The 57,671-nt window shown below is 45.4% G+C and carries 53 protein-coding genes, 1 pseudogene, 1 riboswitch and 1 other annotated feature (2 of these 56 running past the window's edge); of the genes and pseudogenes, 48 read left to right on the top strand and 6 right to left on the bottom strand.

All coding sequences use genetic code 11. The features are described from left to right. The 20 genes from ACSQ8P_RS28300 to ACSQ8P_RS28205 form a co-directional block, all read left to right on the top strand. On the top strand, positions 1-387 hold the end of the coding sequence (locus ACSQ8P_RS28300; RefSeq protein ID WP_436238243.1) for an ABC transporter ATP-binding protein. The gene continues 390 nt to the left of window position 1, outside the view; only the last 387 of its 777 coding nucleotides appear in the window; its start codon lies off the left edge, out of view; it ends in the stop codon at positions 385-387. A 23-nt stretch (positions 388-410) separates the two neighbouring features. Continuing rightward, a complete protein-coding gene (gene cobT, locus ACSQ8P_RS28295) occupies positions 411-1,511 on the top strand; it encodes a nicotinate-nucleotide--dimethylbenzimidazole phosphoribosyltransferase (protein WP_436238242.1) in 1,101 nt (366 codons plus the stop codon). Positions 1,512-1,572: 61 nt separating this feature from the next. Further along, on the top strand, positions 1,573-2,133 hold the full coding sequence (cobU, locus tag ACSQ8P_RS28290) for a bifunctional adenosylcobinamide kinase/adenosylcobinamide-phosphate guanylyltransferase (RefSeq protein WP_436238241.1): 561 nt from the start codon (positions 1,573-1,575) through the stop codon (positions 2,131-2,133). A 32-nt stretch (positions 2,134-2,165) separates the two neighbouring features. Continuing rightward, positions 2,166-3,164, top strand: coding sequence for an adenosylcobinamide-phosphate synthase CbiB (gene cbiB, locus ACSQ8P_RS28285; RefSeq protein ID WP_436238240.1), 999 nt, complete (start codon positions 2,166-2,168; stop codon positions 3,162-3,164). Further along, on the top strand, positions 3,140-3,961 hold the full coding sequence (gene cobS, locus ACSQ8P_RS28280) for an adenosylcobinamide-GDP ribazoletransferase (RefSeq protein ID WP_436238239.1): 822 nt from the start codon (positions 3,140-3,142) through the stop codon (positions 3,959-3,961). The genes cbiB and cobS overlap by 25 nt, the downstream gene beginning before the upstream one ends. 30 nt (positions 3,962-3,991) lie before the next feature. Beyond that, entirely contained in the window at positions 3,992-5,107 is a 1,116-nt protein-coding gene (cobD, locus tag ACSQ8P_RS28275; protein ID WP_436238238.1) for a threonine-phosphate decarboxylase CobD, read from the top strand. Further along, positions 5,100-6,692: a cobyric acid synthase gene (locus ACSQ8P_RS28270; protein WP_436238237.1), complete on the top strand. Its 1,593-nt coding sequence runs from the start codon at positions 5,100-5,102 to the stop codon at positions 6,690-6,692. The genes cobD and ACSQ8P_RS28270 overlap by 8 nt, the downstream gene beginning before the upstream one ends. Position 6,693: 1 nt before the next feature. After that, a complete protein-coding gene (locus ACSQ8P_RS28265; RefSeq protein WP_436238236.1) occupies positions 6,694-7,263 on the top strand; it encodes a cob(I)yrinic acid a,c-diamide adenosyltransferase in 570 nt (189 codons plus the stop codon). Continuing rightward, positions 7,260-8,201: an RluA family pseudouridine synthase gene (locus ACSQ8P_RS28260; RefSeq protein ID WP_436238235.1), complete on the top strand. Its 942-nt coding sequence runs from the start codon at positions 7,260-7,262 to the stop codon at positions 8,199-8,201. Before ACSQ8P_RS28265 ends, ACSQ8P_RS28260 begins: the two co-directional genes overlap by 4 nt. A gap of 127 nt (positions 8,202-8,328) precedes the next feature. Continuing rightward, the gene (locus tag ACSQ8P_RS28255) at positions 8,329-8,694 is read left to right on the top strand and encodes an arsenate reductase family protein (protein ID WP_436238234.1); all 366 of its coding nucleotides are present in this window, start codon (positions 8,329-8,331) and stop codon (positions 8,692-8,694) included. 7 nt (positions 8,695-8,701) lie between these two features. Continuing rightward, positions 8,702-9,802, top strand: a complete 1,101-nt coding sequence (locus ACSQ8P_RS28250) for a site-2 protease family protein (RefSeq protein WP_436238233.1) — start codon at positions 8,702-8,704, stop codon at positions 9,800-9,802. Positions 9,803-9,833: 31 nt separating this feature from the next. Next, on the top strand, positions 9,834-11,009 hold the full coding sequence (locus ACSQ8P_RS28245; protein ID WP_436238232.1) for an aminotransferase class I/II-fold pyridoxal phosphate-dependent enzyme: 1,176 nt from the start codon (positions 9,834-9,836) through the stop codon (positions 11,007-11,009). Positions 11,010-11,099: 90 nt separating this feature from the next. Continuing rightward, positions 11,100-12,266 carry a DNA sulfur modification protein DndB gene (locus ACSQ8P_RS28240; RefSeq protein WP_056609438.1) on the top strand — a complete coding sequence of 389 codons (1,167 nt, stop codon included), beginning with the start codon at positions 11,100-11,102 and terminating at the stop codon, positions 12,264-12,266. Then, on the top strand, positions 12,266-13,441 hold the full coding sequence (locus tag ACSQ8P_RS28235) for a DNA sulfur modification protein DndB (protein WP_436238231.1): 1,176 nt from the start codon (positions 12,266-12,268) through the stop codon (positions 13,439-13,441). Before ACSQ8P_RS28240 ends, ACSQ8P_RS28235 begins: the two co-directional genes overlap by 1 nt. A 173-nt stretch (positions 13,442-13,614) precedes the next feature. Next, on the top strand, positions 13,615-13,806 hold the full coding sequence (locus ACSQ8P_RS28230; RefSeq protein ID WP_436238230.1) for a hypothetical protein: 192 nt from the start codon (positions 13,615-13,617) through the stop codon (positions 13,804-13,806). Between the two features lie 200 nt (positions 13,807-14,006). Beyond that, the gene (locus tag ACSQ8P_RS28225) at positions 14,007-14,234 is read left to right on the top strand and encodes a DUF7667 family protein (RefSeq protein ID WP_436238229.1); all 228 of its coding nucleotides are present in this window, start codon (positions 14,007-14,009) and stop codon (positions 14,232-14,234) included. Between the two features lie 81 nt (positions 14,235-14,315). Next, on the top strand, positions 14,316-17,558 hold the full coding sequence (locus ACSQ8P_RS28220; protein WP_436238228.1) for a glycosyltransferase family 39 protein: 3,243 nt from the start codon (positions 14,316-14,318) through the stop codon (positions 17,556-17,558). A gap of 168 nt (positions 17,559-17,726) precedes the next feature. Continuing rightward, complete coding sequence (ssuE, locus tag ACSQ8P_RS28215; protein ID WP_436238227.1) at positions 17,727-18,269, top strand: NADPH-dependent FMN reductase; 543 nt, start codon at positions 17,727-17,729, stop codon at positions 18,267-18,269. Between the two features lie 130 nt (positions 18,270-18,399). Continuing rightward, the gene (locus tag ACSQ8P_RS28210; protein ID WP_436238226.1) at positions 18,400-19,275 is read left to right on the top strand and encodes a 5'-3' exonuclease; all 876 of its coding nucleotides are present in this window, start codon (positions 18,400-18,402) and stop codon (positions 19,273-19,275) included. Between the two features lie 184 nt (positions 19,276-19,459). Then, complete coding sequence (locus tag ACSQ8P_RS28205) at positions 19,460-20,800, top strand: ABC transporter substrate-binding protein (RefSeq protein WP_436238225.1); 1,341 nt, start codon at positions 19,460-19,462, stop codon at positions 20,798-20,800. Positions 20,801-20,903: 103 nt separating this feature from the next. On the opposite strand, the gene ACSQ8P_RS28200 is transcribed toward ACSQ8P_RS28205, so the two are convergent. Beyond that, the gene (locus tag ACSQ8P_RS28200; RefSeq protein ID WP_436238224.1) at positions 20,904-21,752 is read right to left on the bottom strand and encodes a helix-turn-helix domain-containing protein; all 849 of its coding nucleotides are present in this window, start codon (positions 21,750-21,752) and stop codon (positions 20,904-20,906) included. A 176-nt stretch (positions 21,753-21,928) separates the two neighbouring features. Between ACSQ8P_RS28200 and ACSQ8P_RS28195 the strand changes: the two genes are divergently transcribed. After that, on the top strand, positions 21,929-23,413 hold the full coding sequence (locus ACSQ8P_RS28195; RefSeq protein WP_436238223.1) for a tagaturonate epimerase family protein: 1,485 nt from the start codon (positions 21,929-21,931) through the stop codon (positions 23,411-23,413). Between the two features lie 61 nt (positions 23,414-23,474). On the opposite strand, the gene ACSQ8P_RS28190 is transcribed toward ACSQ8P_RS28195, so the two are convergent. Both ACSQ8P_RS28190 and ACSQ8P_RS28185 read right to left on the bottom strand, forming a co-directional pair. Beyond that, positions 23,475-23,786, bottom strand: a complete 312-nt coding sequence (locus tag ACSQ8P_RS28190; RefSeq protein WP_436238222.1) for a hypothetical protein — start codon at positions 23,784-23,786, stop codon at positions 23,475-23,477. Positions 23,787-23,838: 52 nt separating this feature from the next. Beyond that, the gene (locus ACSQ8P_RS28185) at positions 23,839-24,132 is read right to left on the bottom strand and encodes a DUF3055 domain-containing protein (protein ID WP_436238221.1); all 294 of its coding nucleotides are present in this window, start codon (positions 24,130-24,132) and stop codon (positions 23,839-23,841) included. Positions 24,133-24,336: 204 nt separating this feature from the next. Here ACSQ8P_RS28185 and ACSQ8P_RS28180 point away from each other — a divergent pair, with 204 nt between their 5' ends. From ACSQ8P_RS28180 to tyrS, 3 genes and pseudogenes are all read left to right on the top strand, one after another. Then, positions 24,337-25,350: an HRDC domain-containing protein gene (locus ACSQ8P_RS28180; protein WP_436238220.1), complete on the top strand. Its 1,014-nt coding sequence runs from the start codon at positions 24,337-24,339 to the stop codon at positions 25,348-25,350. Positions 25,351-25,415: 65 nt separating this feature from the next. Continuing rightward, positions 25,416-25,678, top strand: a binding site (T-box leader). Next, positions 25,646-25,777, top strand: a pseudogene (locus ACSQ8P_RS28175) (hypothetical protein); the annotation flags it as partial. Its footprint overlaps the feature before it by 33 nt. Next, positions 25,735-26,997 (top strand): tyrosine--tRNA ligase, encoded by a 1,263-nt coding sequence (gene tyrS / locus ACSQ8P_RS28170; RefSeq protein ID WP_436238219.1) that lies wholly within the window; start codon positions 25,735-25,737, stop codon positions 26,995-26,997. The pseudogene ACSQ8P_RS28175 and the gene tyrS, both read left to right, overlap by 43 nt. 87 nt (positions 26,998-27,084) lie before the next feature. Here tyrS and corA read toward each other — a convergent pair whose 3' ends face one another. Together corA and ACSQ8P_RS28160 are read right to left on the bottom strand one after the other, a co-directional pair. Further along, positions 27,085-28,023, bottom strand: a complete 939-nt coding sequence (corA, locus tag ACSQ8P_RS28165; protein WP_171630035.1) for a magnesium/cobalt transporter CorA — start codon at positions 28,021-28,023, stop codon at positions 27,085-27,087. A 303-nt stretch (positions 28,024-28,326) separates the two neighbouring features. Then, positions 28,327-28,566, bottom strand: a complete 240-nt coding sequence (locus ACSQ8P_RS28160; protein WP_436238218.1) for a hypothetical protein — start codon at positions 28,564-28,566, stop codon at positions 28,327-28,329. Between the two features lie 230 nt (positions 28,567-28,796). Beyond that, a riboswitch (SAM riboswitch) is annotated at positions 28,797-28,923 on the top strand. A 109-nt stretch (positions 28,924-29,032) separates the two neighbouring features. Here ACSQ8P_RS28160 and metA point away from each other — a divergent pair. The 9 genes from metA (at position 29,033) to ACSQ8P_RS28115 (ending at position 40,529) form a co-directional block, all read left to right on the top strand. Next, complete coding sequence (gene metA / locus ACSQ8P_RS28155) at positions 29,033-29,977, top strand: homoserine O-acetyltransferase MetA (protein ID WP_436238217.1); 945 nt, start codon at positions 29,033-29,035, stop codon at positions 29,975-29,977. 38 nt (positions 29,978-30,015) lie between these two features. Continuing rightward, a complete protein-coding gene (locus tag ACSQ8P_RS28150; protein WP_436239621.1) occupies positions 30,016-31,185 on the top strand; it encodes an aminotransferase class I/II-fold pyridoxal phosphate-dependent enzyme in 1,170 nt (389 codons plus the stop codon). Beyond that, positions 31,182-32,360 carry a trans-sulfuration enzyme family protein gene (locus ACSQ8P_RS28145; protein ID WP_436238216.1) on the top strand — a complete coding sequence of 393 codons (1,179 nt, stop codon included), beginning with the start codon at positions 31,182-31,184 and terminating at the stop codon, positions 32,358-32,360. Before ACSQ8P_RS28150 ends, ACSQ8P_RS28145 begins: the two co-directional genes overlap by 4 nt. A gap of 131 nt (positions 32,361-32,491) precedes the next feature. Continuing rightward, positions 32,492-33,628: a cyclic dehypoxanthinyl futalosine synthase gene (gene mqnC, locus ACSQ8P_RS28140; RefSeq protein WP_436238215.1), complete on the top strand. Its 1,137-nt coding sequence runs from the start codon at positions 32,492-32,494 to the stop codon at positions 33,626-33,628. A gap of 502 nt (positions 33,629-34,130) precedes the next feature. Further along, on the top strand, positions 34,131-35,096 hold the full coding sequence (locus ACSQ8P_RS28135; RefSeq protein ID WP_436238214.1) for a putative sporulation protein YtxC: 966 nt from the start codon (positions 34,131-34,133) through the stop codon (positions 35,094-35,096). A gap of 357 nt (positions 35,097-35,453) precedes the next feature. Further along, positions 35,454-37,388 carry a threonine--tRNA ligase gene (gene thrS / locus ACSQ8P_RS28130; RefSeq protein ID WP_436238213.1) on the top strand — a complete coding sequence of 645 codons (1,935 nt, stop codon included), beginning with the start codon at positions 35,454-35,456 and terminating at the stop codon, positions 37,386-37,388. 188 nt (positions 37,389-37,576) lie between these two features. Then, positions 37,577-38,227, top strand: a complete 651-nt coding sequence (locus ACSQ8P_RS28125; RefSeq protein WP_436238212.1) for a 3D domain-containing protein — start codon at positions 37,577-37,579, stop codon at positions 38,225-38,227. Between the two features lie 319 nt (positions 38,228-38,546). After that, a complete protein-coding gene (locus tag ACSQ8P_RS28120) occupies positions 38,547-40,070 on the top strand; it encodes a methyl-accepting chemotaxis protein (RefSeq protein ID WP_436238211.1) in 1,524 nt (507 codons plus the stop codon). A gap of 78 nt (positions 40,071-40,148) precedes the next feature. Next, a complete protein-coding gene (locus tag ACSQ8P_RS28115) occupies positions 40,149-40,529 on the top strand; it encodes a hypothetical protein (protein ID WP_235550003.1) in 381 nt (126 codons plus the stop codon). Between the two features lie 44 nt (positions 40,530-40,573). On the opposite strand, the gene ACSQ8P_RS28110 is transcribed toward ACSQ8P_RS28115, so the two are convergent. Continuing rightward, the gene (locus ACSQ8P_RS28110) at positions 40,574-41,863 is read right to left on the bottom strand and encodes an ammonium transporter (protein ID WP_436238210.1); all 1,290 of its coding nucleotides are present in this window, start codon (positions 41,861-41,863) and stop codon (positions 40,574-40,576) included. A 272-nt stretch (positions 41,864-42,135) separates the two neighbouring features. Between ACSQ8P_RS28110 and liaF the strand changes: the two genes are divergently transcribed. From liaF to ACSQ8P_RS28035, 15 genes are all read left to right on the top strand, one after another. Further along, a complete protein-coding gene (gene liaF, locus ACSQ8P_RS28105; protein ID WP_436238209.1) occupies positions 42,136-43,194 on the top strand; it encodes a cell wall-active antibiotics response protein LiaF in 1,059 nt (352 codons plus the stop codon). A gap of 9 nt (positions 43,195-43,203) precedes the next feature. Continuing rightward, complete coding sequence (locus ACSQ8P_RS28100) at positions 43,204-44,244, top strand: HAMP domain-containing sensor histidine kinase (RefSeq protein ID WP_436238208.1); 1,041 nt, start codon at positions 43,204-43,206, stop codon at positions 44,242-44,244. Further along, a complete protein-coding gene (locus tag ACSQ8P_RS28095) occupies positions 44,241-44,891 on the top strand; it encodes a response regulator (RefSeq protein ID WP_436238207.1) in 651 nt (216 codons plus the stop codon). Before ACSQ8P_RS28100 ends, ACSQ8P_RS28095 begins: the two co-directional genes overlap by 4 nt. Positions 44,892-44,992: 101 nt before the next feature. Then, on the top strand, positions 44,993-45,406 hold the full coding sequence (locus ACSQ8P_RS28090) for a YugN family protein (protein WP_056609506.1): 414 nt from the start codon (positions 44,993-44,995) through the stop codon (positions 45,404-45,406). Between the two features lie 138 nt (positions 45,407-45,544). Then, positions 45,545-47,140, top strand: a complete 1,596-nt coding sequence (locus ACSQ8P_RS28085; RefSeq protein WP_436238206.1) for a S1C family serine protease — start codon at positions 45,545-45,547, stop codon at positions 47,138-47,140. A 115-nt stretch (positions 47,141-47,255) separates the two neighbouring features. Continuing rightward, a complete protein-coding gene (locus ACSQ8P_RS28080) occupies positions 47,256-47,945 on the top strand; it encodes a response regulator transcription factor (RefSeq protein ID WP_057315406.1) in 690 nt (229 codons plus the stop codon). Between the two features lies 1 nt (position 47,946). Next, entirely contained in the window at positions 47,947-49,437 is a 1,491-nt protein-coding gene (locus ACSQ8P_RS28075; RefSeq protein WP_436238205.1) for a sensor histidine kinase, read from the top strand. Positions 49,438-49,483: 46 nt separating this feature from the next. Then, positions 49,484-50,440 carry a 4-hydroxy-3-methylbut-2-enyl diphosphate reductase gene (locus ACSQ8P_RS28070; protein WP_436238204.1) on the top strand — a complete coding sequence of 319 codons (957 nt, stop codon included), beginning with the start codon at positions 49,484-49,486 and terminating at the stop codon, positions 50,438-50,440. Between the two features lie 36 nt (positions 50,441-50,476). Next, positions 50,477-51,016, top strand: coding sequence for a DUF2062 domain-containing protein (locus tag ACSQ8P_RS28065; RefSeq protein WP_436238203.1), 540 nt, complete (start codon positions 50,477-50,479; stop codon positions 51,014-51,016). Positions 51,017-51,170: 154 nt separating this feature from the next. Then, positions 51,171-52,214 (top strand): 3-deoxy-7-phosphoheptulonate synthase, encoded by a 1,044-nt coding sequence (gene aroF, locus ACSQ8P_RS28060; RefSeq protein ID WP_056609517.1) that lies wholly within the window; start codon positions 51,171-51,173, stop codon positions 52,212-52,214. Between the two features lie 239 nt (positions 52,215-52,453). Continuing rightward, positions 52,454-53,878, top strand: a complete 1,425-nt coding sequence (gene glnA / locus ACSQ8P_RS28055; RefSeq protein ID WP_236289511.1) for a type I glutamate--ammonia ligase — start codon at positions 52,454-52,456, stop codon at positions 53,876-53,878. 191 nt (positions 53,879-54,069) lie between these two features. After that, a complete protein-coding gene (locus tag ACSQ8P_RS28050) occupies positions 54,070-54,861 on the top strand; it encodes an S-layer homology domain-containing protein (protein WP_436238202.1) in 792 nt (263 codons plus the stop codon). Positions 54,862-54,935: 74 nt separating this feature from the next. Continuing rightward, positions 54,936-56,312: an S-layer homology domain-containing protein gene (locus tag ACSQ8P_RS28045; protein ID WP_436238201.1), complete on the top strand. Its 1,377-nt coding sequence runs from the start codon at positions 54,936-54,938 to the stop codon at positions 56,310-56,312. A gap of 133 nt (positions 56,313-56,445) precedes the next feature. Next, a complete protein-coding gene (locus ACSQ8P_RS28040; protein WP_436238200.1) occupies positions 56,446-57,003 on the top strand; it encodes an NADPH-dependent FMN reductase in 558 nt (185 codons plus the stop codon). 127 nt (positions 57,004-57,130) lie between these two features. Next, positions 57,131-57,671 carry the beginning of a DUF1800 domain-containing protein gene (locus tag ACSQ8P_RS28035; protein WP_436238199.1) on the top strand. The gene runs 788 nt beyond the window's last position, so the window shows 541 of its 1,329 coding nt (coding positions 1-541); the start codon lies at positions 57,131-57,133; its stop codon lies off the right edge, out of view.

The raw sequence follows: 57,671 nt of genomic DNA, 5'->3' as shown, positions 1-57,671 counted from the left end.
GTAGATCGAACGATTGAGCGACTAAGTGGTGGGGAGCGGCAACGTGTTGCACTGGCTAAGGTGATGGCCCAGCAACCAAGCTTGCTCATGCTCGATGAGCCCACTACCTTTCTAGATATCGGCTATCAAATACAGATGATGGATTATATTCGTTCCTGGCAGCAAGAGTCGGAATTAACAGTTGTAGCTGTTCTGCATGATTTGAATTTGGCTGCGCAATATTGCACAAGATTGATGATCGTACACGAGGGGCGGGTAACCGCCATTGGAACGCCTGCAGAAATTATTACGAGTACGCAAATAGCAGAAGTATACGGAACAGAGCCGATTGTACTCAAGCATCCTGTTAGTGAAGTACCGCAGATTTTATTACAACCTGGGAAATAATGAAAGTTCGGAGGAAGACGATAATGAACAATTTACATAACTTGATTAACGCGATTGAACCGATCCATCATGAAGTGGCTCTTCAAGCCAATGACCATCTGAACCAATTGACGAAACCGCAAGGAAGCTTAGGGAAGCTGGAGGATATCGCACGCCAAGTCGCAGGGATTACAGGTGAGGTGATGCCGACTTTTGAGAAAAAAGCCGTTATCGTCATGGCTGGTGATCATGGTGTTTGTGAGGAAGGCATCAGTGCGTTTCCAGCGGCAGTGACACCGCAAATGGTGCTCAATTTCCTGTATGGCGGGGCTGCTGTTAATGTCCTAGCTAGACATGCTGGAGCTGATGTGGTTTGTGTGGATATGGGGGTTAATGCGGATTTGGAGCATCCTAGTCTCGTCTCGCGCAAAGTTAGAAAAGGCACGCGCAACATGGCGAAGGAAGCGGCTCTTACCCTGGAGGAGACCATTGAAGCGATTCTTGCAGGTAGTGAAATTGTGGATGATTTGGTGGCAAAAGGGTATCGACTTTTCGCCACTGGCGAAATGGGGATCGGGAATACGACAGCGAGTGCAGCGATCTTATGTGCATTGACGGGTTTAGACGCTGGCCTTGCTGTAGGTCGTGGAACGGGCATTGACGATGCGACTTGGCTGCATAAGCAGTCGGTTGTGAATAAGGCGCTGGACGTGAATGGGCTGCGTGTACGGGGGACAGGAGCAGAGGCAAGTGCAGATGCAAGTGCAGGCTTAAGCGGTGAGTATGCGCTTGAGGTGTTGAGTAAGGTCGGCGGATTGGAGATCGCCGGTCTCGTTGGGGTGATCCTGGGCGCAGCGAAGCATCGCTGCCCGGTTGTTGTCGACGGGTTCATCTCGTCGACCGCGGCGCTCGTGGCGAGCCGATTAGCTCCGCTAAGCGCGTCCTACATGCTCGCCTCGCACTTGTCACAGGAGCAGGGACATACGAAGCTGCTCGAGTCGGTTGGCCTCGCAGCGATGCTGCAAATGGATATGCGACTTGGTGAAGGCACAGGTGCAGTGCTTGTGTTCAACTTGATCGATGCCGCAGGCAAGATCATGAAGGAAATGGCGACCTTCGAAAGCGCAGGCGTTTCGAGGGAATAAAGATAATAGCGGCGAGTACGTGGAGCAGCATGGAAGAAGCAGAGAGACGGAGGCGAACACGATGGCGGTTCTGGTAACTGGCGGGGCGCGCAGCGGCAAGAGCTCCTTCGCCGAGAAGCTGGCGATGCATCGCGGCAAGCAGGGGATTTACATTGCGACCTCCCACATCTACGATGAGGAAATGAGGGAGCGGGTGGGGCTGCACCAGCAGCAAAGGCTTCAATCGGGATTCCCTTGGGAAACCCGGGAGGAGCCTTATGCGCTGCGAGACTGTCTCGAGCAGCTTCATGAGAGCAGCGAAGGTGCTGTAGTGTTAGTGGACTGTCTGACGCTATGGCTGACGAACTGGCTGCTCCACTACGAAGGCATGAGCGATGCAGCGCAACTCGTGATAAAGCAAATTGACGAGCTCGTGGACGTCGTGTCCTCCTACAGTGGACAACTCATCTTAGTTACGAATGAAGTTGGCGACGGTATTGTGCCAGAATACCCCCTAGGCCGTCAATTCAGAGATTTGGCTGGACGCATGAATCAGCGTGTGGCTGAAGTTTGTCAGCAGGTTTTTCTGGTTACGGTTGGTATCCCGATCGAATTAAAAAGTAGAGCTTATATGTTAGACTAATAGAGAAGTAAGTACGGAATGGTGAAGCCCTTATGTGGATATATACATGGCAGGAACTCGTCTGGATGACGGCTGCTGCGATTGCATTGGACTGGATGATTGGTGACCCGAAATGGCCCACGCATCCAGTTATTATCATTGGACGCTGGATCCGTTGGGTAGAGGATAGACTGCATCCTAGAGAAGTGACAACGACTATTCCAGTAGATAAGCACTCAAGATGGCTGCGAATGAAAGGTGTCCTACTCATGCTTACCACAATCACGCTAAGCTTTATTGTGGTACTTGTGCTGGTACATTTCGCAAACGATATTCATCCTTGGCTAGGGTACGCCGTTTCAACCTGGCTTATCTCCACGACGGTGGCGATCAAAGGCTTAAAGGATGCCGCGTATCTAGTCTACAATCCGCTGCGCGCAGGCAATCTCGCGGATGCTCGCAAGTACACCGGCTACATCGTAGGCCGGGATACGGATGCGCTCCACGAGGAGGAGCTCACGCGAGCCGTCGTGGAGACGGTCGCGGAGAACATCGTGGACGCGGTCATCGCGCCCTTGTTCTATGCGCTCATCGGCGGTGCGCCGCTGGCGATGCTATATCGTGCATCGAATACGCTAGATTCGATGGTCGGTTACCGAAATGACAGATACCGTCATTTCGGCACCGCGTCGGCCCGCTGGGACGACGCCCTGAACTGGATCCCGGCGCGGCTCACCGGGATCCTGCTGATCCTCGTGGCCCTGGCGAAGCCGGGCCTCTCAGCTCCACGCGCGGCGGCGGCGATTCGCCGCTTCGCGCATCTACACCCCAGCCCGAACAGCGGGATCCCAGAGTCGGCGGTAGCCGGGGCACTCGGGATCGAGCTCGGCGGGCTGAACGTCTATGGCGGCGCGGCAAGTGAGCGTGCCCGCCTGGGCTGGCCGCTGCGTCCGCGAACGCAGCGAGATATCGTGAACGCCGTGAGCATGCTATACGGCGTCAGTTTTGTAGTGATGGGAGGACTCCTGTGCGTCGTATTCATGCTTTGGTAGACTGGCTGAGAGCCTGTCTAGCCGCCTTTCAATTCCTAACACGTCTGCCGATTCCGGTGCAGATTGACTATACCGATCGCGTGTTTCAGCGCAGCTCTGTCTTTTATCCGCTTGTTGGCTTCGTAATTGGACTGCTTCTCCTGTTGGCAGGAGAAGGGCTCTCCCACGTGTTGCTAACCATGCCAGCAGCTGTCCTACTCCTAACGATCTGGGTAATTCTCACAGGCGGACTGCATCTTGATGGCCTAATGGATACCGCAGATGGGATTCTCAGTCACCGCCCCCGTGAGCAAATGCTCGAGATTATGAAGGATAGCCGTGTCGGCGCAATGGGCGTTATTGTGTGTGTCCTGCATCTATTGCTAAAATTTTCCTTGCTCTATACCATGCTGGACACCAACCGAGCAGGGGGACAAGGAAGTCTGCTTCTCCTACTGGCCATCGTACCGATCTGGAGTCGTTGGTTCATGGTTGCGGCCATTAGAATGTGGCCTTACGCAAGGCCGAATTCGGGGTTAGGCAGTCTGTTCCGTGGTGTTAATAGCAAGCATGTTACGGTATCTCTTTTAGTAGCCCTATTAACTACTACGTTATGTATTTGCATTAGTAACACAACTAAGTTACCGAGTTGGAGCATCGTCCTAAGCTTTATGGCAATCACCACGATAGTTGGAAGCGGGATTGCAGCTTATATCAGCTCCAAGCTAGGTGGACTTACCGGAGATACGTATGGCGCTTTAAATGAGCTGCTGGAGAGCGTGCTGTTGCTAGCCGTCATCATCATCATTGGCCTATAGGATAGGGACTGTAATCTTTTCGTGAAAGGAATGACTATGATGTTAGAGCGTTACGGACACGGAGGGGATCTGTGGTCAGCGGAGGAAGCTTTTCATCGACCGAAGGAGCAGTTTCTGGACTACAGCTCGAATATGAACCCTCTAGGGCCTCCTGAGGTGATCAAAGAGATTCTAACAGCGAGCTGGTACGATATCGTCAAATATCCAGATCCTGCTGTGCGTGAGCTTCGCCGAAAGCTAGCTCAGAAATACGGGATTGATCCTGAGAGTATTTTAGTTGGAAATGGTGCCGCAGAGCTGATCGATTTGATCATCCGTGTGTTGAAGCCAAGCACGACGGGGCTTGCTAGGCCGTCTTTTAGCGAATATGAGGAAGCGGTTCACAAAACGCGAGGCAGGATAACCAATATCCCATTAAGCCCTCGGCATCAGTTCGAACTACAATGGCAGGATGTCGAAGCGGTGCTGCCAGCTGTTGATTTGTTTTTCCTTGGGCATCCCAATAATCCGACAGGCAAACTGCTTTCAAGCAACGTGCTTAGCAATCTACTCCAGAGTCAGCGTAAGCTTGTGCTCGATGAGGCCTTTATGGATTTTGTTCCTCAGGAGTCAGAGCATTCGCTGCTGAAGCTTGCCTCAACAAGCCATGACCTGATTGTGATCCGTTCGATGACGAAGTTTTATTCGATCCCAGGCATTCGTTTAGGTTTTATGGTGACTCACCCTGATCTCATCCAGCATCTGCGACAGCAGCAGGTACAATGGAGTGTGAACTACCTCGCTCAACGTATGGGGGTTGCGGTTCTGGAAGATGAAGCGTTTGAACAATCCACTAGAGAGTGGCTGCGCGTCGAGAAGCCTTGGCTTATAGAGCAGCTGCGCCATATGGGCTTGGAAGTTGTGCCTAGTGATGTGAACTTCTTGTTGTTTTCATTTCCTGTGTCTAGTGGAATTACCGTAAAACAGGCTCAACAGGTTATGGGCCACCAAGGGATTCTGATTCGGGATGCTTCGTTATTTGAGGGTCTAAATGAACGCTATTGTCGCGTAGCCATTCGTCTACGTGAGGATAACGAGCGTTTACTACAAGGTTTGCGCAGCGTGATGAACGATTTAACTAAGAGTGGAGGTACAGGCCATGTGTGAATCAAAGTCAGCGGTTCTCATGATTCAAGGCACAGCTTCCGATGTTGGCAAAAGTATTCTTACGGCGGCCTTGTGCCGTATTTTCGTACAGGACGGCTGGCAGACAGCGCCCTTTAAATCGCAAAATATGTCACTCAATTCTTACATCACTTTCGATGGCAAAGAAATAGGCAGGGCGCAAGGTGTGCAAGCAGATGCTTGCCGAATTATCGCTACGACGGATATGAACCCGATTCTGCTCAAGCCTAAGCAAGACATGGTCGCTCAAGTTGTTGTTCATGGTAAGCCTTATGCCGATTTGGATGCAAGGACGTATAGGGAATCCTATTTGCCACAAGCGGAAGTCATTGTGAAAGATGCTTTAGAACGTCTGCGCAGTGGGCATGACATTGTCGTTCTGGAAGGGGCAGGAAGTCCAGCTGAGGTTAATCTCAAGGATCGAGACATCGTCAATATGAGATTGGCTGGTTGGGCAGATTCACCGGTTCTTCTGGTTGCTGATATTGATCGTGGCGGGGTGTTCGCTTCGATTGTGGGTACGCTTGAAATTCTGACCCCAGAAGAACGAGATCGGGTGCAAGGCTTTATTATTAATAAATTTCGCGGGGATGTCAGTCTGCTGAAGCCAGGCTTGGATTGGCTGGAGGAGCGTACAGGGAAGCCAGTTCTCGGTGTTATTCCCTATTTACAGCAGTTGGGTATTGAGGACGAAGACTCAGCTTCACTTGATTCCAAACGTGCTCAAACCAGAAGATCTCCGAGCAGTCTAGGAAAACAAGCAGATCAATTGGACGTCGCCGTAATTCGCTTGCCTCGTCTTTCGAACTTTACAGATTTTGATCCGCTGCAAGAAGAAGCCGACGTTCATTTCCGATATATTGATTCGTTAGCTGAATGGGGGGAGCCTGACGTCGTTTTGCTTCCGGGAAGCAAGAATACGATGGAAGACTTACACTATCTGAAGAAGTCAGGCCTGGCTGCGCGATTAGTCACTTTTGCTCACGAGGAAAAAGGTTGGATCGTTGGTATCTGTGCGGGTTATCAGATGCTGGGTGTCACACTTTCGGATCCTGATGGGTACGAATCAGAGCATGCTGAGCTTGGAGGTTTAGGGCTGCTTCCGACAGAAACGGTGTTCACGCCGGATAAACGAACTGTAAGGGTACAAGGTGTCAGCACGCTATTCGCAGCGAATTTTGTTATTGATGGCTATGAAATCCACATGGGCAGGACGCAATATGTGCATGAAATCGTGCCTCCTTTTCACATAGCTCCTCAAACGAGTACAGACTCAGCCGCACAACTAGAAACTCCACTTCATCATGACGGAGCGGTTTCGCTAGATGGTCGTGTGTGGGGAACCTATATCCATGGTATTTTGCACAATGATGATTTCCGTAGAGCTTGGTTAAACCAGATCCGTTTACATAAAGGTCTAACGCCTATCGCGCAAGGACTTCGTTATAAGGAGCGCCGAGAAGCGGCGTTTGATCGATTAGCTGAGCATGTACGAGCTCACTTGGATATGAAGCGAGTTTATGAGATGATGGAAATAACACATCCTACGAAACGGGAGGGGTTTTAAGATGAAAATATATACGCGTACGGGAGATGCTGGCCAAACCGGTGTGATTGGTGGTCGTGTAGACAAAGATGATGATCGAGTCGAGGCCTATGGAACGACGGATGAGCTGAATAGCTTCCTAGGTCAAGCGATGAGCTTCATGGATCCGCAAAAATACCCGGATTTATTGCCAGATTTGCTGCAGGTTCAGCATGAACTGTTTGATTGCGGGGCAGATCTTGCGCTGCTGAAGCAGGATTTGCGTCCCTATAAAGTTACGGCAGACATGGTGGATGCGTTAGAAGCTTGGATTGATAAATATGATGCCGAGACGCCAGATATCACTCGCTTTATTTTGCCTGGAGGTGGGACCGTATCCTCTACTTTACATGTATGTCGTACGGTTTGCCGTAGAGCTGAACGTCTAGTCGTAACACTAGCCCGCACACAGGAAATTAATCCCGAGGTGCGCAGATATTTAAACCGGTTGTCGGACTTTTTCTTCACGATTGCTCGCACCGCGAACTTCCGTGAGGGAATTGCTGATGTAGAATATATACGCAGTGCTGAGGTGTTTAAACGTAAATCATGAGCTATTATGAACCACTAGTATACATTGTCCCGCCAGAGGAAGAAGGCTTCATTCTCAAAACGGTGCTGCAAAAAAGATTGATGGTCTCACGGAAATTGTTATCCCGCATTAAGCTTACCGAGCGTGGGATTACGGTGAACGGGGAAAGGCAGTACATCAATATCAAAGTGAAGGCTGGCGATCGTGTAGAAATTCGGATGGAAGAAGAACAATCCGAGGATATTCTGCCTCAAGATCTTCCGCTGCATATTCTTCACGAAGATGAGCATCTGCTAATTTTAGCTAAGGATGCAGGTATCATCGTACATCCAACGCATGGTCACTACGTGAATACAATTGCGAATGGGGTTGTGTACCATTGGCAGCAAGCAGGGATTACGTGCCGTTTTCGCCCGGTGCATCGACTGGATCAAGAAACCTCAGGCGTCTTGGCTATTGCGAAAACACCCTATGTACATCAACAAATTTCGGAACAAATGATTCAGCATCTCGTGAAAAAAGAGTACCTCGCATTCGTCTGGGGCACGGTTGCCTCACCTTCGGGGACGATCAATGAGCCTATAGATCGTGATGACGAGCAGCCTCATGTACGCATTGTTAGGCCAGATGGTTATGCTGCTGTGACGCATTATGAGGTCGTGAAACAATTCGAGAAAGCTGCACTCGTTCGGATTTGGCTGGAAACGGGGCGTACGCATCAAATTCGTGTACATATGCGCCACTTGGGCCATCCGTTGTTAGGGGATAAAATGTACCAACTAGAACAGTACAGGGATGATGCAGCTGAACTTGAAGCCAGCAATCGGTTACATCGTCAAGCGCTGCATGCGTTTAAACTCGGCTTTGTGCACCCAGGTACAAGGGTATGGACCGAATTTAACGCGCCATTACCTGCCGATTTATCCGAACTTGAGCAATGGTTAGGCGATAAAAGGTAAAAAAACGAAAACCACTCCAATTTCTGGATGGTTTTTCTTTGCAATTACTTGACTTTCCTTGGTAATTAGCCCAAAATTTTAAGTAGTTCTATTTGATCATCATACGACATAAAGGAGTTATTACAACGTGGGAGTTAAAGTGTATGGTTACGATAAATGTGGGACATGCCGAAGTACTGTAAAGTGGCTGAAAGCACACGAAATTGATATTACAGATCAGGTCGCTTTATTTGAAACTCCGCCTTCAGCGAAGGAACTAGCGGATTTGCTGCAGCTAAGTGGTTTTGAGATCAAGAAGTTTTTTAATACATCAGGTGAAGTCTACAAAGAAATGAATTTGAAAGACAAGCTGCCGGGGATGTCACAACAACAAATGCTTGATTTGCTAGCCTCGAATGGGCGATTAATTAAGCGACCTATTGTAACGGATGGGCATAAGGTGACCGTAGGCTTCAAAGAAGATGTGTTTGAGGACGTTTGGGCGAAAGGGTGATAGGGACGTGGGAGACAACCAGAAACCAGCACGCAAGAAGTCACCACTAGCCATTGGCGGATTCATTGCAGTCCTCTTGTCACAAGGCAAGCTGCTGCTTGCCGCTTTGAAGTTTGGGAAAATTGGCGGCGCTGTCATCTCAATGTTCATCACGATTTGGGCTTACGCTTACTTGGCGCCATTGCCGTTTGCAATTGGTCTGGTACTTATGATCCTCATTCACGAGTTAGGACATGTGCTTGCAGCGAAGATGAAGGGGTTACCCGTCTCTGCACCGGTCTTCATCCCATTTCTTGGTGCATTGATCACGATGAAAAAGAATCCAACTGATGCAGCAACTGAAGCCTTCATAGGCATCGGGGGTCCAATTCTAGGTACCCTCGGAGGCGTTGCCGCTTTTGGTGTAGGCGTGTATTTTGATTCAGAAGTGATCGTTTCCGTTGCTTACGCTGCTTTTTATCTGAATCTGATCAATTTACTGCCTATACATCCCTTGGACGGCGGACGAATCTCAACAGCCGTAACACGCTGGTTATGGTTGGTTGGTTTAGTTGGCGGACTCATCCTCATTGTGTATCTCGATAGTTATTTCTCGAGTAAGATTATTTTCTTGATCATTTGGGCGATGTTTGCATGGGATTTGTACAAGAAATATGTGCGGTATCGCCATAAAGAAGAGCGTGTAACCGTCGCTACACGATTCGAATTTCCAGCCAATCATTTGCTGCAGCAAGGCTATATGATCCCAGGTGAGAGTCATACGCGTGACTTGGACTATATCACCTACTCGGAACTGCAAGGACCAGGCGCTGGTCGACAAACCTTGAATATGTCATGGCAAGCTATTGGATTCGAAGGGCATGCCTATTTACCTGTTCAGGCGATTGTTAAGAGAGTGCAATTGGTAAAAGCAGAACGTATGAATAAAGAGGATGGCTTGCACCTAGGTCTCCAGGTTCAAGTGGAATACTCCCCATTAGGGATGCAAGAGAGCTATTATGACGTACCCGTTAAGACACGCTGGAAGTTTGGGATCTCGTATTTGGTATTAATTTTATTTTTGCTCTATATGATAAGACTCGTTCATCAGGTCGGCATCATTTCCTAACATCACATTTCACATAATGAGGAAGCTATTTATGACATTTAAAGGATCCAGACGGCTGCAGCAGTTAGGCTCGGCTATTTTTTCGGAAGTAGCTGAATGGAAGAGAGAGGTTATGAACCAAGGGGTTGACGTCATAGATTTAGGTATAGGAAGTCCTGATCAGCCTCCCTCTGAGCGAATTTTGGAAGCAATGGCAGAGGCTGTTCGTAATCCTGCACATTACGGTTACCCAACATCCGAAGGAAGTTTGGCCTTTCGTGAAGCAGTAGCCAAATGGTATGACTATCGATTCGGTGTCCAGCTCGATGCTGAAACGGAAATCTTAACCTTAATGGGCTCACAAGATGGGCTTGCTCACTTAGCGCTTTCACTCTGTGATCCTGGGGATATGGCAATTGTCCCTGATCCAGGTTATCCCATATATTCGGCAAGTCTTGTCTTGGCAGGGGTTGACCCCTATTTACTACCGCTGCGTGCAGCAAATGATTTCTTACCCCAACTAGAGGACATTCCAGATGACGTGGCTGCTAAGGCGAAATTCATCTTGCTTAACTATCCAAGCAATCCGTTGTCTGCTGTTGCAGATCGTGCTTTCTTTGAGCATTTGATTTCATATGCGAAGAAGCAGGATTTGCTTGTAGTACATGATCTTGCCTATTCCGAAATGGCTTTTGATGGCTATAAGCCCATGAGTATTTTGGAGATTGAAGGTGCTAAGGAGGTTGCTATTGAATTCCATTCTTTATCGAAAAGCTTTAATATGGCAGGCTGTCGCATCGCATTTCTAACTGGTCATGCAGATGCAGTTAAGGCGCTAAAGACGCTGAAATCGAATATTGATTACGGGGTATTTGGGGCTATACAAGCAGCAGGTATTGCAGCATTAGAAGAAGATATGGAAAGCGATCATTCTGTCTCAAGTATGTATGAGAAAAGACGAAATTCATTTATTTCGGCATTAAATGATGCGGGTTGGATCATTCCACCACCGAAAGCAACGATGTTTATTTGGGCTCCAATACCTAAGGGGTGGACGTCTCGACAAATTTCCCGGGAAATGTTATTTCAGACAGGCGTTGTTGTCATTCCTGGCGATGCATTTGGCGCTGAGGGAGAAGGATTTGTCCGTATTGCTTTAGTGCAAGAAGAAGCTCGATTACTTGAGGCAGCAAGGCGAATAGGAGATTGGCTTCGGTCCTTAGAATGAAAGTTAGAGATTTTGGTAAAAATAGGAGAATGAGAGACATATTAGATGTATGGCAAGGACGAAAATTTATACGTTGAAAGGGGTAAGTATATGGATGCTATTTCTTCACTATCGGAGCTGTTAGCTGAGCAGAAGCCGTCATCGTACGTAGAGATTCCCGGGATTTTAGGACAGACGTTCGGTCAAGCGACAATCGCTGCTACATTACCTATTAGCAAACTATTTTCTATTTTTGAGGTGGATTTAGAAGTACAACGTGCGATCATTCCGCGGAACCTCTCTAAATTAATTGACTATGTGAATTTATATTTAGAAGATCGCCAGCCTATCTATTTCCCAGGCATCATTTTCTCAGCAAGAGGCGCAGGACATTATGATGAGGACCACCAAGCCCTTCGCTTACAGCCAATTGAGAAATTGTATGTCGTCGACGGCCAGCATCGCTTAGCGGCATTCCAACGGATTATGGAAACGCTGCAAAGTCAGATGGCACGTGCCAAAGATCGTCGTGAATATGACAAAATGGATGAGATTACGGAAAAGCTGCGTCGTCTATATGCATTCCCAATCTCAACAATGACATATCTAGACATTAATGCGCGTCAGGAACGTCAATTGTTCTCCGACATTAACAAGCTTCCTCGTAAGCTTGGAGGCAACTTGGCTGTCCTTCGTGATCAACGCCGGTTCTATCATGTGGCAGCTACGGAGCTAGCAGCGAAAGCGCCTGCGATGCAGAAGCTGACTGTCGATATGTTCTCAGAGCGTGGTAAATCGCCGGAGTATTTATTCTCCTACCACTTGTTAATTGAAATTCTAGTGGGATTGTTTGAAGGGCGAATGAAATCTGCTGCTCGCAATAACAACTATCAATATGCGGATAAAGATTTGCAGGAGCTTATTTCGCTAGCAGGCGGCTACTTTAACGGATTATTGACGCACTTGCCATCACCGACCAAGGGTGAAATCGTGTGGTCTGAGAATATCCAAATTGCGTTAGCCCTCTTCATGCATGAAGAAGCGACGAAAACAGGCAGCTTTAATCGCTATGCACTTGAGCATGCTTTGAAAATATTACCGCATGTCAACTGGAATAGTATTTATGCTGGGGAAGAGAAAGATCGTCTACCTAGACGTACACGTATCATGAAAGCTTATAACCATATTAAGAGCTTCTATCAAGATCAGAATGCATTCCTAATCAGTGATGCAGAAGACTATAAAGCTAGTTTTGCGAACAAGGAGGACGTGAGCTAATGGAAGGATTACGCCTGAAAATGACTATCCATCCTTTCTGCGAAAGGTTCGGTCTCGCGACTGTTGCCTTGCGCGTTCAGGACCTGCTGAACTACACGATGATCGATCCAATGGTTCAACGGAAGCTGAGCAATATGCAGCGCCGGAAGATTTCGACTTATTTGCAAGAACGCGAACTAGACCATGTTTTCTTCGGTCCTGTAACCTTATCGCTTCGCGAAGTGAACCAACTCTCCAAGGGAGCGAAGGAGTTCCTCTTGCGACATGGCTCGAAGCTATCCATTCTTGATGGGCAGCATCGGATTCTAGCACTTGGTTATGTGAATGATCAGATGCAAAAAGAAGTAAGACGTTACGAGAAAAAGCTGGCTCTGCTGAAAATTAAGCAACGGAAGTTTAGTGACGATGCGGAAATCAAGCAAGAGGTTGAAGAAACAGAAGGCACGATTAATCAACTTGAGGGTAGACGTTTGGACCTGATGGAAACACAGCTTGCTGTGCAAATTTATATCGGCTTAACGGAGGAAGAAGAGCAGCAGCTATTTGGCGACATCAACTCCAAAGTGCAGCTAGTTAGTAAGGAACTCGGACATTCCTTTGATTCCATTGATCCGCTTAATCTGGTTATTCAGCAAGTCGTGGACCACAATGTGTATCTGAAGGCAGCGGGTGTGGAGAGACGCAGTAACTTGACCTCCTTTAACCGTAACTTTACATGCTTCAGCTGGTTGTATGCTACGGCGACGATGCTGTTCTCAGGTAGAATGCAGCCTTCTTATGAACTGCAACGTAAAATTCGACATGATCCATCGACGTATGTTGAAATCTTGCATCAATTTTTTAACACCATCTTGCCAATGATGCCAGAGCAGCCGGGATTGGCGCAATATACCTCCGCGAACCGTGTGATTCAGGAAAGTATTGCTCTGTATGCGAATCGTTTCTTATTCCCAAATGGCGAATATAATGATGAGTGGACGCAGTCCTTACAATTGCTAGAGGGCTTCGATTGGTCTCATGACAATGAAGAGTTAATCTATGTATTTGGCTCGTTGGACAATGGCAAAATCAACCTCATTCACGAGAAATCGTTGAAAAAACATGTGAAACTCGTGCAATTCTTCTTAGAAGGCACGGATTCCGCTAGTGATTCCGAAGAAGTATCCTCTGCCTAGTTAGAACCCCAATAACCCTTTCGATCTCAATGAGAATTGAGATTGAAGGGGTTATTTTCATTTTACGAAGATCGCTAATCTCAAAATATACGCATCCTAGTATTCATTTGTCTATATCAAAAATAAAGAACTAGCATACGATATCATATAAAGTTTGAAGGGAGGAAAACACAATGAGTTGCTCCGTATATGCTACTTTGGCTCATGTTGGACTTGGTACGGTTATTACGATTCATGCAGGTACTACACCAAATCATCAAGGTAGATTTCTAGGTATCCAAAATGGTAATGTTGTCATTGCAAATGCTGCTGGTACAGTATTTTATTTCCCAATTGATAAAATTGCTGTGGTTCATATTCCTTAATATTCGTACCCAATTGAAAGTAATAAAAGAACAAGAGAGCCGGACAAGCTCTCTTGTTTTCTTCCCATTCACATAGATTACAATACCGACAAGTAGAGTAGGACACTCAGGTAGACTTTGATAAATTCCTGTTTCGAGTCTCCTTACTTTGTCCATACTAGCTAATGAAAGCGAATCCACCCGGCAGGGGGCTAAGAACGATGTTAGCCGTTCATCAACGTATGGCGGAATTATGGACACTACGCAGAGCCCGAGAGCTAACTCGAGGCGAGCAAGAGGAATTAATGCTATGCATGGAAGCGAATGCGACTTATGTATGGAACCGATTAAAACTAGAAAATTTATCGCTATGCGCCTCCTTGACAGAGGATTATGAGTGGTTGCATGACATTTGTGAGCGTATCGAAAAGATTGAACCCAAGCACTGACTAAACGTCGGTGCTTTTTTCCTTTTCTGCAAGAGTGTGGACAGGTATAATGAGGATAGTTCAAAGCTAAGGAGATGTCGCATGGTCAGCTGGTTCAAGCAACGGGGAGTAGCTCCCTATACATTCTTTCTTTTAGGATTCATGCTTCTGATTGCCCTCATACTTAGACTTGTGTTGGCCCCCACATGGGTAGGCTATGATACGGACGTGCGAACGTTCATGGCGTGGGCAGATCGAGCTTATACGGTAGGATTGAAGGACTTATATACGAATGCCAAAGATTATTTTCTAGATTATCCACCTGGCTACATGTATGTCCTATACGTTGTGGGCTTTGTACACCATAAACTGTCTATTCCTTGGCAAAGTGGGAGCTCCTTACTCATTCTTAAGCTTCCCGCAATCCTTGCAGATCTTGGAACGGTTTATCTGTTATTTCGACTAGCGATCAGCAAGCACGAAGGTGCACGTACTTGGAAGCAGGCGCTCTGGATTGCTGCCCTATTTGCCTTCAACCCAGCCATTTGGGCGAATTCCGCGGTATGGGGACAGGTAGATTCTTTCTTTATGCTGTTTATTGTTGCGACATTGTTGATGCAGATGAAGGGCAAACTGCCACAAGCCGCCTTCTTTATTGCACTTGCTCTTTTGCTTAAACCTCAGGCGCTGCTGTTTGGCATCTTCCTATTAATCGATGTGATACGGGCACGTAATGTGATGGTCTGGCTATTAAGCGTGCTGACAGGCGTAGCCACAATGGCTGTTCTTTCACTTCCTTTCGCAGTTGGCAGAGGCTATGGCTGGATGATCGAATTGTATTCGGGCACGTTAGCTTCATATCCGTATGCATCGCTCAACGCGTTTAACCTGTTCGCACTTCTTGGCGGGAACTTCGTGGACATCAATAGTGGATTCTGGCATTTGTCTTATCAATGGATTGGAATCGTTTTAATGGTTCTGTCCATCCTATATGTTTGTCTACTTTATTGGCTCGGTAAGAATCGGCGCGGTGCCGTATTGTACATATCGTTCTTATTTATCACGGCTATGTTTATGTGTATGACTAAAATGCATGAGCGCTATTTACACTATGGCTTATTGTTAGCTTTAACGAGCTTCATTTACTTGAAGGATCGCCGGATTCTATGGCTGTTTATCGGCTTCAGTATCACGCATTTTATCAATATCGGCGATGTGCTCCTGCGAAGCTTCCATCAGGATTATCACATTCCGCGCTACAATCCTATGATGCTGGCGGTTTCGGGGATCAATGTTATGATGTTTATCTATGCTTGTATGTTGGGATGGAGGCTTTTCGTGAAATCAGATCAGGATGAGGATGTGGAGGAGACTATACCTCTAGTAGACAATAAGGTTGAAGTGCTTCCAGAGGAAGATGACCTGCAAGAAAAAGCAACGAATTTAAGAGAGACCTCACTGTGGAAGGCACTTTTCCATAGGGCAGAGGATCATATAGAAAGAGGGAAACGCGGGCGCTTTTTCTCGCGTAAAGATGCCCTGTATCTAGGCGCTCTTATGGTCGTTTATACGATCATTGCGCTGTTCCATCTCGGCGGACATAAGGATCCCACGACTTTCTGGCAGCCATCTCGTGGAGGAGAAACGGTCATTGCTGATCTCGGCAGCACGCATCAGATTACACGTATTAATAGTTTTGCTGGAGTTGGGGAAGGCGCCTACTCCTACTGGTTTTCGAAAGATGGTGAACAGTGGCAGGATGCTATGGCGGTTAAATCTGACCATACGAAGGTGTTCACCTGGCATACGGTAGAAGCTAATAAAGAAGCTCGATATGTAAAAATTGTGATTGATGCGCAAGAGAGTGCGAAGCTGCATCTTCATGAAATTGGGATTTTCGGAGATGGAGGGACGACCCCATTACCGATTGCCAATGTGAAGGAGATAGATGTCAACGCCTCTGACGAGGGGAAAACAGCTCATTTATTTGATGAGGCAAGTGTTGTCCCATATACACCTACCTATATGAATGGCACGTATTTCGATGAGATTTATCATGCAAGAACGGCTTATGAGCATCTCCACAAGATCGAGCCGTATGAAAGTACACATCCGCCGCTGGGCAAAATATTCATATCCATCGGTATTTATGTGTTCGGTTTAAATCCGTTTGGATGGCGTATTATCGGTACGCTATTCGGTGTTGGCATGATTCCTATTATGTATGTGTTCGCGAAGCGGATGTTTGGCCGTTCCGAATATGCCCTTATTGCTGCCTTTTTACTCAGCTTTGATTTCATGCATTTTGCCCAAACAAGAATTTCCACGATTGATGTGTATGGTGTGTTTTTCATTATGCTGATGTTCTATTTCATGTATCGGTATACAACGTTGAGCTTCTTCCGTGAAAAGCTTTGGACCACACTGATCCCACTGGGACTTTCAGGTCTGTTCTTCGGGATCGGTGCTGCTTCCAAATGGATCGTCATATACGGCGGTGCTGGCTTGGCCGTCCTATTAGCCATCTCGCTATGGGAGCGGTACAGAGAGTATCAATTTGCCAAGCGAGTATTGAGGGAGAACAGTCGGGAAGAGCCAGAAATGGAGGAGAGCGTGGGAGTTTATGAAGATCTTCTCTCAGAAGAGGAATCTACGAAGCTTCTACGTGTACAAAAGATTTTCGTACGAAACACCCTGCTTACTATACTTTGGTGCGTACTGATGTTTGTTATCGTACCGTTAGGAGTCTACACCTTATCCTATATCCCTTTCATGATGGTTCCAGGTCCTGGACATCAGTTGAAGGATGTTGTGACCTATCAGGTACATATGTACAAATACCATAAGGATCTCGTCGCTACGCATCCGTTCTCCTCACCTTGGTGGGAATGGCCGATGATGATACGCCCGATCTGGTATTACCAAGCGAAGCTGATGCCGCAGGGCATGCTTTCGAGCATCGTTTCATTCGGTAATCCGCTAGTGTGGTGGCCAGGATTTATTGCTGTGCTGATGTCCTTTTATCTCGCGTTCAAACGCAAGGATAAATTGCTGCGCATGCTGCTCATTGCGTACTGCTCACAGTACTTGCCGTGGATGTTGGTACCGCGACTAACATTTATTTATCACTATTTTGCTATGGTACCGTTCCTAGTTCTGATTTTAACTTACTACATCAAAGACTATTTGGAGCAAGGGCCGCTGCACCGAAGAAGATGGGTTTACGGTTACTTAGCCGCCGTTTTCGTGCTATTCGCACTGTTTTATCCGATTCTATCGGGGATGATTATACCGGCGAAATACTCGTTCTTTTTACGATGGATGCCGGGCTGGAATTTCTTTTGAGATGACGGATTGACGTCTCTTAGAAGCCATGGTAATATAATTCCAAGTGAAATACTATGAATTGAAATAAGTCGACCGAACAACAGGAGACTCTCCCACTATGTACCCGAAAACATGGAGGCGGAGTCTCTTTTTCTCACCACAAAATGCTAATGGAGCGTGAATCAAATGGCTAAAGTAGTAATTATTTCAGGAAGTCCAACCCCAACCTCCCGATTACATGGTGTAATCGAAGTTGCTAAGAGCGAGCTTCTGCAAGCGGGGTTAGAAGTAGATTGGATCAAGGTTCGCGACCTGCCTGCTGAGGATTTGTTATATGCTAAGTTCGACAGCGAAGCCATTGTTGACGCGAGTAAGCGTGTGGCTGAGGCCGACGCTGTTTTCGTAGCTACACCTGTATACAAAGCTTCCTACACAGGCGTGTTAAAAGCTTTCTTGGATCTGCTGCCGCAAAAAGGACTCGAGCGTAAAATCGTACTTCCATTAGCGGTTGGAGGAACCTACGCGCACTTGCTCGCAATCGATTATGCACTCAAACCGGTATTGTCTGTCCTAGGTGCACAGAACATTTTACAAGGCGTGTATGTGCTTGATAAACAAGTGACATGGGGCGAACAGGGACAGGCGATTCTCGATGATGAAATCACGTCCCGTTTGAAGGAATCCGTAACGGAATTCATTCAGGAAATCAAATGGCATACGAGCCGCTAAACACATAGCACACACAAACTCGTCATTGGTAACTTTTGCTGATGGCGGGTTTTTGCGTGTCGGGAACCCTTCTCCCATGCTATACTACTCATATCGAATTCATATATACATAGAATGGGAGCAAATATAAATGTCACAAAATTCATCTGAATCTGTGCTGCTTGTAGACGGCATGGCCTTATTATTTCGCGGTTTTTATGCTACATCATCTAGTGGTTATATCATGAGAACCGATAACGGTGTGCCGATCAACGGTGTATACGGATTTTTGAAATATTTGCTCGATGCTATAGGCACCTTCAAACCGACTCACGTTGTGTGCTGTTGGGATATGGGAAGCAAGACCTTCCGTACAGAGAAATTTGAATCCTATAAAGCAAATCGTGGACCTGCTCCAGAGGAGTTAATCCCGCAATTCGATCTGGTCAAAGAAGTGACAGCTAGCTTTAGTATTCCGAATGTCGGCGTTGTAGGTTATGAAGCAGATGATTGTATCGGGACCTTGGCTCGTTCCTACAGCCCCTACATGAAAGTCCAGATCTTAACCGGGGATCATGATATGCTCCAGCTTGTGGATGAGAATACCGAAGTTATTATTATGAAAAAAGGGCAATCCAACTACATGGTGTACACGTTAGAAACACTCATGGAAGAGAAAAGCCTAACCCCAGCTCAAATCATTGATCTGAAGGGGTTAACGGGTGATACCGCAGATAATTATCCAGGGGTCAAAGGGATTGGGGAGAAAACAGCAACCAAGCTGCTCAATGAGTACGAGAATATTGCGGGTATCCTCGAAAACTTAGCTGCACTTCCAAAGGGCGTACGTGCGAAGATCGAGGCTGAGCTGGATATGCTGCATCTTTCGCTTGATCTAGCAACGATTCGCTTGGATGCACCGGTTGCTTGTGCGCTTGAAGATTGCTTGTGGGCGATGGATCGGGAGAAGGTCATTAGCAAATTCGATGAAATTGCGTATAAAGGATTAATCAGATTGATCGGATAAGACATCAAATGGGGGACAGTGCCTGCTTCTGGGTACTGTCCCCATGTCTTTGTAACGCGTAGTGGAAACTGAAATTTGAACAAAGAAGACGGTTTTTTTGATTACCGAATGTTAACTTATAGCAGATAATAGAAATGTAAGCGATTACGGTTTCCGAAATGTACGTACAAAGGGGAGAAAAACCATGAAAAAGGCAGTATTCACATTAATGTCATTATCCATGATTTTCACAGCAACAGCTTGTTCTTCGGGTACTTCTAGTAACCAAAGTGGAGGAGCTACAACAGCGCCAACAACAACAACGACTCCTAGTGCAACAGTAAGTGCAAGTAAGGACCCTGTAAAGCTTCGTATGGCTTGGTGGGGCGGTCAAGCGCGCCACGATTATACGCTGAAAGTTATTGAAATGTATGAGAAAGCACATCCGAATGTGAAAATTGAAGCAGAATATGCGGCTTTCGATGATTATTGGAAGAAGCTTGCTCCGCAAGCAGCTGCGAACCAACTGCCAGATATTATACAAATGGACATCTCTTATTTGACACAATACGGTGGAAGAAACCAACTGGCGGATTTGACGCCTTTTACGAAGAACAAAGTTCTTAATGTGGACGATGTGAGTCCGAATGCCTTATCAGGTGGTCAAGTGGGCGGGAAGCTCGTAGCTATGAACTTAGGGGTTAATGCTTTAACCAGCATGATGGACATTGAGATGTTGAAAAAAGCAGGCATCACGCCTCCTGAGAAAAACTGGACATGGAATGATATGGACGCGTTGGCTACGAAAGCGAAAGCTGCGGGTAAAATCATGGGCGGCTTCCGGGATGACGTTTTCTTCCCTTACTATTTGCGTACACTTGGTCAAAAAATGTATAACGCGGAAGGTACAGCGCTAGGCTATACCGACGATAAGATGTTTATCGATTATTTCAATCGTATTCAAAAATGGTATGATGCTGGCGTCTTGCTGCCACTTGATAAAGCTGCACAAAAGAAAGGTACACCAGAGGATGATGAAATGACTTTGGGGAATTCCATTTCCTCCAATGGTTGGTCAAATCAATACATTGGTCTAGCTAATGCAGCTAAACGTGATCTTGTTCTGCAGCCAATGCCAGGTCCAGATGCGAACAAAGGGTTGTTCTTGAAACCAAGTATGTACTGGTCTGTCTCAAGCAGTTCCAAAGTACAAGAAGAAGCCGCTAAATTTATTGATTTCTGGATTAATGATATTGAAGCGAATAAAATTATTAAAGGCGAGCGCGGCGTACCTGTAGCTTCCAAAGTGAAAGAAGCTTTGAAACCGCTTTTGAGCCCGAATGAAATCAAAGTATTTGACTATGTCGCATGGGCTGAGAAAAACAGTTCACCTATGGATCCTCCGAATCCAGTGGGCTCCATTGAGATTGAGAAGCTGCTAAAAGATACAGGGGAGAAAATTTTGTATAAGAAAATTACCGTGCAAGAAGCGGCTGCCGCTTTCCGGAAAGATGCAACAGTCATTTTGGAGAAAAACAAAAAGTAATAGGTGATTCTAGTAACAGGTACTCATCGTTGACACTTTCAAAAGTGTTAGACGGTGGGTACTTGTTTTGTGTAATCCGCCACTTCAGAGGTGATCTACCTACCTATTGCAAAACAGCCGACTGCCGATATCGCAGCGGCGTCATTTTCGTCATCTGGCGGAACACACGCCCGAATTGCACAAGCGAGCCGAAGCCAACTTGCTCGGCGATAACGATGACTTTTAGCTTCGTTGTTGCCAGCAGCCTCTGAGCTTCTTGCACACGAACGAGATTTACATATTCAACCAGTGAAAACCCGGTGATTTCCTTGAACATCCGGCTTAAGTATGCGGAGCTGATTTCGAATCGCTCTGCAAGCTCTTCCAGTCGCATTGGTTCAGCGAAATGGGTGTTGATAAACCTCACGATGGTGGATATTTTCCGGTGGAGGGGAGAAACGTGTTCTGGCGAAGTGACGGGATGTATGCGAACGAAACGTGCCGTGAATAGTAACAACTCAATTAAAAAGTGTGTCATGGCAAAAGTTTGCCCCATCGCAGGCTCCTTAGCTTCATGAATTAACTTGCCTAGCATGTCTTCAACAAGCCGCCGAGTAGGCAGATCGAGCCGCAATACAGGCGTATCATGCGTGAAAGCATCCAGTAAGAAAGGTGCCGATTCTTTCGTGTTTTCCAAAATGCTGTCACTAAAATTAATGACGACCCTCGCATGACCGAGTTTATCTGAATCGGAAGTAGCATGCAGCTCACGTCGATTGATGAGGACCAAATCTCCTGGAAGAATGAGATAGGAACGATCACGAATGAAATACATGCGTTCTCCTTCGTATAAATAATAGAGCTCGTACATATCATGCATGTGCTGGGTTCTCTCGAAAGGGCCAGAGCGATGAATATGCTGGATGTAGAAAGGGCCTTCATCTTCATTGCCGAAAGTGACGGTACGTGACATAGGCGCTGCTCCTTGTTTGGAAATGAGGTAACTGAAGTATATCATAAAATGAAGTGAAAAATATGAACAGTTTTCGTAGAAAATAGGAATAGATGAAGAGAAAACGCTCCTTACTTGCGATAAAATGAATGTATAGATGGAATAGCAAACGCTTGCAAATTAGGAGGAAATTGAACATGAACGCACTTATAGAAGCAGTACGCGCAGGGAAAGTAAACGAGTTCTCATCCGAGGTTATTAAAGTGTATGCGTCTTCCCTAACCCAAGTGGGAGATACAACATTGCTTATGGTACGCACAACTGAAGGGAAGCGACTAATCGTCGTGGGCTCAGGAGATTTGTTCGACCAACTGCAAGGTAAAGTCGTAGATGGCGAGAAAGTAGCTCCACTAACACATGAAAATCGCTTGATTATTAATCAGTTTTTACCATACACAGCGCCACAAGCCTTCGGAACACAAGTAGCGACGATGGGTTTAGGCGATCGACTTGGTATTGCAAGTCCTGGCCATATCCAAACGATCCGCGGCAAAGATATTCGTCCTGTCTTGGCGCAACAAAGTATTCGTGAGCTTGCTTTGACAGGCCGCACGTATGAGGATGTTTTGGATGCAGCGGCTTATGCGGTTCTGCAAGAGGGCTACAAGGACGGGTATGGCGCTGACGGCGACCACTTGAAGAAAGAAGAGGACATCGAGTACGCGTTGCGCCTTGGTTTCACGATGCTGACGCTCGATTGCTCCGAGAATATCGACAATACGATTGAATCCATGTCCGCAGCAGAAATCGCAGCGAAATACGAGCAACTCCCTGCTAGCTTGCGCAGCCGCTATGAAGAGCGCTATCTGCAAACAGCACCGAATGTACCGGGAGCAACTCTTGCATATACAGCAGAAGCTTTGAAGAAAGATGTCTTGATTTATGATGCTGCCATTAATTTCATGGAAGCTATCTATCGCAAGTATATCGTTACACTTGATCGTGCGGTTGATTTCGAAATTTCCATTGATGAAACTGCGACGCCTACTTCCCCTGAGGCACATTACTTGGTAGCCAATGAACTACGTGACCGTGGTGTTACGATCTTCAGTATGGCGCCACGCTTCTGTGGTGAATTCCAAAAAGGGATCGACTACATCGGAGATATTGCGCAATTTGAGCGTGAGCTAGCTAGTCATGCGGCGATTGCTGTTCATTTTGAATACAAGCTAAGCATCCATTCCGGCAGTGATAAATTCAGTGTGTTCCCATTGATCGGGCAATACACGAATGGCCTGTTCCATATCAAAACAGCCGGTACAAATTGGCTCGAAGCGGTACGTGTTGTAGCGAAAGTGAATCCTACGCTCTATCGCCGCATGCACCAATATGCACTTGATCACTTTGTTGAAGCGACAGCGTACTACCACGTAACGACAGACATCAGCGCAATCGCTCCACTTAGCGATGTAACGGATGCGCAGCTGCCTGATTACATGGAAGAAAATAATGCACGTCAATTGCTGCACATCACGTATGGTTTGCTTCTTCAAGCGAAAAATGAAGACGGAAGCCGCACATTTGCGGATGAGTTCTTCCAAACATTGGCTGATCAAGAAGATACCTTTGCTGAAGGACTTCGTCATCATATTGGCAGACACTTGGAGTTGCTGGGCAAATAATCAACAACTAAAAACGCCACGAACATCCCTTTAACGGGTGTTCGTGGCGTTTCTCACTTACCTAGGACAAGCCCTCAGTAGACTCTCCTATTGCATCATCTGCTCCAGGATAGTCTCTCGTAATACCTTCGTGAAGCTCACGATTCTCATAAGCAAAACGGTTGGTAGGGCGTTGATCCTCTCGCCAAGGGGTGCTTTTCCCAAGGGATTCTGACATCATACTTGTGCCATAGGGCCCTTCCGGAAACTCCTCGGGGATCATGTCGTTACGCTGAGACTCTACGGTCTTGAGGTCCGTATACGCAGCGAGGCGGTCTTCTGAGAGGAAGCCTAATCCCTCTACATTGTTGGTATGTGGTGACTTCTTACGCATGGATAAGCCTCCTTTTCAGGTTTTGCTTTTTCCAGTGTCCCCCGACAATCCCTTAAATATCCGTAAAATGAATCGAACCGATAATTTGTGATAGGAATTCATTAAGCTCTTGGGCTTGTTCCTCATTTATCTTGAAGACATGCTCCAGATAGCCTTCTTCGGCTAAATCATCTGGACCAATGACTGCGCTGCGTCCCGATTGCAAATCGATGACTAGCTTTTTGCCATAATAACGGGTAGTGGTCATGATAGCGAGGTCAAAGCGGTGTAAAGCATTGCCTACGAAACAGACAAAGCGTGTTGTTGTTTCTTCCTGATGATCATATAAAAAGTCATAATCAGACATGAGGGCCCTCCATTCTCTTTCTAGTATGAACCTATTATAACCGATAAGTACTCCTGAACAAAACGGTTCTTGCGCCAAACTGACAAACATGGTATGATTTGGATATTAGAAAAAGGAAGCACCTTTTCTGCCCTCGGGCGGAAAAGGTGCTTTTTCGTTTTTCTTAAACTTATTTCATATCAACGTCTGGAGGCATGGAAAGGGATGAACATTGTATTTTTGAACACGTTAGAGAAGAATTTGGGGGATCAGCAAGTGATTTCCGCGCAGGTTTCCATTGTTGAAGAACAAGGGATTTGGAGTGTGTATTGGAGTGAACCTGACTTGGTGGGGAAGTTGGAGCAGGATGAATGGTTCCAAGGCATTAGTTGGGATGAGATGCTATTTGCGTTCCGTCAAGGCTTACGTGAGAAAATTCGAAGTGGTTTCCGGCCGTTGGTACACACGGAATTGGATCTTACGCAAGGACTATCAGGTAAAGCGAAAATGACACAAATGCTAACGTATTACTGTGAGGAGAATCCGAATGAAGAGGTGTTCGAATCACTGCGTGCATGGCGTCGTGAGCAGGCTGCTCGTGAGAAGAAGGCGCCATATATCCTCGCAACGAACCGTGTCCTACGGATGATTTCAGTGTTCTTGCCGCAATCCAAGGAAGAGCTTCAGCAAATTCCTGGGTTTGGTGAGCAGAAAACAGCGCAGTACGCTGATCAATTGCTTAGTCGAATTGGCGAGTGCACACGCACAAACGGATTTCCGTTGGATTGGGTTGCCAACTATGTGGATACGATGAAGTTCGAGGGTTGGCTACTCGCACAGAAGGAGCAGAAACTGCGAATTGAGCTTGATCGTGAGATTAGTAAGCGCAAGCTGTTAGAAATCGTTGCTGGAGGCGGCAGCTTAGCCGATCTTCAGACGAATCTGACGATGCCGCGGAGAGAATTGCTGTTGTGGGTGGAAGATATGGACCGTGAAGGCTACGATATGGATCCTCTCGTGGAAGCTGAACTTGCTTCGATTCCTGAGGAAGAGCAGATTAAAGCGTGGAATGCGTATGAATCCGAAGGAGATCGCTATTTAAAGCCTGTTCTTAAGAGTCTCATCGGGAATGAAGAACTGAAGGGGAAAGAGCTCGACCGTGCCTATGAATGGCTGCGTCTGCTTCGGTTACGTTTTCGTAGAGAGAAGGAAAGAAATGCGATCCAAGCAGCTAGTTAATGTGCGTTGACAAAGGCCTGCGGGATATGATTAAATGGTCAATAATCTAATATCCGTCAAAGCGATGACGAACATGGGCGAAGCCCGAAGTAGGAGAAATGCCGCTGCTGCAGAGAGTCGGTGGAAGGTGCAAACCGATGCAAGCATATTGTCCGAATTACAGTTCTGAGTTGGTGGAGGGAACATGCTCTATCGAGTACTAGTAGCTTACACCCGGCAAACTATTTGTCGTTAATTTTCTAAGTGAAAGAGAAGTGGCGTGCCTGTAGGCGTGCAACCAATCTCTTTAATTAGGGTGGTACCGCGAGACAACCTTCTCGTCCCTTTGTGGACGTTGAGGTTGTCTTTTTTGTTTCTTTTTAACCAAACGAATGGAGGGATCGTATGTTTTTATGGGATAAGCTTACATCGGAGCAGCAGCAACAAGTTGAGCATCAATTGCGTATCCTCAAACGCGGCGCAGCTGAAATCGTGCCGGAAGAAGCGCTGAAGATGAAGATTATGAAGGCGGTTGTAACAGGGACACCGCTGAAAGTAAAGCTAGGACTGGACCCCTCTGCACCTGATATCCACATCGGACATACGGTCGTCCTGCACAAGCTTCGTCAATTTCAAGATTTAGGACATGAGGTGCAGCTTATTATCGGTGATTTCACGGGTCGCATCGGCGATCCGACAGGGAAATCCGAGACACGTAAACAGCTTTCGGAGGAGGATGTGAAGCATAACGCTCAAACATACCAGACGCAGCTAGCCAAGGTGTTGGATCTAAACAAAACATCCTTCTACTATAACTCCACTTGGTTAGGTGAACTGCGCTTTGACGATGTGCTAAGACTTGCTGGTAAAGTGACGGTTGCTCGCATGCTAGAAAGAGATGACTTTGCAAAGCGGTATGCGGCGAATCAGCCGATACATGTGCACGAATTTTTCTACCCGCTGATGCAAGGTTACGACTCGGTTTCTTTAGAAAGTGATATTGAGCTAGGTGGAACCGATCAGACTTTTAATATCTTGATGGGACGTACGCTTCAAGGGGCATATGAGATCAAAGAGGGTCAGGTGGCCATCCTGATGCCGTTGCTCGAGGGACTGGATGGCGTTCAGAAGATGAGTAAAAGCCTGCGCAACTACATCGGTATCGATGAGCATCCGAATGACATTTTCGGTAAAACCATGTCCATCCCCGATACGCTCATGCTCAAATATTTCGAGTTAACGACAGCCTTGTCGAATGAGAAAACCGAAGAGCTGCGGCAAGGACTTGAAGCGGGTACGATCCATCCCAGAGATGCCAAGCTAAGGCTGGCGAAATTGTATGTTGAGATGTACCATGGTGTGGAAGCGGCCGAGGAGGCGGAGCAGCATTTTATTACTGTTTTTCAAAAACGCGCTTTGCCAGATGAAATTGAGGAAGTAAGCCTGAGCTTCGAGCATTTGGATGAAGGACGGCGGATCTCGATCATTAAGCTCTTAGTCCATTTAGCTTTGCAAACGTCGAATGGGGAAGCAAGGCGGAGTGTGGAGCAAGGAGCTGTGAAACTCAACGAACAAAAGTTGACTGATATTCATGCGCAAATCACTCCAGTGGATGGCGATATTCTGCAAGTCGGGAAACGGAAATTTGTTAGAATCAAGCTATCCTAAGTTAAATGCCAAAAAGGGTGACTTCTAGGCAATATTCCTACGTTTCTGCTAGAAGTCACCCTTTATCTATACATCGATCCGAGTTGATCACAGCCATTCTTTCTTGCGGAACAGCACATACATGGCAATGCCGAGGACGCCCATAAAGGCTAGCACGATTTCATCCCCATGAGGGGTTAGATGCAGTCCGAGAATATTATCGAAATTCATCCCGAAAACACCGGTAATGAATGTCAAGGGCATGAAGATCGTCGTCAACGCGGTAAACACGCGCATGATATCATTGGCGCGGTTCGCGAGGCTGGATTGATAAGCTTCTCGTAAGTTCCCCATAAGATCGCGGAGCGTGTCGAATGTATCGACGATTTTGACGGCATTCTCATAAATGTCGCCGAAATACTTCTGAAGCTGATGATCGATCAATCGGAGCTCTTTTTTACCGAGCGTCCCAATAACGTCACGTTGAGGCACGAGCACTTTTTTCAGCCATAAAATTTCAGAACGAAGACCGATAATCTCATTCAAATGCGACTTCTTCGTCGCCATCAGAATATCTTCTTCCAGCTTTTCAATCTTCGCTTCAATTCGGTCACCGACCGCCACATAGTTATCGACGACGAGATCGACCAAATGATATAAGAATCGATCGGCACTGTTGACTTCTTCCTCCCAAAGGAAGGGCTTAAGTGCGCGCAGTTCATTAATTTTTTGCCGCGTTACAGTTATGATCACATGTTTGCTAAGAAATAAATTAAGTGCACGTAAGAAAATTTCTTCATCATCGAAACGAATACTATTAATAACAATGAAATAATGGGAATCATAAAATTCAATCTTAGGGCGCTGTTCTTCCTCACTTAGACAATCTTCTACGGCCAAATCATGCAAATGGAAAAGAGGTTGAAGTAACTCCAAATCCTCGATGCCCGCATCAATCCAGTAAAAGCCTTGGCTTGGCGGTGTCAGCGCAGCAGTAACATCATCAACTAACGTAAAAATACCATTTTGAACCAACCGTGTTTTCATCTGCCCACCCCTTTGAATGGAATCAGCCGGTTAGTACATCTAGAAGAGCATTGCCCTGGATGCTGGATTAACCGACTTCATTCCTACACTTTGAAATTGTTTATTCGCCTTGCAGGTTCTACTCCTCGGTTCTCCGTCCAAGCGTATGCCCTCCTTTTCCGTCCGTGTCGAATACTTGTCTAGTATACCCGTTCATATACCCTGTTTCAAGCCAAAAAGTTTGATGTAATAAGGGGAATTGTCGATAAGTTAGCTTATGGAGAATAGGCAAAGTCTGTGCCAAAAAAATAAAACCGCCAAAACTTACTTGGCGGCATTTAAAATCTTATTTTTGACGTCGGTATACATTTGAATGATCTCAGGTCCGCCGCGCTTCATTAGGTCCTCTTCGCTTTCAGCTCCATAAACAAGGTGAAGCTGTGAGACGGCGATTTGGGCTTGCTCTAGTGTAGGTTTGTCGGTTTCAATTAAGGCAAAATAACGATGTAAGGAAGCGAATGCAGAGAAGTTATCCGATGTTTGGGTTGACATCATAGCCCTCATTTCTTCAAAAATTCTTATTCGTTTAGAAACATCTGCTGTGAAAAGTTAATCCTTAGTAATAACCTCAAGTACCTAAACTTAAACAGCTTGCCACAATACAAATTGTATCATTTTTATGATTACTTGGCTACAAATACTAATTTATTACGATCATTGAAATCGTAAAGGTCTAACCATATTGACTTTCGTTTATTTTATAGTATGATAGTGCTAATCGCATACGTTTTATTTTCTTATCAAGAGTAGGTGGAGGGACTAGCCCTATGACACCCGGCAACCGACAAACCTTTGCAAAAAGGGGAGCACGGTGCTAATTCTTGCGGAAACGCTATTTATAGCGAATCTGGGAGATAAGAGAAGGACATTGACTTTGATTTTTCATGGCCTTTCTCTGATTCCAGGGAAGGTCATTTTTGCGTTTATACATGTTTTAACTAACTCAAACTAAAGAAGAGGAGTGAACAGGATGCCGATCAAGATTCCTGACAACCTGCCTGCCAAAGAAATTTTAAACCAAGAGAACATCTTCACCATGGACGAATCTGTCGCGTATCACCAAGATATACGTCCACTTCGCATTGCCCTGCTTAACTTAATGCCGACCAAAGAGACGACGGAGACGCAGCTGTTGCGCTTGATCGGGAACACGCCGCTGCAAGTGGAGTTCGTGCTGTTACATCCCAAAACTCACACTTCCAAAAATACGTCCCATGAACATTTAGATATGTTTTATAAAACTTTTGATGATATCAAAGACGATAAGCTGGATGGTATGATTATTACCGGTGCGCCTGTTGAACAAATGGATTTCGAAGATGTGAATTACTGGGAAGAGCTAACGCAGATTCTTGAATGGAGCAAGCGGAATGTCACTTCCACCCTGCATATTTGCTGGGCGGCTCAAGCAGGCTTATACCATCATTTCGGCGTACGGAAATATGCGCTGGAGAAGAAGACATTTGGTGTATTCCCACATACGGTCAGTGTTCCAAACACGAAGCTGTTGCGCGGCTTTGATGAGGTATTCAATGTTCCGCAATCACGTCACACCGATATTTATCGTGAAGATATTGAGCGATGTCCGGATTTAGAAATTTTATCAGAATCCGATGAGTCTGGTGTATATATCGTCGCAACGCGCGATGGCAAGCATATTTTCGTTACAGGACATTCAGAATATGACGCTTGTTCCTTGAAGTGGGAGTATGACCGCGATGTGGCCAAAGGGCTGCCGATCGATATCCCGAACAATTATTACCCGAAAAACGATCCGAGTAGACTGCCTTACAACACTTGGAGAGCGCATGCGAATTTGCTGTTCTCAAACTGGCTGAACTATTATGTATATCAAGAAACACCTTTTGAATTGACGGTTAACATTAATGAAAGCTGGGCAAGTTCGCAACTATAAATAAATCGAACCCACATCCTGAGGAGGAAATTCCCTTGTTGAAAATCGAAAGTCGTCTCGCTCAAATTGGCTCTATTGAAGAACCTGTTACAGGTGCTGTTAGCTTTCCTATTTATCAATCAACTGCGTTTCGCCACCCTAAGCTGGGGCAGAGCACTGGATTTGATTATGCGCGTACGAAAAGTCCAACGCGTAAAGTACTAGAAGACGCTATTGCTCAGTTAGAGTCCGGAGATGCAGGCTTTGCATGTTCCTCAGGCATGGCGGCATTGCAAACGATTTTCGCATATTTCAGCCAAGGGGATCACTTGATTGTTTCCTTAGATTTATATGGGGGGACGTATCGTCTATTAGAAAGAATCATGTCCCGTTTTGGTGTAACGGCTACGTATGTAGATACGAATGATTTGGATGCACTCGAAGGTGCGTATCAGTCCAATACGAAGGGCCTCGTTATTGAAACACCAACGAATCCTTTGATGATGATTACGGATCTTGAACTTGTATGTACATGGGCCCGTAAAAAGGGTATCGTCTCCATCGTCGACAACACGCTGCTTACACCATATCTGCAACGCCCAATTGAGCTAGGCGCCGATATCGTTATCCATAGTGCGACGAAATATTTGGGTGGACATAATGACGTGCTAGCGGGTCTGATTGTTACAAAAGGGAAAGAGCTTTCTGAGCAAATGGCTATTCTTCATAACTCCATTGGCGCTGTGCTTGGACCACAAGACAGCTGGCTTCTCATGAGAGGAATGAAAACTCTCGCCCTCCGTATGGAGCGTCATGAACAGAATGCTACGGCAATTGCGAATTTCTTGCTTGAGCACCAATTGATTTCAGATGTGTACTATCCAGCGCTTGAATCACACCCTGGCTATGCGATTCAAAATAAACAATCGAGCGGTAACACAGGGATATTCTCCTTCAAGGTGAAGGATGCTCGCTTAGTTGAACCGATTCTTCGTCATATCAAGCTAATTGCTTTTGCAGAAAGCTTAGGCGGGGTTGAATCCTTGATGACCTACCCAGCTGTACAAACACACGCGGACATTCCACTTGAAATTAGACAGCAAATTGGTGTCGATGACCGTCTGCTTCGCTTCTCTGTTGGGATCGAGCATATTGATGATCTGATCGCTGATTTGTCGAATGCCCTAGATTCGGCGCAGGCCGAGCTGGAAGGAGCTTTGCAATCATGAGCCATTCCCCATCGGACAAAGAGAAACGCAAAGCACATGGCAAATTTGCCACAAGACTGATCCATTTTGGCGCTGAAATTGATGAGGCGACAGGGGCTTCCAGCGTGCCGTTGTATCAAGCTTCTACCTTTCATCAGGCGGATTTGGAAGCGAACCAAGAGTACGACTACACACGGTCTGGTAACCCGACGCGTCAAGCGTTAGAGGACTACATCGCTTTGCTGGAAGGCGGTACGCGTGGCTTTGCGTTCGCATCTGGGATGGCAGCAATCTCTTCTGCGTTGATGTTGTTATCGCAGGGAGATCATGTGATCTGCACGGAGGATGTATACGGCGGCACCTATCGTTTGCTGACTACGATTATGAATCGTATGGGCGTGGAATCTACGTTTGTAGATATGACGAACATCGCAGAGGTGAGAGCGGCCCTTCGTTCCAATACGAGAGCTGTATTCATCGAGACACCTTCGAATCCAACGCTTCGAATTACGGACATTGGGGAGATTGCCGCTTTTGCAAAAGAGCATGACCTGCTTACGATGCTGGATAATACGTTCATGACACCTTATCATCAACGTCCAATTGAGCTAGGCATTGACATCGTGCTTCATAGCGCAACGAAATTCCTTGGCGGGCACAGTGATGTGCTAGCGGGTCTAGCTGTTGTAGCGAATGACGGCCTCGGCCGTCGAATGAAGCAAATTCAAAACGGCATGGGGAATGTGCTTGGCATTCAAGATTCATGGCTGCTCATTCGCGGTATGAAAACGTTGCAAGCACGTATGGAAATGTCCGAGAAGAGCGCCCGCAGGTTAGCCCAATGGTTGACAGAGCAGCCGGATATTGACGTGGTTTACTACCCTGGTCTACCTAACCACCCAGGGAGAGAAATACATGAGAAGCAATCGCTTGGTTATGGAGCTGTCGTCTCATTTGATGTTGGCTCTGGCGAGAAAGCCAAGAAGTTGCTTAGTAAAGTTAAGATCCCGCTCGTAGCTGTGAGTTTGGGTGCTGTAGAGAGTATCTTGTCCTATCCGGCCATGATGTCACATGCTGCCATGCCGAAGGAAGTTCGCTTATTGCGCGGCATTACGGACGGTCTCGTGAGATATTCGGTGGGGCTAGAAGATATCGAAGATATCATTGAAGATTTGGAACAAGCTCTGCGCGGTTAAGCGCCGCGGTATTCAGAAATTATTCATATTTGCCTAGGAATAACGACCGGAAATAGCAGCCCTGTGCTGCTTTTTTGGCATGAGTATGGTACGATTACATGGAATACGAGCCCTAAAAGGAGTGAGTTGAAATGAAACCGATCGATCGCATTTTAAATAAAGCACAAGCAGGCGGACGGATTGATGTAGAAGAATGTATTACACTATTCGAGTCCGATCAAATAGAGAAAATTGGCGACACCGCTAATCAGATTATGAAAAAATGGCACCCAGACCCGATCACGACCTTCGTGATTGGGCGGAATATCAACTACACGAACATTTGCGATGTGTATTGCCGATTCTGCGCGTTCTACCGTCCACCAGGTTCGGCAGAAGGGTATGTATTGCCGGATGAAACGATCTTCCAGAAGATTCAAGAGACCTTAGATGTGGATGGAACTGAGATTCTTATGCAAGGTGGTACGAATCCGAATCTGCCATTCAGTTACTATACAAATATTCTGCGCGAAATTAAGAAGCGTTTTGATATCACGATGCATTCTTTTTCACCCGCTGAAATTATGAAAATGAAAGACGTTTCTGGCGGCTTATCACTGGAGGAAATTGTCCGTCAATTGCATGAAGCGGGACTTGATTCCTTGCCAGGCGGCGGAGCGGAAATCCTCGATGACCGCACGCGTCGCAAGATTTCCAAGCTGAAAGGTTCGTGGCGCGATTGGATGGATGTCATGCAGACGGCTCACAAGCTTGGCATGCACACGACGGGAACGATGGTTATCGGCTTCGGCGAATCTATGGAAGAGCGTGCTCTGCATATGCTGCGTATCCGTGATGCGCAAGACGATGTGCTGCTGCAGAAGCTGAATACACCAGGCTTCCTGGCATTCATTCCGTGGACGTTCCAACCGGACAACACGAATATGAAGGCGGAGAAAGTTACGCCTGAAGAGTATTTGAAAACGTTGGCGATTAGCCGCATCATGCTGGACAACGTTCCGAATTTCCAATCCTCATGGGTCACAATGGGACCAGAAGTTGGCAAGCAGACGTTGAGCTACGGCTGTAACGATTTCGGCAGCACAATGATCGAAGAGAACGTTGTATCCGCGGCGGGCACTACGCACAAAGTCAACGTATCCTCGACGCTAGACATCATCCGTCAAGCAGGCAAAATCCCTGCGCAGCGGAACACGAAGTATCAGATTCTGCGTGTGTTTGACGATGTGAATGAGAAGATTGATCGTGATTTTGTGATGCAGAACTAAACATGTACTAGGTATGAAGGACAACGCTTATCTTCTATGAAATCCACAAGTGGGATTTGTATGGATAAGCGTTTTTTGTCGTCGAGCTCAACAGCCATGAGATAGTCGATGTCTACAAGATGAATAGCTCAAAATCATCAATCTATTCACCAGTTTCTTCATCATTTTAAGCGAAAATTAATCTATGCTTCAGGTAACCGCGGGTCAATAAGAGTACAATGGGGGAACACCACAAATTCGAGATTGAAGATCGGAGTGATTTTTGTGAAACTGCTTAAAAGCTTTGTACAAGGATTCCTTTTTGCTTTCATCTCTATTGGTGCTCTCCCATTCTTACTGGTTAAGACTCTGCTAGAGCAGTTGTAAAACGCCATCCTTATTGTTGAGAGGGGCAGCCATGTGCTGCTCCTTTTTTGCATTTTTCCTTCTTCCGCAAATGGCAAATTGTTCGTTGTATATCTCCCTCGCATCGACCATATACTCTTAAGAGGAGGATGCATAGATGGAAGGAGTGAGCAACATGGAACTGTTTGCAATTGCCCTAATCAATGTCGAGGAATCCTATGTACGTTCGCTGAGCGCACAGGTGAAGCAAGCGCTGCAGCATTTACATATCGCCCAAAATGGGTTAACGGCTACTTACACTTGGAGTGAAACACGTGCTTTTATTTATGTGGAAGTGGAAGCGGGAAGTGTCATCCACGATCCACATATTCATGAAGCTGAAGTACGAGCTTGCCTAGCTGAAGTGTTGGCGAGCCACATTGTAGCGGACAAGGAATCCAGCATTTTACGAAACTTGATCACCAAGGATTTTAAATATGAAAAGCAGACAGACATCGAGGCCATCGAAGGTTACTGTAAGCAAACCTTGATCCAAGAGAGTGAGCTGGAAGGGCTGCCGCTGATGAATAGCAGCCCAAGTCGGCTTCGTCGTATTGGGCTGCTCAAGGAGCAGATAAACGCACTGCTTGAGGAAAATCCGCAGATCAGCTTAGATGGCTTCCTCAAATTCCGAATTCAGGAGTATAAGGAAGAACTAAGGGAAATTGCCGAATATGCGATTGATGAGTTTATGATGGACCGTCAATATCAGGAATTCATTTCGCTTCTACAATATTTCGTCTACATTCAAGAGGCCAAAATACCCGCAGCGCATCTCATTCACAAAGGCGGACATGAGTTCGTCATTCTGAATGATCGAATGGAACCCATTGATGCAAATGAATTCGATGCCAGTTTTCGAATGGAAATGTTGGAGAAGGATATCAATTTTGAGGATATGATCGTAAGTACACTGATCACAGTCTCGCCCGCCAACATTTACATTCATACACGAGATCCCGAATTAACGATTATTAAGACGATAGGGCAAATCTTTGAAGACCGAACATCGGTGTGCAGTTATTGCCGCACGTGCGACCTTTATCTCGGAGATGCCAAAAAGCAGGATCAACTATCCCCTTGACCTTGCCCCTCTCGCCATTTATAATAGTGATCGAAGGCGTTAGTATCAAAGACAAGAACTTTCTGTATGAACTGCTCAGAGAGAGGAGACCAGGCTGCAATCTCCTTCAGCGAATCGGATCGTTTACCCCTTTGTAGCCGTATTGTGGAATTCGACCTGACTTGCAGGTGCGATACTATACAGTACCGGAATCATTCCCGTTAACGAATGCTGATGAGGATTCGACTTACCCTTTGGGTTAGAGCGAATCGAACTAGGGTGGAACCACGAGCTGAGCACACTCGTCCCTTTATGGGATGAAGTGTGCTTTTTTGCGTTCAATTCACTATTCACTTACACAATTAGGAGGCAGGAAAGATGGTTGTACAAGTAAAATTACCAGATGGCGCAGTGAGAGAGTATGCAGTGGGGACGACTATTGAACAAGTGGCAGAGTCCATTTCATCCGGTCTGAAGAAAAATGCAGTGGGTGGTAAAGTAAACGGGAAATCCGTAGATTTATCTTTCGCTTTGGACCATGATGCTGATGTTGAAATCTTAACGCTGGATAGCGAAGCAGGACTAGAAATGTACCGTCATAGCACAGCTCATTTGATGGCACAAGCGATCAAGCGTATTTATGGCAACAAAGCCGTTAAGTTAGGAATCGGTCCTGTGATTGAGGACGGCTTCTACTATGATATCGATTTGGAAACACCGCTGAACCCCGAAGATTTGATCAAAATCGAGAAGGAAATGGAGCGCATCTCAAATGAAAATTTGGCGATTACACGCCGTGTTGTTTCCCGTGAGGAAGCGATTCGCATTTTCACAGAGATGGAAGATCCGTTCAAGCTAGAATTGATCCGTGATTTACCGGAAGATTCCGTTCTTACGATCTATGACCAAGGTGAATTCTTTGACCTCTGCCGCGGACCGCATTTGCCGTCAACTGGACGCATTAAAGCATTCAAATTATTAAGTGTTGCTGGTGCATACTGGCGCGGAGATGCGAAAAACAAAATGCTGCAGCGTATCTACGGGACTGCGTTCCCTAAGAAAGCGCAACTGGATGAACATTTGCACTTGCTTGAAGAAGCGAAGAAGCGTGACCACCGTAAACTAGGCCGTGAACTCAAAATGTTCGCATTCTCACGTGAAGTTGGTCAAGGTCTACCGCTTTGGCTGCCAAACGGCGCGAAACTAAGACGTACAATGGAGCGCTATATCGTTGATTTGGAAGAGCGTCTAGGCTACCAACACGTATACACACCTGTACTTGCTAATGTTGAGTTATACAAAACTTCCGGACACTGGGATCACTACAGTGAAGATATGTTCCCGAAAATGGTCATGGACAATGAAGAACTTGTCCTTCGTCCGATGAACTGTCCTCACCATATGATGGTTTATAAGAGTGATATGCGCAGCTACCGTGATCTTCCTGTTCGGATTGCTGAGCTGGGCACGATGCACCGGTATGAAATGTCAGGCGCTTTGACTGGTTTGCACCGCGTTCGTGCAATGACATTGAATGACGCCCACATCTTCTGCCGTTTGGATCAAATTAAAGAAGAGTTCTCCCGCGTTGTTACACTGATCCGTCAAGTGTACGCGGATTTCGGAATTACTGACTATCGTTTCCGTCTTTCCTATCGTGATCCGAAGGATACAGAGAAGTACTTCCAGGATGATGAGATGTGGGAAACTTCTCAACGTATGCTTCGTGAGGTTGTTGAAGAGCTTGGTTTGCCTTTCTTTGAAGCGGAAGGTGAAGCAGCATTCTATGGTCCTAAATTAGATGTTCAAATCAAGACAGCGTTGAAGAAGGAAGAGACTCTTTCGACTGCACAAATTGACTTCTTGCTGCCTGAACGCTTCCAGCTAGAATACACAGGGGAAGACGGTCAGAAACACCGCCCAGTCGTGATCCATAGAGGGATCATCTCCACAATGGAGCGTATGACAGCCTTCTTGTTAGAGAATTTCGCTGGCGCTTTACCAACATGGTTAATGCCGACGCAAGCGAAAGTTATTCCAGTATCGCCTGCATTTGAAGAATTCTCCAATCAGGTGACAGACCGACTAAGAGAAGCTGGTATTCGCGTTGAAGCGGATAATCGGAATGAGAAGCTAGGTTACAAAATCAGGGAAGCCCAGCTGGAGAAAATCCCTTTCATGCTTGTCGTTGGTGAAAACGAAGTGAAGAATGACAGCTTGTCCATCCGTAAACGGGGTCAAGGGGATCTAGGTACACAGCCGATTGATCAAGTCATCAACATGATTCAAGAAGAAATCAAAAACAAACTGTAACTCCCATTTGCCCCTATAAGAAGCAGAGAAGTGCTAGTCACTTCTCTGCTTTTTTGCGTTCCCAAAAATTCCTTTTCGATGTGAATAAGCAGTTAAAAGAAGGACATGTTATACAGTGAGTCTGTATGTGGAGGTTTAGTTATGAAAGGAAATGGAAAGCCTACATTAGTAGGGGGAGGCTTAAAACAATGAAAATAACCGATACTTCGAAACAATCCAAATGGATTTTGGCATGGATGGTACTTACCGTTATGGTCGTGCTTTTCGGAGAAGAGGCTAGTAATCAAGGTAACTATAGGGCGGCAAACACCGATACCCATATACGAAATCAGCGAGGTAATCAAGCAGGCGCGGTGATTCCTGTTGCACGCCCTGTTGCACAGGAGCATCAACAACAAGCAAGTTACCGCTTTATACCCAATTTGGATTCTGATTTATCCAAGTACACGGCTGTTGAAGTGACAGCGACCGGGTATTCTGCAGGCAAAGAATCAACAGGAAAGAGTCCGGACCATCCTACTTATGGAATCACGTATTCTGGTATTAAAGTCATGCGTGATGATAAGGCGTTATCGACAATCGCGGCAGACACCAGGGTATTCCCGTTAGGTACTGTACTGTTTATTCCAGGCTACGGTTACGGGGTTGTTGCAGATACAGGAAGTGCGATTAAAGGGAAGAAAATTGATCTGTATTTCAACACGAAGGATCAGGTATATAAAGAATGGGGTAAAAAGACGGTCAAGGTGTTTGTGGTGAAAAAAGGGAATGGAAAAGTCACAGAGGTTATTTGGAAGCAGCTTAAGGATGAAATTCTGGCTCCGGCCAAAGCATTGTAATGTTTATTTTTGTAAAGAAAGAAATTCATAAAAAAACCTGTTTGGGAAAAGATACTCATACAGGAGGTGATTGACATGGCAAAGAACAAGAACAACAAGAAAGCAGCGCAAGACACGGAATTTGCTACTGAAGTAGCGGTACCTAATAAGCAGCAACAAAACAACACACAAAACCAAAATAAATAACAAATAGCTTTGTTGGAAAGACGGAGATCCCTAGAGGGTCTCCGTTTTTTATTTCTTTTCAAGCCCTCCTATATTCGATATAATGTAACAAAAACTAACATTTTGTTCCTTTTGGGAGGAGTTCCGGTTGCGCATGTGGACGGATTCAAAGCAGAGAGCTTGGTTCTACGGTTTTGTACTTATTGGTATGCTTGTAAATGTATTTGCTCTATTTTCTGCTTCGAAATGGATTACCGTAGTTAGTGTCGCTGTTTTTCTCTTAATGGGTGTAGGTGCATTACTGAGTTCAAGAGCATCAGGTAAAGAGCGAGAGCAAGGGGCACTTGATCACGAAGAACAATTCCTTACATTTATTCAAGAATCTCAGGTCGTTGCGGATCGATTAGCAGCGGCAGTAGAAGAGGTCAATCGTTCCATCGGACATCTTCTCCAAATTGCTGATGCTTCCATTCAAGGAGAAGAGGAATTGAAGGGGCGAAGCCAACATGCCGCAGGACAGCTCCAAGAAGCCTTTGCTGCGATTCAGCAAGTGGCTGCAGCTGCCGATCAGATTCTGGATTCGTCGTTACATATGCATCGTGAAAGTGAACAAACCAAAGATACGGTAGTGGATGTCTGTCGCTCCTTGAATGCAACAGATGATGTAATGAACGATTTACACGTGAACAATGATACGATGCAGAAGAAAATTCAAGATTTAACCGAGCATACGTCGAAAATTGAAGAGATTAATACGTTCATAACCGAAGTCGTTGCCCAAACGTCATTATTAGCTTTAAATGCATCCATTGAAGCGGCTAGAGCCGGTGAGCATGGAAGAGGCTTCTCCGTGGTAGCACAAGAGATTAAGAAGCTAGCTGCGCAAAGCCATGAAGCTGTTCAGAAGTCATCTGAGCTTCTTGCTGATATTGAAAATGGTGTTTCGCAAGTTGTCGCTGCAGTCGCAGAAGAGAAAGCTTCAGTGACGCATGGGATTGATGAAATGAAGGTGATGAAAGGCAAGATCGATACGATCTTTTCATTGATCCTTCATGTGAACAGCCTAGTTGCAAGTACCACGAGTTCAACGAAGCACCAATCCTCTTTGGTTACTGGGACAAGGACTTCCCTAGGGGAAGTCGTAGATTTGATGAATGAGACGATGTCGAGTGTTGAGCATACGCTGGGTCAAATGAAGAAGCAGCGGCACGAGGTATCGAGATTGCAACATATTAATCAGAATTTAGATCGCTCATCCGCAGAGCTGATCACGGCCATACAAGCTGTTGGCATGAAGAGTAAGCAGGGAACCATTCATGTCAACATTGAAGAAATGAAGCAATTGTTGAATGCGCTTGTTCGCGTACCTGACATCAAATCCCTGGTGGAAGATAAGCATGCCTCGCATTTACATGGGATTTTGAAGAAAACAGCAGGGATTGAAGCGATATGGTCGAATCGCGGGGATGGCACCTTCATCTACTCTCAGCCAGAGGCAGGCTTAGTGAATGCTAAGGGGAGAGAGTGGTGGAAGCGTGCAATGGCAGGTGAGCTCTTTATTTCGGACGAGTACGTGTCAGCTATTACGAAAAAACCATGCATCACGTTGTCGAAATCCGTTATAGATGACATGGGAACGCCCATTGGTGTCGTTGGAATTGATTTAGTGTTAAATTAATAGTTCTCAAACCAATCATTTTAGTGTAAAATAAGATTACTGTTATAAATCTTGACACGGAGAGATAGGTGATGGAACATGTTGCAAGCATTACGATCGGATGGTATGCCTTTAAGAACGACCAGGAAAGCTGCGGAGGTACTTCCCTTCTTAGAGGCTTTTATTACGCGGAAAGAGCAGCAAGCTCGGGAAATTGAGCAGGTTGTTGAGCGATATGAAGTGAAGAGAATGAAAGAAGAACGGGCTTATCAAACCATGTCATCTTTTCGACGCATGTTATCCGGTAAGAAGCCTGATCATCATCTTGCTGTTGAATATATTCATTATGTGAAGAAACCTATGGAGCAAGTAAGAAAGCTCCGTGCCGAAATCGAGCAAGCTAGACAAATAATGAATGATTCTAAGCCTGGCGACGATATTACGTTCCCAGAGGAATTTGAAGACATATTCTCGTCATAAAATAAAGAAGAGGACACTGCGTGTGCGGTGTCCTCTTCTTCTATTCATTGGTTATTCTTCAAATGTTGTAAGTCCAAGAATCCTTCTTCTTGGCTATATGCAGGAACCCCATGCGATCCAACATCTAGGCCAATCAACTCTTCGTCGCGACTCACACGTAAGGGAACGATAAGCTTAATGAGCTTCAAGAAAACCCAAGTGATGAAGAAACCCCACGCACAGACGGTGACAAGACCAAGTGCTTGAACGCCTAAGAGGTGGAACCCTCCGCCATAGAATAATCCAGCAGTTCCTTCGCGAATCGCATCCGGCTTCGCACAGAAACCTACAGCCAGGGTACCGATGCTTCCGCTGATCCCATGTACGGGAAAGGCGCCAACGGGATCATCTATCTGTCTAGCTTCCAGCATTTCCGTTGCGTAGACCATGGCAATCCCGCAGATCGCACCAATGCAGATCGCTGCTGCGTCACTGACGAATGCGCAGCCTGCCGTAATTCCGACGAGTCCAGCGAGTGCGCCATTAATGACCATGGGCGGGTCCGCTTTGCGATAACGCAACATAGTGAACAGAATGCAGGCCGCACAGCCAGCTGCGGCGGATAGCATCGTGGTGACCGCGATGTGCCCGATCGAAGTATTGGTAGCGCTTAATGTACTCCCAGAGTTAAAACCAAACCAACCGAACCACAAGATAAATGCGCCTACAGAGGCTAGTGGCAAATTAGACGGGGGAACGATGTTAGCTTTACCATCGGCAGAAAATTTACCAATTCGCGGACCAATGATTATTGCTGCAGCGAGTGCGGAGAAACCGCCAAGTCCGTGGATGACAGCGGATCCAGCAAAGTCAACCATCCCAAGCTTGCCGAGCCAACCGCCAACACTCCATACCCAATGGCCAGCAATGGGATAGATTAATCCGGTCATGGCTATCGTATAAAGAATATAAGCGCGGAAATTGATGCGTTCTGCTACAGCTCCAGATACAATTGAAATAACGGCGATAACAAAAGCGCATTGGAATAACCAATAGGTATCATGTGAGATTGTCAACGTGATGTGTGTCAAATCTCCACCCATGAAAAAGCCAGTTGTACCAATGATGCCTCCTATGTCTTTACCGTACATAAGTGCAAATCCAAAAAAGTAAAAAATAAGCGCACCGAAAGAGATATCGACAAATACTTTCATGATAATACTTACGGCATTCTTTTGTCTGACAAACCCTGCTTCTAGTAAGGCGAACCCGCCTTCCATTAATAAAATCATGGCAGCAGTCAATACGACCCAAATTGTGTCAAGGCCAGAAGTAAGTTGTTGGATTTGATCCATTCCTGTAATCTCTCCTTATAATACTTGCGTTCTCAGCACCAATTATACGGTTCTGATGATAAACATGTCAACGGAATACGTAAGAATACATAACATCTGAAGCTGATTGTTCGCCTTATACGACATTCATGTTAGGTTTTCTTGTTGAGGCGTTTGAAATATCGGTCTCGAGGCGGAGATCGCCTTCAATCTAACGTCTCTTTTCATTCCACCTTGTATCTTATAAACTAGAGTTATCTTAACAACGCTTTACACAAATGGAGGAAGAACGTATGAATCCGCATATGTTTCAAAGAATGATTTGGGGGCTAGTTCTCGTATCCGCGGGCACGCTCTTTTTACTAAATCAATTAGGATTTATTCAAATTGATATCGGCTATCTGGTGTCCACGTATTGGCCTGCGATTCTGATTTTTTATGGGCTCATTGGATTTGTGTCACAGCGAAAGTACCATTGGGGTGGATCCATAGGCAGCTTGATGATGTGCGGCGTTGGAACTATATTTCTTTTGAAAAATCTAGATGTAACCGACCTTTCTATTGGAGAAATGTTTAAATTTCTTGCTCCGGTTGCTTTAATACTTTTTGGTTTAAATGTGATATTCAAACCGAGCAAGAAAGAGTCGCCTGAGTGGCCTTCTATTAAGAAAGCAAGAGATGAAGAAAGACAAGCTCGGCGAGAAGCGAACCGATTGCGCCATTCACAACATAAGAAGCAATGGGAGTCTGGAAATTGGAACACGTCTGGCGATCTCTCCGGCAATTCGAAAGATCACATGGATCACACTTCAGCAAGTAATAGGAAACATGGCCTTACTGATGAAGAAAAGGAAGTACTTAAGGATATACACGGCACATATCCAAAGGACGAGGAGCATGGTGAATGGACGGATCACCAAAACCAACACCAACACAAATATGATGGCTTCGTTCGTAATTTTGATTCAGGCAATGTTCTGCACCGTCATGGTTTTATTGGCGATGTTCACCTTGGCCAAGAGGCTTGGGAATTAAAGCCTGTTCAGATCTCTCACTTTATTGGCGATTCTGTTATTGATCTAACACGTGCATCAATTCCGCGGGGGGAAACAACGATTCACGTCACTGCATTTATTGGTGATGTGAAGATTTTCATTCCGAACGATATGGATGTTGAGGTTCGTGTCATGGCAAGCTCCTTTATTGGAGATATGAAGGTTCTTGATCGGCGTGAAAGTGGTTTTCTTCGCAACATCAGAACGCAAACCTCTCATTATGAAGAGGCGGAACATAAAATCGTCGTGACAACAAGCATGTTTATAGGCGATATTACCATTAAAAAGATAGGTTAAGGATGGAGCATGTACAAATTGCGAATGTTCAATATGAAGTGGCAGCTGCTGAATTACTTCCTAATCTCGAGCGTAGTAACGGTTTCAGGTATTTATATCGTACTTGAATATTACGAGAAGGAACTGAGTTCTTGGGAGTTCCGATTGTGGTTCGTTTTCGCGATTCTTGTAGTGAGCTTGACCGTAGGTTTCATTGCAACTAGAAGGTGGCAGCGCAAGGTAGACGAGCTTCATGTCGCCATGCTGGAATTGTCGAAAGGTAATTTCACTGTTCGAATCGATATGGAGCCAGTTGAGCCGTTCTTATACTTATATGATGCTTTTAACAGCATGGCAACTTCTATTGAAGAACGCGTACAGCTGATGCAAAAGTTAGGGGAAGCCGAAGCGATTCGGGATCAGGAGTTGACAGAGAACGCTGTGATGGAAGAGAGACGCCGACTTGCCAGAGATCTCCATGATACTGTGAGCCAGGAGCTATTCGCGATCCATATGTCGGCTTCCTCACTTCCCAAAATATTAGAAAGAAACCCAGCGGCTGCACCAACGCTAATGAACCAGCTCATTGAGATGTCCCATCATGCCCAGAAGCAGATGCGTGGCCTCATTTCACAACTAAGACCGATCGAATTAAAAGATATGAGCTTACAAGAAGCCCTGGAGAAATGGTTCCCGGAATATTGCCGGACCCATGAACTTCAGGGTCAACTTGATGTTTCGCTGCCTGAAATTATTTCGGAGGCGATTGAACATCAGTTTTTTCTCATTATCCAAGAGGGTCTTGCTAATGTCATTAAGCATGCCTCTGCCAAGCAAGTTCGATTGGCGATCTATGAAAGAGAGCATCAGTATGTGTTGCAATTGCAGGATGATGGTCAAGGTTTTGAACGTAGGGATATTCCATCTGCTTCCCACGGCCTGTCAACCATGAGAGAACGAGCACAAAAACTAGGCGGAGAAGTGGAGATTGATAGCAAATTAGGCTCAGGAACTCGCGTGCGCGTTCGTATTCCGCGATTTTCAGGGCATTCAGGGGGAAAACAAGAATGAATCCGAACATTAAAGTTATGATTGTTGACGATCATGACATGGTACGAGTGGGTTTGCGTACTTACATTTCATTGGAACCTGGTTTAGAAGTAGTGGGGGAGGCGCCCAATGGCCAAGCTGCTTTTGATCAGTTGAAGGAAGTAAGTCTTACATCACTGCCTGATGTCATTCTAATGGATTTGACGATGCCGGTGTTGGATGGAATTGGTGCGACAAAGCTAATTTGTGATAAGTTCCCACAGATAAAAGTGATCATGCTGACCTCGTTTCTGGAGGAAGCCAAGGTGCTGGAAGCTGTTGAATCGGGAGCTATTAGTTATATGTTGAAGACTGTTTCTTCTGATCAATTGATTCACGCGATTCAGAGTGCATACCGCGGCATGCCAGTCATGAATGCTGAAGTGTCGCAAGCATTGACTAGGGGCATTAGACAGCGGAGTGAATTGCCGGAGCAAGAAGGGCTAACAGCGAGGGAACGTGAAGTGCTTCTTTTGATTGCCGAAGGGAAAAGCAATAAGGATATTTCCGAAGAGCTCTTTATTAGTATCAAAACGGTTAAAACACACGTTAGCAATCTGTTGATGAAGTGTGAGCTTGACGATCGGACACAATTAGCGATATTCGCTCATCGAAAAGGATGGGTTTAACAGCACGAACAAATAGAGGGAGATCACACATAAAAACGTCATTTTGGCACATTCTATGCGTAAGAAAAATAATATGAGCGCTTAAGGAGTGTCCAATCTCTATGAAACCACTAACTTCCTCACTGGAGCAGGTACAGGAAACATTTGATAAGGTGCGTGCCCAGCTAGAACAATTTGATTTTAACTTAGGTGGCGGTTGGGATTATGACCATGGCTACTTCGATCGTTCGCTGGATGAGGCGAATAAAGTTTGGTTGCGAATTCCCGTTCAAGTCGTCACTGGCAGAATTGAAGGCGATGTGGAAGCGACGGATGCCGTCGTTGAGGTCGGTACTCCTTTTGTTCTGAAACATGTCTATAATGAAGGATTGGATCCTGAAGCTGACGTGGAGACAGCGGGAGCTTTGATCGATCAGTTCCAAACACCGCTGGATTCGGATGCTGGGATTGAGGATAAATGGGTAAAAGAAGCTGCAAACGTATTAAAATCAGTTGAAAAAGCATGGATTCATTAATTTATGTCCTATTTTTACCTCCATTTTATTGATTTTTAATATTCGTTTAAGGTTGTGAGTGCATGATAGACACATAGAGAACAACAAGATCCTTCAGATGAACATGCACTTATAACTTTAATTATGGAGGTAAGACCCATGGATGAAAATAAAAAAGACTACAGCGACTTTTTCAAGCCGCAGAATAATGATAACAACGAGGAAACTACACAAGGGCAGTATCGAGCGAACGAAGGGCAAGAGCCGAACAAAGAAAGACCTTCTTACTACTATTCCTATGGGCCTTACAAATCTGCTTTTAATGAAGAAAGTGAAGGTCAATCCCTAACGACTTCTTCCACAAGTTCAGAAGGTACTTCAAATGTAGAAGTAACACCTCCTAAGACGCTGCGTCCTTTCAGCTTTGGTTCTGAGAATGCACCTCAAGGTCCAGCGGCATGGGATCCTAATGCTAAGAAGCGTTCTTCCGTAAAAAGCATTTTTGCAGCATTCATGGCAGGAGCGCTCGTTGTCAGTGCATTGATGTTTACCGCAGATAAAACGAATATGTTTTCACGTAATCAACCGCTAGCTTCGGGTTCAAGTTCAGCGACAACTGTGGCAAGCAGCTCCAATAGTAATGGCGGTGAAGTGAAGAACGCTGCGCTTGATGTTGTTCGCCCTGGTAACATCGCGGCGATTGCACAAAATGCAGGACCTGCGATCGTGAAGGTTGAATCACTCGTGAAGCCGAAGACATCGAGTCGCAGCAATGGTGGAAACTCACTGTTCGATGATCCATTCTTCCGTCAGTTCTTTGGCGATAATGGCGGTGGCCAAACTACCCCTAAGAGTGGTCAAAATGACACAGGAAGCGGACAGTTGCAACCAGCGGGTATGGGAACTGGCTTTATTTTCGAGAAAACAGGTTATATCCTAACGAACGAGCATGTGGTTGACGGCGCGGATGAAATTCAAATTACTGTAGAAGGCTATGAGAAGCCTTTTAAAGCGAAATTGCTGGGTAACAGCTATGATTTAGATTTGGCCGTACTCAAAATTGAGGGCGAGAAAGATTTCCCGATCCTTCCACTTGGTAAGGCGGATGACGTAAACGTAGGTGATTGGGTTGTTGCAATTGGTAACCCTTACGGATTCGACCACACAGTAACCGTTGGTGTACTTAGTGCGAAAGAACGTCCAATTAGTATCCCTGATGAGAAAGGGACGCGTGAATATAAACATTTACTACAAACAGATGCTTCCATTAACCCTGGTAACTCAGGTGGTCCACTCTTGAACCTTAACGGTGAAGTTATTGGGATCAATACAGCAGTAAGCTCACAAGCGCAAGGGATCGGTTTTGCGATTCCGACTAGCACAATTTCTTCTGTACTAGATAACTTGAAGAATAATGTTACGATTCCGAAAGAGCCTGTTCCTTACCTTGGTGTTGGTCTGCAAGATATCGGTCAAGATTGGGTGAGTGAATTGAAGCTTCCTAACACAGATGGCGCTTTGGTTGGCAGTGTTCAACGTAAGAGCCCAGCATTCACAGCAGGCTTGCGTCAATATGATGTGATCGTAGATTTGAATGGTACCAAAATTAAGAACTCACAAGAGTTGATTACGAAGGTTCAAGGAACGAAAGTTGGCGACAAAGTAACGCTGGGCATTATTCGTGATGGCAAGCGTACAGAAGTCCCAGTTACGGTAGGAGATAAAAATACACTTGCTGAGACACCAGCTCAGTAAGCCCTAAGCACTTAATTGAAGGGAAGTAGAGTCCGCGGCCTCAAGCTTGCAGGCTCTGCTTCTTTTTGCTAGGCGGTAATTTTGCTACAATAGAAGGTAGAATGGGGGCGGACCAATGAGAGAGAATATTATGGTTATTGATGATGATGAGAAAATCACATCCATGCTGAGACGTGGACTGGCATTTGAAGGCTATTTGGTTACGACAGCAGCTAACGGTTTAGAAGGTCTCAAGCAAATGTTGGTGACAGAACCGCAGCTTATTATTTTGGACGTCATGATGCCGCACATCGATGGGTGGGAAGTTGTTCGTCGAATTCGTGAAAGCGGCAGCGAAGTGCCGATTCTCATGCTGACTGCGAAGGACGATATTAGTGATCGTGTCAAAGGTTTGGATTTGGGTGCTGATGATTATTTGGTCAAGCCCTTTGCTTTGGAAGAGCTGCTTGCGAGAGTGCGAGTATTACTACGTCGAAGAACGGAACGACCTGAACAGATGAACAATCGGCTCAGTTTTGAAGATGCGATCTTGGATTTAGATACACGTGAGGTTTTCCGCGGTGAGAAGCTGATTGAATTAACGACGAAAGAGTTTGATTTATTGCATTTATTTATGCAGAATCCGAAGCGAGTTCTGTCGAGAGATATCATTATGGAGAAGATATGGGGCTACGATTACAGCGGTGAGTCCAACGTCTTAGAGGTTTACATAGCATTGTTACGCCAGAAAACAGAAGAATTTGGCCATAAACGTTTGATTCAAACGGTCCGAGGAGCAGGCTATGTATTGAGAGGGGAAAATTAAAATGTCGCTTCGCCTGCGGCTTACGCTATGGTATTCAGGCATATTGGCCATCACGATGCTACTTTTTGGCATTGTTCTCTATTTCTTCTTGAACTATTTCCTTTATGATCAAATTCGTCAGGATGTGAAAAGAGAGGCCGTCAACAGCTCCACTCGTATTCAGAAAAGCATTGCGCTTTCTCAGAAGGGCCTTGTCGTTGATCTTGAATTAGAAAGCAGAGACTTCTACTCCACCAATACCTTTTTACAATTATATAATATTGCGCTAAAGAGCTATAACCGATCAGCAAATTTACAATATTATGATCAAACGCTGCCTATTGGCCAATCGACAATTGATAAACTGCAACGTCAGGTTGACAAACTGGAAGACGAGATTGGCTATTTTGAGAAAATGAAAATTCTTAATCAGGATTTTCTGATCTACCATCTAGGTATAACCGATAACAAATCAAAGCTCATTGGCATTCTGCAATCAGCTGTGCCGATCGGTAGCTACGAGAGAACGGCCGTCATGCTGCGTTATACACTTGTCATTTGGGCCATTTTAACCATTATCGTCGCTGCCTCCCTAGGTTGGTTCTTGGCACGTAAGGCATTGAAACCAATTGAGCGTGTGATAGATGCCGCGAATCAAATCGAAAGTGGAGACGATTTAGAGAAGCGCATACACTACGATGGACCTCTAGATGAAATAGGCCGGTTGACGAATACGATTAATGGCATGCTGTCCCGTATTCAAATTACGTATGTGGAGTTAGATGAAGCCTACCGCGCACAGCGACGGTTCGTATCGGATGCATCTCATGAGCTTAGAACACCTCTAACGACGATTCGTGGTAATGTGGATTTGTTGGAGAAAATGTGGAAGCAGACGTCGGGGACCAAAGAATTAGCTACGCCAGACCAGGTTCAAATGTCTTTGGAAGCTATGCACGACATTGCCGGGGAAGCGCAGCGGATGAGCAGGTTAGTCAATGATTTACTCGCGCTTGCGAGGGCTGATGCTGGTGTTCTCATGGAGAAACATCCAATTGAGTTCAAGCCGCTAGTTCACGAAGTCGCAAGGAGGGCGCAGCTGCTCGAGCATACGGCTGAATGGCTAGTAGGTGATCTTGATGCGCTCGAGGATGCCATTGTTCAAGGAAACCGTGATTACTTGCAGCAGTTGTTGTTTATCTTTATTGAAAATGCTTTTAAATATACACCAACGGGCACGGTAACCATTGAGGCGATACGCAGAAACAGCTTTATTGGCATACGGATCTCGGATACAGGCATAGGGATGGATAAAGAGGATATCCCTCATATTTTCGATCGGTTCTATCGCGCGGATTTATCCAGAGGGGTTACGACCGGTACAGGGCTTGGTTTATCTATTGCCAAATGGATCATTGATGAGCATGACGGATCTGTGGAAGTCACCACTCGGAAGGACGAAGGAAGTAACTTTTTAATCTGGCTGCCAGCAAACTTCCCTCATGCCATATAATCAGATATAATTAGAAGAAATACAACGGTTTAGGTAGGTGGAACAGATGGAAGTTGTTCGAATATCCCCCAGAGGTTACTGCTATGGGGTTGTTGATGCTATGGCGCTCGCCATGCAAACTGCTAAAAATTTAAATCTTCCCAGACCTATATATATCTTAGGCATGATTGTTCATAATGCGCATGTGACAGATTTCTTCAAAGAGGAAGGAGTCATTACGCTGGATGGCGAGAATCGCCTTGAGATTTTGGAACAAGTTGAGACAGGGACTGTTATTTTCACAGCGCACGGAGTTTCTCCTGAGGTAAGACGTTTGGCGCGCGACAAAGGACTTACTGTTGTGGATGCAACATGTCCAGATGTAACCAAGACGCATGATCTAATTCGCGAAAAAGTAGCAGACGGTTATGACATTATTTATATCGGAAAAAAGGGACATCCAGAGCCAGAAGGTGCTATTGGCGTAGCACCAGATCATGTGCACTTGATTGAGAAGCTGGAGGAAGCCGAGCACCTTAATCTGAAGTCCAATCGAATCATCATTACGAATCAAACCACGATGAGTCAATGGGATATTAAACATATTATGAATCGGCTATTAACGCTTTTCCCAAAAGCTGAAATTCATAATGAAATTTGCTTGGCAACGCAGGTTCGTCAAGAAGCTGTCGCGGAGCAAGCCAAAGAAGTTGATCTTGTCATTGTCGTTGGGGATCCCAAAAGCAACAATTCGAACCGTTTGGCTCAGGTTTCACAAGAGATCGCTGGTGTCATGGCGTACCGAATTTCAGACGTCTCAGAATTGAACATAGAATGGTTAGCAAATGTTCGGAAAGTGGGGGTAACCTCTGGGGCTTCCACACCAACACCGATAACCAAAGAGGTAATTACCTTTTTGGAAAATTACGATGCGAAAGATGAAACCAGTTGGGAAATAAAACGTACTATTAATATGAAGAAACTAATTCCCCCTGTTAAATCCAAAGCAGCAAGTACCGTGTAATTCCTGCTTATTCCACTCGACGGGATTGAAACTAGCATGCAAAGTACTCAGAAGGTGAAAATGATGAAAGCTCGCTACGATTGGAAAAGTACTAAACGTTGGTTTAGATTCAAATATTTACTTCTTTTACGTGCCAAGGGCGGTCCTTCCATGGTAGCAAGAGGCTTTTCGATTGGTTTATTCGTTGAGATGTTCACATTACCGACTGCAGGATTTGCGTTTGTTCTTATCTTTCCATTGGTTTATCTATTGAGAGCGAACCTGCCTGCGGCTTTAATTGGCTTTGTGTTCGGTAAAGTCATCTATATACCTTTTTCCATTCTTAATAAGCAGGTTGGGGAAGCTTTAGTGCCGAAGCATTTTAAGATCTACCTGATCCACCATCTACCGCATCTCCTCTCTAATATTATTCGAAGCGGTTTGGATTTAATTGTCGGTGGGATGGTCGTTGGTCTATTCCTAGGTATTATCGCATATTTCCCGGTCGTGCTCCTGCTCAAGTACCACACGAATCGCCGTAAAGAAAAACGTAGAATACGTAAAGATCAGTTAGCTCCTGCGGATTCAAAAGAATAGTAAATAAATTAGCGCTTGACGGATTCTCGTCAAGCGTTGTATATTTACTTTAGTGGTTAAAAGCATAAAAGCGTAGAAGCGAACAAGCGTTGAAGCGTGTAAGCGAAATAATAATCAATTATTCCATAATAAATGAATTAGGAGCGTGGATCACATGATCGCAATTACATCAAACAAAACTTCGGATGAGCGTATTCAGGAAATTGTGCAATTTATCGAAAAGCAAGGGGTTCAAGCGCATGTTTCCAAAGGCGAGGATCGTACGGTAATTGGGATCATTGGTCAAGCGGATCCGAAATTAGCGGAACAGCTTCGCCAAATGTCAGGCGTTGAGCAAGTTGTGAAAATCTCGAAGTCCTACAAGCTAGCTAGTCGTGATTTCCATCCTGCTGATACCGTTATTTCTATTAAAGGTGTTGAAATCGGTGGTGAACAACTTGTCGTCATGGGTGGACCTTGCGCAGTAGAAACACCAGAGCAAATCGATGAGATCGCTCGTTTGGTGAAAGCGGCTGGCGGACAGGTGCTCCGCGGTGGTGCTTTTAAACCAAGAACAGGCCCATACAGCTTCCAAGGTGTTGGTGTAGAAGGTCTGATCATGATGGCTGAAGCGGGTAAGAAACATGGTCTTCTTACCATTACTGAAGTCATGACACCGGAGTATGTTGATGTATGTGCGGAATACGCGGACATTTTGCAAGTAGGTACGCGTAATATGCAAAACTTTGATCTCCTTCGCAAATTAGGAACGATTCAAACGCCAGTCTTGCTCAAACGTGGATTTAGCTCTACGTATGATGAATTCTTGAATGCTGCTGAGTACATTCTCGCTGGTGGCAATCCGAACGTTATGCTTTGTGAACGCGGAATCCGTACATTCGAGACCTACACACGAAATACGTTAGACTTATCAGCGATTCCAGTACTTAAATCATTGAGTCACTTGCCGGTTATCTCAGATCCAAGTCACGGAACAGGGCGCAGAGAGCTAGTAGTTCCAATGACGAAGGCATCTGTTGCAGCTGGAGCTGACGGATTAATCATCGAAATGCATACAGATCCAGACAATTCAATGACAGGTGACGGCGTACAATCCTTGTTCCCAGATCAATTCGCTCATTTGCTATCTGATCTTGAGAAGCTTGCTCCACTACTGGGTAAGAAATTCGATACGAAGAAAGAAGCCATTCTGGCGTAATATACGGTTTTTATAGGGAGGGTTTCTTCAGAAATGGAGAAACCTTTTTCCTATTTTTGTATTTATGGCAATTGTGGGAAAATAGTGTAAGAATAGCTTACACTCCTTTAAAAAATACCTGACATAAGTATTGACTGTCTTAGAGGAATCGCTATATAATATGTGAAAGAAAACAAGCAAAAGTTGAACATTAATCATGCAAAGTACGTTGAATGTACGGAAATGGGAGGGTTTTTTAAATGTCAGTTCAAAACGTGTTGAACCTTATCAAGGAAAAAAATATTGAGTGGGTAGATTTTCGTTTCGTTGGTCTCTCCGGTAAAGCACAGCATATTTCTTTACCATCAACAGAAGTAGATGAAGAAACATTCGTAAATGGCGTAGCTTTTGACGGTTCATCCATCCCAGGATTCCGTGGTATTGAACAATCTGACATGGTAATGATGCCAGATACGGAAACTGCTTATGTGGATCCTTTCACAGCACACCCAACACTAGTAATTATGAGCAACATCCATACACCTGAAGGCGACCGTTATGACCGTGATCCACGTAGCATCGCTCAAAAGGCTGAAGAATATTTGCAAACAACTGGTGTAGGTACAACTGCATACTTCGCTCCTGAATCCGAATTCTTCATCTTTGATGATGTTCGTTTCGAGAACGGTATGAACAAATCCTACTTCGAAGTTGATTCCGAAGAAGCTGGTTGGAACACTGGCCGTAAAGAAGAAGGCGGCAACCTTGCTTATAAAGTTCCAGTTAAAGGCGGTTACGTTCCGGTAGCTCCAATCGATTCCCAACAAGATATCCGTTCCGAAATGTGTAATAAGCTTGCTGACGCAGGTCTTCGCATTGAGCGTCATCACCATGAAGTGGCAACAGCTGGTCAAGCTGAAATCAACTTCCGTTTTGACACATTGACTAAAACAGCAGACAACCTGCTTAAATACAAGTATATCGTTGCTAACACAGCGAGAGAATATGGTAAAGTAGCAACTTTCATGCCGAAACCACTATTTGGCGACAACGGTAGCGGGATGCACGTTCATATGTCCATCTTCAACGAAGGTAACCCATTGTTCTACGAAAAAGGCTCTTACGCGAACCTTTCCGAAATGGCTATCAACTACATCGGTGGTATCCTGTATCACGCTCCAGCGTTGATCGCGATCACGAACCCAAGTACAAACTCCTTCAAACGTCTAGTTCCTGGTTACGAAGCTCCGGTAAACCTTGTATTCTCCAAAGGTAACCGTTCCGCAGCAGTTCGTATTCCAATCGCAGCTGTGACACCTAAGGGTTGTCGTATTGAGTTCCGTACACCGGACAGCACAGCTAACCCATACCTTGCTTTCGCAGCAATGTTGATGGCTGGTCTTGACGGTATCAAAAAGAAAATCGATCCGCGTGCTCTTGGATACGGTCCTTTCGATACAAACATCTATGAAATGTCAGATGCTGAGAAAGCTGAGATCCGCAGCGTTCCTGGTACATTAGACGAAGCTTTGGATGCTCTTGCAGCTGATTCCGACTTCTTGCTTGAAGGCGGCGTATTCACACAAGATTTCATCGATAACTACATTGACTTGAAACGTGGCGAAGCGAAACAAGTTGCAATTCGTATTCACCCACACGAGTACAACCTTTACTTCGATTGCTAATCTTTAGCACTTATACGATATGATCATAGGAACTGCCCCTTCATAGGACGCTATGGAGGAGCAGTTTTCTTTTTGTATGTACTTCACTTTTTATTTGGAAATATTCCCATATTCGAGAAAGTGTGTTATAACCAAATAGGCAGCTTGTCGTACGTATATTCCAAAACTTTATTCAAGGGAGTCGAGAATCATTGAAAAAATTAAAAACATCCATTTTTGTGCTATCTTGTGCTGTGTTGCTTACCAGTAACCCGTTTGTTCACGCTGAAACGGTACAATCTAATCAGAACGCGGTTAATCAATATGGCAGTGACATTGACCCCAATTACAATAAAGCGAGCACAAGCATCTTTGCGGATATTACGTCAGAATACTGGGCCTATAACGCGATTAAAGATTTAAATAATAGGCAAGTGCTTAGTGGCTACCCTGATGGAAAGTTCAGACCTGACCGCGTAGTAACTCGTGCTGAATTAGCTAAAATCATGGTGCTTGCGGCAGGTCTTGAGCCTTCTAAAACTAGTGTTTCGACATTCACAGATCTCAAAGCTAATGATTGGGCGACGCCATATGTAGAAGCCGCTAAGGATTATTTGAATGGGTATACACGCTCAGACGGTAGCTTGGTTTATGATCCTGACGCACCTGCACTTCGTGAAGATATTACCGTGGCTCTTGTGAAATTGAAAGGATACAACAAAACTAGGCTTGTTGACCAAAGCATTATCCAAGCTATGTTTACAGATTTCGATGGAATCTCTGATTTTGCCAAGAATTATGTCGCCTTAGCGGTTGATAATAATTTGGTATCTGGCTTTCCCGACGAAACGTTCAAGCCTCAGCAACCTGTGACGAGGGCTCAGGCAGCCGCCATGCTATGGAGAGCCTACCAACAAGGAAATGACAACAAGATTGAAACGTACACGAAGGTCGAACTTCCTCCTGCCCCGACTACGGTGACTGGCACTACATACCGTCCATAGATTTGAAAAGGAGTGAAGGAAAACCTATGTATGTGAGAACCAGGAAATGCTTCACCGTTTTAACGCTCTTATTCATGCTTTCCATTTTTTCAGTAAGTCCTGTGTTTGCTGCTAGTAGTTATTTGACGACGGTTAATATTGAAAAAGGTCTCTGGAGTGGTGATCCTGGCATTCCGGAAGACATTCGAAGAGTTACTTTTGACTTTATGGTATTCACATCTCAAATTATACATGGCGAAGATATGGGATTTATCGATCTAGCAGGTAAAGAATTTATTTTAAGAGCAGATGGGTATGCGGATATACAGGCAACTATTAATGGGGGATTTAGTACAGCGGCTAGGGAATCAGGCTTTAAGTTTTCGATTGTAGGCAACGTTGTCCCAGGTGTTCAATATCGTCTTCTTGCGCCTTCAATAAGCACTTCCTACAAATGGATAGTTAGTCCCGATGTATTCATATCGCAGCCGATACCAGGCGGTCATACAGCTGGCGAAGTTCCTTATATTCAAAATGGTGTGGTACACAGACCCGATTCATTAACAACATTCAGAACGACAGTAAACAGGAGCCTAGTACCGCAAAATGCAAAGAATTTTACTAGGATCAGAGTGATGACATCGGAGAGGCCATTAAACATCAAAGAAGAAGGTGGTCTTGAACGATACACGGACTTCTCACAAAAATTTAAGGAAATAGGTTATAGTAGTTCTGTAAGAGAAGCTGGTCTATGGTATGTACTTACAATCCTGTATGATGATGATCAACATGCACTTGCCTATCGGGAAGATATAGTGAACACATACTCAAGTCAGGGGCAATCGAATCCATACGGAAGCGATATTGACCCCAACTATAATCAAACAAAAGCTTCTCCATTTTCCGATATCGAAACTCAAAACTGGGCTTACAGCGCAATTCTCGATTTATCGACAAGAAAAGTGCTAACTGGCTATCCGGATGGTAAGTTCAGGCCTGATCGCGTTGTTACGAGAGCAGAGTTTGCGAAAATAATGGTATTAGCTGCGGGGCTAACCCCAACTAAAGTTGAAACTACTTCGTTCTCAGACATTAAGCCGACAGATTGGTTTACTCCATTCATAGAGTCTGCCAAAGAATATCTAAACGGATATACATCGCCAAGTGGTAAATTGATTTTTGATCCTGAAGCGCCAGCACTCCGGGAAGACATTGCAGTCGCTATTGTTAAGCTAAAAGGATATGACAAAACGAAGCTTGCTGACAGGAGTATTATTCAAGGCATGTTTCTTGATTACCAAGGGATCTCGGAATTCGCCAAGGATTATGTGGCATTAGCCGTTGAGAACAATTTGGTATCCGGTTTTCCAGACGAGACGTTTAAAGCTCAACAGCCTGTTACGAGAGCGCAAGCTGCCGCGATGCTTTGGAGAGCTTATCAAGTTGGAAATGAAAATAAGAATGACTTCTAATAGTTTATCAACTAACCTCGTTCGCCATCGTGAGATGGCAACGGGGTTAATTTTGTTAAATCCTTCTAGTTTGATAATGAAATGTCAGGTATAATATTCCCAAAATCTCTTGTTTAGGAAGGATGAATTAACGATGAATATTGCAATTGTTGCAGGAAGCAACCAAAGCGCAGCGACAAGCACGCGTCTTGCCGAATATATCAAACATCTGATAACACAAGAACAACATGAGGTAACACTGATAGATCTATATAAGACGCCATTACCTTTCTATACACCTGAAGATGATGGCGACGATAACCAAGCACTAGAGGCGTTTAAACTGGCGATGTTGTCCGCCGATGCAATTGTTCTGGCAACGCCTGAGTATCATAGTGGAATGTCCGGTGTGTTAAAAAATGCGCTTGATCATGTTGGACAGGATCATTTCCATAACAAAGCTGTACTGTCTGTCAGCTCCTCAGGCGGAGCGGTTGCTGTCAGCTCGCTGACACAGATGCAGACGACCGTCCGTAATCTACACGGGATTAACAGTCCGGAATGGATTTCGATTGGTGGCGATCAACGCAAGAGCTTCCGCGGAGACGCCCTCTTCGAAGACATTCATCCAGATGTTGATAAGCGAGTTCGACGTGTTGTTGGATCCTTCCTACAGCTGGCCGAACAGCTCGTGGGACCAGCGAAATTGTAACGTATAGAATTACATGTTCAATCGAATTCAGGCAACCAAGTCACTAGACTTGGTTCTTTGTATTTCTACATACTTTTGACACATTTATATAGTACAGTATGGTAAAAAAATGAACGGTGGGGAGATCATGGGAGTCCAGTGGACCAACAAGGAAGTTGTTCATCTTTTACTGCGTGCGGGATTTGGTGTGGCGAAGGAAGAAGTTGCTGCTTGCTTGGAGCTAGGAAAGGAAGAAACGGTTCGACGCTTAGTAACGGGTGAAGCGTTGATCGATAAGGTCACGAAGCTTGCCTCCTTTGACGAGTTTCATGCGGACGGGAAGAATGCCTTGGACCCGCTCTTACTAGTAGATCAACAGATGTATTGGCTTTACCAGATGGTGAACTCACAGGCGCCGCTCATCGAGAAGATGACGTTATTTTGGCATGGACATTTCGCGACGGCGAATTATAAGGTGAAAGATGCAGCGCTCATGGTGAGGCAAAATGAACTGTTCCGTCAATACGCCCTGGGGAATTTCAAAGAGCTGCTCACCGAAATCGGCAAGGACCCTGCCATGATGATTTGGCTGGATGTGAATCAGAATAAGAAGGGCAAGCCGAATGAGAATTATGCCCGTGAGGTGATGGAGCTATTTACACTTGGCATCGGTCATTACACCGAGATGG

Source organism: Paenibacillus sp. LjRoot153 (assembly GCF_964253085.1).
In the GTDB taxonomy this organism is placed as follows: domain Bacteria; phylum Bacillota; class Bacilli; order Paenibacillales; family NBRC-103111; genus Paenibacillus_E.
This window is presented reverse-complemented; position numbering and strand designations above follow the sequence as displayed.

Excerpts from the sequence above, each read along its gene's own strand:
- cobT (WP_436238242.1), top strand. The coding sequence starts at position 411 with ATGAACAATTTACATAACTTGATTAACGCGATTGAACCGATCCATCAT.
- cobU (WP_436238241.1), top strand. The coding sequence starts at position 1,573 with ATGGCGGTTCTGGTAACTGGCGGGGCGCGCAGCGGCAAGAGCTCCTTC.
- cbiB (WP_436238240.1), top strand. The coding sequence starts at position 2,166 with ATGTGGATATATACATGGCAGGAACTCGTCTGGATGACGGCTGCTGCG.
- cobD (WP_436238238.1), top strand. The coding sequence starts at position 3,992 with ATGACTATGATGTTAGAGCGTTACGGACACGGAGGGGATCTGTGGTCA.
- ACSQ8P_RS28270 (WP_436238237.1), top strand. The coding sequence starts at position 5,100 with ATGTGTGAATCAAAGTCAGCGGTTCTCATGATTCAAGGCACAGCTTCC.
- ACSQ8P_RS28265 (WP_436238236.1), top strand. The coding sequence starts at position 6,694 with ATGAAAATATATACGCGTACGGGAGATGCTGGCCAAACCGGTGTGATT.
- ACSQ8P_RS28260 (WP_436238235.1), top strand. The coding sequence starts at position 7,260 with ATGAGCTATTATGAACCACTAGTATACATTGTCCCGCCAGAGGAAGAA.
- ACSQ8P_RS28245 (WP_436238232.1), top strand. The coding sequence starts at position 9,834 with ATGACATTTAAAGGATCCAGACGGCTGCAGCAGTTAGGCTCGGCTATT.
- ACSQ8P_RS28240 (WP_056609438.1), top strand. The coding sequence starts at position 11,100 with ATGGATGCTATTTCTTCACTATCGGAGCTGTTAGCTGAGCAGAAGCCG.
- ACSQ8P_RS28235 (WP_436238231.1), top strand. The coding sequence starts at position 12,266 with ATGGAAGGATTACGCCTGAAAATGACTATCCATCCTTTCTGCGAAAGG.
- ACSQ8P_RS28230 (WP_436238230.1), top strand. The coding sequence starts at position 13,615 with ATGAGTTGCTCCGTATATGCTACTTTGGCTCATGTTGGACTTGGTACG.
- ACSQ8P_RS28225 (WP_436238229.1), top strand. The coding sequence starts at position 14,007 with ATGTTAGCCGTTCATCAACGTATGGCGGAATTATGGACACTACGCAGA.
- ACSQ8P_RS28220 (WP_436238228.1), top strand. The coding sequence starts at position 14,316 with ATGGTCAGCTGGTTCAAGCAACGGGGAGTAGCTCCCTATACATTCTTT.
- ssuE (WP_436238227.1), top strand. The coding sequence starts at position 17,727 with ATGGCTAAAGTAGTAATTATTTCAGGAAGTCCAACCCCAACCTCCCGA.
- ACSQ8P_RS28210 (WP_436238226.1), top strand. The coding sequence starts at position 18,400 with ATGTCACAAAATTCATCTGAATCTGTGCTGCTTGTAGACGGCATGGCC.
- ACSQ8P_RS28205 (WP_436238225.1), top strand. The coding sequence starts at position 19,460 with ATGAAAAAGGCAGTATTCACATTAATGTCATTATCCATGATTTTCACA.
- ACSQ8P_RS28200 (WP_436238224.1), bottom strand. The coding sequence starts at position 21,752 with ATGTCACGTACCGTCACTTTCGGCAATGAAGATGAAGGCCCTTTCTAC.
- ACSQ8P_RS28195 (WP_436238223.1), top strand. The coding sequence starts at position 21,929 with ATGAACGCACTTATAGAAGCAGTACGCGCAGGGAAAGTAAACGAGTTC.
- ACSQ8P_RS28190 (WP_436238222.1), bottom strand. The coding sequence starts at position 23,786 with ATGCGTAAGAAGTCACCACATACCAACAATGTAGAGGGATTAGGCTTC.
- ACSQ8P_RS28185 (WP_436238221.1), bottom strand. The coding sequence starts at position 24,132 with ATGTCTGATTATGACTTTTTATATGATCATCAGGAAGAAACAACAACA.
- ACSQ8P_RS28180 (WP_436238220.1), top strand. The coding sequence starts at position 24,337 with ATGAACATTGTATTTTTGAACACGTTAGAGAAGAATTTGGGGGATCAG.
- tyrS (WP_436238219.1), top strand. The coding sequence starts at position 25,735 with ATGTTTTTATGGGATAAGCTTACATCGGAGCAGCAGCAACAAGTTGAG.
- corA (WP_171630035.1), bottom strand. The coding sequence starts at position 28,023 with ATGAAAACACGGTTGGTTCAAAATGGTATTTTTACGTTAGTTGATGAT.
- ACSQ8P_RS28160 (WP_436238218.1), bottom strand. The coding sequence starts at position 28,566 with ATGAGGGCTATGATGTCAACCCAAACATCGGATAACTTCTCTGCATTC.
- metA (WP_436238217.1), top strand. The coding sequence starts at position 29,033 with ATGCCGATCAAGATTCCTGACAACCTGCCTGCCAAAGAAATTTTAAAC.
- ACSQ8P_RS28145 (WP_436238216.1), top strand. The coding sequence starts at position 31,182 with ATGAGCCATTCCCCATCGGACAAAGAGAAACGCAAAGCACATGGCAAA.
- mqnC (WP_436238215.1), top strand. The coding sequence starts at position 32,492 with ATGAAACCGATCGATCGCATTTTAAATAAAGCACAAGCAGGCGGACGG.
- ACSQ8P_RS28135 (WP_436238214.1), top strand. The coding sequence starts at position 34,131 with ATGGAAGGAGTGAGCAACATGGAACTGTTTGCAATTGCCCTAATCAAT.
- thrS (WP_436238213.1), top strand. The coding sequence starts at position 35,454 with ATGGTTGTACAAGTAAAATTACCAGATGGCGCAGTGAGAGAGTATGCA.
- ACSQ8P_RS28125 (WP_436238212.1), top strand. The coding sequence starts at position 37,577 with ATGAAAATAACCGATACTTCGAAACAATCCAAATGGATTTTGGCATGG.
- ACSQ8P_RS28120 (WP_436238211.1), top strand. The coding sequence starts at position 38,547 with ATGTGGACGGATTCAAAGCAGAGAGCTTGGTTCTACGGTTTTGTACTT.
- ACSQ8P_RS28115 (WP_235550003.1), top strand. The coding sequence starts at position 40,149 with ATGTTGCAAGCATTACGATCGGATGGTATGCCTTTAAGAACGACCAGG.
- ACSQ8P_RS28110 (WP_436238210.1), bottom strand. The coding sequence starts at position 41,863 with ATGGATCAAATCCAACAACTTACTTCTGGCCTTGACACAATTTGGGTC.
- liaF (WP_436238209.1), top strand. The coding sequence starts at position 42,136 with ATGAATCCGCATATGTTTCAAAGAATGATTTGGGGGCTAGTTCTCGTA.
- ACSQ8P_RS28100 (WP_436238208.1), top strand. The coding sequence starts at position 43,204 with ATGTACAAATTGCGAATGTTCAATATGAAGTGGCAGCTGCTGAATTAC.
- ACSQ8P_RS28095 (WP_436238207.1), top strand. The coding sequence starts at position 44,241 with ATGAATCCGAACATTAAAGTTATGATTGTTGACGATCATGACATGGTA.
- ACSQ8P_RS28090 (WP_056609506.1), top strand. The coding sequence starts at position 44,993 with ATGAAACCACTAACTTCCTCACTGGAGCAGGTACAGGAAACATTTGAT.
- ACSQ8P_RS28085 (WP_436238206.1), top strand. The coding sequence starts at position 45,545 with ATGGATGAAAATAAAAAAGACTACAGCGACTTTTTCAAGCCGCAGAAT.
- ACSQ8P_RS28080 (WP_057315406.1), top strand. The coding sequence starts at position 47,256 with ATGAGAGAGAATATTATGGTTATTGATGATGATGAGAAAATCACATCC.
- ACSQ8P_RS28075 (WP_436238205.1), top strand. The coding sequence starts at position 47,947 with ATGTCGCTTCGCCTGCGGCTTACGCTATGGTATTCAGGCATATTGGCC.
- ACSQ8P_RS28070 (WP_436238204.1), top strand. The coding sequence starts at position 49,484 with ATGGAAGTTGTTCGAATATCCCCCAGAGGTTACTGCTATGGGGTTGTT.
- ACSQ8P_RS28065 (WP_436238203.1), top strand. The coding sequence starts at position 50,477 with ATGCAAAGTACTCAGAAGGTGAAAATGATGAAAGCTCGCTACGATTGG.
- aroF (WP_056609517.1), top strand. The coding sequence starts at position 51,171 with ATGATCGCAATTACATCAAACAAAACTTCGGATGAGCGTATTCAGGAA.
- glnA (WP_236289511.1), top strand. The coding sequence starts at position 52,454 with ATGTCAGTTCAAAACGTGTTGAACCTTATCAAGGAAAAAAATATTGAG.
- ACSQ8P_RS28045 (WP_436238201.1), top strand. The coding sequence starts at position 54,936 with ATGCTTTCCATTTTTTCAGTAAGTCCTGTGTTTGCTGCTAGTAGTTAT.
- ACSQ8P_RS28040 (WP_436238200.1), top strand. The coding sequence starts at position 56,446 with ATGAATATTGCAATTGTTGCAGGAAGCAACCAAAGCGCAGCGACAAGC.